The 56,436-nt window shown below is 74.5% G+C and carries 52 protein-coding genes and 1 tRNA gene (2 of these 53 cut by a window edge); 29 read left to right on the top strand and 24 right to left on the bottom strand.

The window, feature by feature from the left end; all coding sequences use genetic code 11:
* From NXY84_RS02875 to NXY84_RS02900, 6 genes are all read left to right on the top strand, one after another.
* Nucleotides 1–605 carry the end of a hypothetical protein gene (locus tag NXY84_RS02875; protein ID WP_258725671.1) on the top strand. It extends 892 nt beyond the left edge of the window, so 605 of the gene's 1,497 nt are visible here — the last part of the coding sequence; the start codon falls outside the window, past its left edge; it ends in the stop codon at nt 603–605.
* 429 nt (nt 606–1,034) lie between these two features.
* A complete protein-coding gene (gene nrdH, locus NXY84_RS02880) occupies nt 1,035–1,280 on the top strand; it encodes a glutaredoxin-like protein NrdH (RefSeq protein WP_034634631.1) in 246 nt (81 codons plus the stop codon).
* A gap of 167 nt (nt 1,281–1,447) precedes the next feature.
* Nucleotides 1,448–1,864, top strand: a complete 417-nt coding sequence (gene nrdI, locus NXY84_RS02885; protein WP_258725672.1) for a class Ib ribonucleoside-diphosphate reductase assembly flavoprotein NrdI — start codon at nt 1,448–1,450, stop codon at nt 1,862–1,864.
* A gap of 8 nt (nt 1,865–1,872) precedes the next feature.
* The gene (gene nrdE / locus NXY84_RS02890) at nt 1,873–3,978 is read left to right on the top strand and encodes a class 1b ribonucleoside-diphosphate reductase subunit alpha (protein WP_258725673.1); all 2,106 of its coding nucleotides are present in this window, start codon (nt 1,873–1,875) and stop codon (nt 3,976–3,978) included.
* Between the two features lie 55 nt (nt 3,979–4,033).
* Complete coding sequence (gene nrdF, locus NXY84_RS02895; RefSeq protein ID WP_258725674.1) at nt 4,034–5,008, top strand: class 1b ribonucleoside-diphosphate reductase subunit beta; 975 nt, start codon at nt 4,034–4,036, stop codon at nt 5,006–5,008.
* Nucleotides 5,009–5,155: 147 nt separating this feature from the next.
* On the top strand, nt 5,156–5,542 hold the full coding sequence (locus NXY84_RS02900; protein ID WP_258725675.1) for an HNH endonuclease: 387 nt from the start codon (nt 5,156–5,158) through the stop codon (nt 5,540–5,542).
* A 19-nt stretch (nt 5,543–5,561) separates the two neighbouring features.
* Here the strand turns inward: NXY84_RS02900 and NXY84_RS02905 are convergent, their stop codons facing one another.
* On the bottom strand, nt 5,562–6,284 hold the full coding sequence (locus NXY84_RS02905) for a phosphotransferase (RefSeq protein ID WP_258725676.1): 723 nt from the start codon (nt 6,282–6,284) through the stop codon (nt 5,562–5,564).
* A gap of 95 nt (nt 6,285–6,379) precedes the next feature.
* Complete coding sequence (locus tag NXY84_RS02910) at nt 6,380–8,095, bottom strand: CAP domain-containing protein (protein ID WP_258725677.1); 1,716 nt, start codon at nt 8,093–8,095, stop codon at nt 6,380–6,382.
* A gap of 220 nt (nt 8,096–8,315) precedes the next feature.
* Between NXY84_RS02910 and NXY84_RS02915 the strand changes: the two genes are divergently transcribed.
* Nucleotides 8,316–8,618, top strand: coding sequence for a DUF1540 domain-containing protein (locus tag NXY84_RS02915; protein WP_258725678.1), 303 nt, complete (start codon nt 8,316–8,318; stop codon nt 8,616–8,618).
* A 261-nt stretch (nt 8,619–8,879) separates the two neighbouring features.
* On the opposite strand, the gene NXY84_RS02920 is transcribed toward NXY84_RS02915, so the two are convergent.
* A complete protein-coding gene (locus NXY84_RS02920) occupies nt 8,880–9,653 on the bottom strand; it encodes a hypothetical protein (protein WP_258725679.1) in 774 nt (257 codons plus the stop codon).
* A 199-nt stretch (nt 9,654–9,852) separates the two neighbouring features.
* Here NXY84_RS02920 and NXY84_RS02925 point away from each other — a divergent pair, with 199 nt between their 5' ends.
* From NXY84_RS02925 to NXY84_RS02940, 4 genes are all read left to right on the top strand, one after another.
* A complete protein-coding gene (locus NXY84_RS02925) occupies nt 9,853–13,779 on the top strand; it encodes a sigma-70 family RNA polymerase sigma factor (RefSeq protein ID WP_258725680.1) in 3,927 nt (1,308 codons plus the stop codon).
* Nucleotides 13,780–14,154: 375 nt separating this feature from the next.
* Nucleotides 14,155–15,210 (top strand): methionine ABC transporter ATP-binding protein, encoded by a 1,056-nt coding sequence (locus tag NXY84_RS02930; RefSeq protein WP_396126364.1) that lies wholly within the window; start codon nt 14,155–14,157, stop codon nt 15,208–15,210.
* Nucleotides 15,207–15,884 carry a methionine ABC transporter permease gene (locus tag NXY84_RS02935; RefSeq protein ID WP_258725681.1) on the top strand — a complete coding sequence of 226 codons (678 nt, stop codon included), beginning with the start codon at nt 15,207–15,209 and terminating at the stop codon, nt 15,882–15,884. The genes NXY84_RS02930 and NXY84_RS02935 overlap by 4 nt, the downstream gene beginning before the upstream one ends.
* Nucleotides 15,885–15,980: 96 nt before the next feature.
* The gene (locus NXY84_RS02940; protein ID WP_258725682.1) at nt 15,981–16,826 is read left to right on the top strand and encodes a MetQ/NlpA family ABC transporter substrate-binding protein; all 846 of its coding nucleotides are present in this window, start codon (nt 15,981–15,983) and stop codon (nt 16,824–16,826) included.
* Between the two features lie 118 nt (nt 16,827–16,944).
* On the opposite strand, the gene NXY84_RS02945 is transcribed toward NXY84_RS02940, so the two are convergent.
* Entirely contained in the window at nt 16,945–17,295 is a 351-nt protein-coding gene (locus NXY84_RS02945; protein WP_258725683.1) for a hypothetical protein, read from the bottom strand.
* Between the two features lie 316 nt (nt 17,296–17,611).
* The gene (upp, locus tag NXY84_RS02950) at nt 17,612–18,247 is read right to left on the bottom strand and encodes a uracil phosphoribosyltransferase (RefSeq protein WP_034627760.1); all 636 of its coding nucleotides are present in this window, start codon (nt 18,245–18,247) and stop codon (nt 17,612–17,614) included.
* A 156-nt stretch (nt 18,248–18,403) separates the two neighbouring features.
* Between upp and NXY84_RS02955 the strand changes: the two genes are divergently transcribed.
* Nucleotides 18,404–18,871, top strand: a complete 468-nt coding sequence (locus NXY84_RS02955) for a nucleoside deaminase (protein WP_258725684.1) — start codon at nt 18,404–18,406, stop codon at nt 18,869–18,871.
* A 124-nt stretch (nt 18,872–18,995) separates the two neighbouring features.
* Here NXY84_RS02955 and NXY84_RS02960 read toward each other — a convergent pair whose 3' ends face one another.
* Nucleotides 18,996–19,907 carry an NAD-dependent protein deacetylase gene (locus NXY84_RS02960; RefSeq protein ID WP_396126365.1) on the bottom strand — a complete coding sequence of 304 codons (912 nt, stop codon included), beginning with the start codon at nt 19,905–19,907 and terminating at the stop codon, nt 18,996–18,998.
* 197 nt (nt 19,908–20,104) lie between these two features.
* On the opposite strand from NXY84_RS02960, the gene NXY84_RS02965 reads away from it, so the two are divergent.
* Nucleotides 20,105–20,191, top strand: a tRNA-Ser gene (locus NXY84_RS02965).
* A 155-nt stretch (nt 20,192–20,346) separates the two neighbouring features.
* Here the strand turns inward: NXY84_RS02965 and NXY84_RS02970 are convergent.
* From NXY84_RS02970 to NXY84_RS03000, 7 genes are all read right to left on the bottom strand, one after another.
* Nucleotides 20,347–21,129, bottom strand: coding sequence for a hypothetical protein (locus NXY84_RS02970; RefSeq protein WP_258725685.1), 783 nt, complete (start codon nt 21,127–21,129; stop codon nt 20,347–20,349).
* A gap of 136 nt (nt 21,130–21,265) precedes the next feature.
* Complete coding sequence (locus NXY84_RS02975) at nt 21,266–22,159, bottom strand: RNA polymerase sigma-70 factor (protein WP_258725686.1); 894 nt, start codon at nt 22,157–22,159, stop codon at nt 21,266–21,268.
* A gap of 9 nt (nt 22,160–22,168) precedes the next feature.
* Complete coding sequence (locus NXY84_RS02980) at nt 22,169–22,813, bottom strand: carboxymuconolactone decarboxylase family protein (protein WP_258725687.1); 645 nt, start codon at nt 22,811–22,813, stop codon at nt 22,169–22,171.
* A 77-nt stretch (nt 22,814–22,890) separates the two neighbouring features.
* A complete protein-coding gene (locus NXY84_RS02985) occupies nt 22,891–24,816 on the bottom strand; it encodes a M3 family metallopeptidase (protein WP_258725688.1) in 1,926 nt (641 codons plus the stop codon).
* A gap of 65 nt (nt 24,817–24,881) precedes the next feature.
* Complete coding sequence (locus NXY84_RS02990; protein WP_258725689.1) at nt 24,882–25,175, bottom strand: DUF1905 domain-containing protein; 294 nt, start codon at nt 25,173–25,175, stop codon at nt 24,882–24,884.
* Nucleotides 25,176–25,289: 114 nt separating this feature from the next.
* A complete protein-coding gene (locus NXY84_RS02995) occupies nt 25,290–26,144 on the bottom strand; it encodes a TspO/MBR family protein (RefSeq protein WP_258725690.1) in 855 nt (284 codons plus the stop codon).
* 124 nt (nt 26,145–26,268) lie between these two features.
* Entirely contained in the window at nt 26,269–27,516 is a 1,248-nt protein-coding gene (locus NXY84_RS03000; RefSeq protein WP_258725691.1) for a serine hydrolase domain-containing protein, read from the bottom strand.
* 379 nt (nt 27,517–27,895) lie between these two features.
* Here NXY84_RS03000 and NXY84_RS03005 point away from each other — a divergent pair, with 379 nt between their 5' ends.
* The 4 genes from NXY84_RS03005 to NXY84_RS03020 all read left to right on the top strand — a co-directional run bounded on the left by NXY84_RS03005 (nt 27,896) and on the right by NXY84_RS03020 (nt 31,976).
* Complete coding sequence (locus NXY84_RS03005; protein ID WP_258725692.1) at nt 27,896–29,371, top strand: LamG-like jellyroll fold domain-containing protein; 1,476 nt, start codon at nt 27,896–27,898, stop codon at nt 29,369–29,371.
* Between the two features lie 152 nt (nt 29,372–29,523).
* A complete protein-coding gene (locus NXY84_RS03010) occupies nt 29,524–30,639 on the top strand; it encodes a hypothetical protein (protein ID WP_258725693.1) in 1,116 nt (371 codons plus the stop codon).
* 116 nt (nt 30,640–30,755) lie between these two features.
* Complete coding sequence (locus NXY84_RS03015; protein ID WP_034627781.1) at nt 30,756–30,965, top strand: hypothetical protein; 210 nt, start codon at nt 30,756–30,758, stop codon at nt 30,963–30,965.
* 72 nt (nt 30,966–31,037) lie between these two features.
* Nucleotides 31,038–31,976, top strand: a complete 939-nt coding sequence (locus NXY84_RS03020; RefSeq protein WP_258725694.1) for an Fpg/Nei family DNA glycosylase — start codon at nt 31,038–31,040, stop codon at nt 31,974–31,976.
* Between the two features lie 112 nt (nt 31,977–32,088).
* On the opposite strand, the gene NXY84_RS03025 is transcribed toward NXY84_RS03020, so the two are convergent.
* Nucleotides 32,089–32,259, bottom strand: coding sequence for a hypothetical protein (locus NXY84_RS03025; protein ID WP_258725695.1), 171 nt, complete (start codon nt 32,257–32,259; stop codon nt 32,089–32,091).
* A 41-nt stretch (nt 32,260–32,300) separates the two neighbouring features.
* Between NXY84_RS03025 and NXY84_RS03030 the strand changes: the two genes are divergently transcribed.
* From NXY84_RS03030 to NXY84_RS03045, 4 genes are all read left to right on the top strand, one after another.
* On the top strand, nt 32,301–33,248 hold the full coding sequence (locus tag NXY84_RS03030; protein WP_258725696.1) for an LLM class F420-dependent oxidoreductase: 948 nt from the start codon (nt 32,301–32,303) through the stop codon (nt 33,246–33,248).
* An 851-nt stretch (nt 33,249–34,099) separates the two neighbouring features.
* A complete protein-coding gene (locus tag NXY84_RS03035) occupies nt 34,100–35,827 on the top strand; it encodes a glycosyltransferase family 2 protein (RefSeq protein ID WP_258725697.1) in 1,728 nt (575 codons plus the stop codon).
* A complete protein-coding gene (locus NXY84_RS03040; protein WP_258725698.1) occupies nt 35,824–36,585 on the top strand; it encodes an HlyD family efflux transporter periplasmic adaptor subunit in 762 nt (253 codons plus the stop codon). Before NXY84_RS03035 ends, NXY84_RS03040 begins: the two co-directional genes overlap by 4 nt.
* Nucleotides 36,582–38,714, top strand: a complete 2,133-nt coding sequence (locus tag NXY84_RS03045; protein WP_258725699.1) for a glycosyl hydrolase — start codon at nt 36,582–36,584, stop codon at nt 38,712–38,714. Before NXY84_RS03040 ends, NXY84_RS03045 begins: the two co-directional genes overlap by 4 nt.
* Here NXY84_RS03045 and NXY84_RS03050 read toward each other — a convergent pair.
* Nucleotides 38,651–39,952, bottom strand: coding sequence for a glycosyltransferase 87 family protein (locus NXY84_RS03050; RefSeq protein ID WP_258725700.1), 1,302 nt, complete (start codon nt 39,950–39,952; stop codon nt 38,651–38,653). The two genes, NXY84_RS03045 and NXY84_RS03050, sit on opposite strands and share 64 nt — an antisense overlap.
* A 160-nt stretch (nt 39,953–40,112) precedes the next feature.
* Between NXY84_RS03050 and NXY84_RS03055 the strand changes: the two genes are divergently transcribed.
* Nucleotides 40,113–41,444: a uracil-xanthine permease family protein gene (locus NXY84_RS03055; protein WP_258725701.1), complete on the top strand. Its 1,332-nt coding sequence runs from the start codon at nt 40,113–40,115 to the stop codon at nt 41,442–41,444.
* A gap of 49 nt (nt 41,445–41,493) precedes the next feature.
* On the opposite strand, the gene NXY84_RS03060 is transcribed toward NXY84_RS03055, so the two are convergent.
* A complete protein-coding gene (locus NXY84_RS03060) occupies nt 41,494–42,138 on the bottom strand; it encodes a LytR C-terminal domain-containing protein (RefSeq protein ID WP_258725702.1) in 645 nt (214 codons plus the stop codon).
* On the bottom strand, nt 42,135–42,434 hold the full coding sequence (locus NXY84_RS03065; RefSeq protein ID WP_034627795.1) for a type II toxin-antitoxin system VapB family antitoxin: 300 nt from the start codon (nt 42,432–42,434) through the stop codon (nt 42,135–42,137). The genes NXY84_RS03060 and NXY84_RS03065 overlap by 4 nt, the downstream gene beginning before the upstream one ends.
* A gap of 248 nt (nt 42,435–42,682) precedes the next feature.
* Here NXY84_RS03065 and NXY84_RS03070 point away from each other — a divergent pair, with 248 nt between their 5' ends.
* The 3 genes from NXY84_RS03070 (at nt 42,683) to NXY84_RS03080 (ending at nt 47,354) form a co-directional block, all read left to right on the top strand.
* Nucleotides 42,683–45,490: a bifunctional diguanylate cyclase/phosphodiesterase gene (locus NXY84_RS03070; protein WP_258725703.1), complete on the top strand. Its 2,808-nt coding sequence runs from the start codon at nt 42,683–42,685 to the stop codon at nt 45,488–45,490.
* Nucleotides 45,487–46,341 (top strand): transporter substrate-binding domain-containing protein, encoded by an 855-nt coding sequence (locus NXY84_RS03075; protein WP_258725704.1) that lies wholly within the window; start codon nt 45,487–45,489, stop codon nt 46,339–46,341. Before NXY84_RS03070 ends, NXY84_RS03075 begins: the two co-directional genes overlap by 4 nt.
* Nucleotides 46,342–46,430: 89 nt before the next feature.
* On the top strand, nt 46,431–47,354 hold the full coding sequence (locus tag NXY84_RS03080; protein WP_258725705.1) for a LysR family transcriptional regulator: 924 nt from the start codon (nt 46,431–46,433) through the stop codon (nt 47,352–47,354).
* Here NXY84_RS03080 and NXY84_RS03085 read toward each other — a convergent pair.
* Nucleotides 47,339–48,607 carry a YeiH family protein gene (locus tag NXY84_RS03085; protein WP_258725706.1) on the bottom strand — a complete coding sequence of 423 codons (1,269 nt, stop codon included), beginning with the start codon at nt 48,605–48,607 and terminating at the stop codon, nt 47,339–47,341. The two genes, NXY84_RS03080 and NXY84_RS03085, sit on opposite strands and share 16 nt — an antisense overlap.
* 122 nt (nt 48,608–48,729) lie before the next feature.
* Here NXY84_RS03085 and NXY84_RS03090 point away from each other — a divergent pair, with 122 nt between their 5' ends.
* Nucleotides 48,730–48,870: a chromosome partitioning protein gene (locus NXY84_RS03090; RefSeq protein WP_258725707.1), complete on the top strand. Its 141-nt coding sequence runs from the start codon at nt 48,730–48,732 to the stop codon at nt 48,868–48,870.
* 39 nt (nt 48,871–48,909) lie between these two features.
* On the opposite strand, the gene NXY84_RS03095 is transcribed toward NXY84_RS03090, so the two are convergent.
* From NXY84_RS03095 to NXY84_RS03110, 4 genes are all read right to left on the bottom strand, one after another.
* On the bottom strand, nt 48,910–49,839 hold the full coding sequence (locus NXY84_RS03095) for an anti-sigma factor (RefSeq protein ID WP_258725708.1): 930 nt from the start codon (nt 49,837–49,839) through the stop codon (nt 48,910–48,912).
* Nucleotides 49,826–50,464 (bottom strand): RNA polymerase sigma factor, encoded by a 639-nt coding sequence (locus NXY84_RS03100; protein WP_396126366.1) that lies wholly within the window; start codon nt 50,462–50,464, stop codon nt 49,826–49,828. Before NXY84_RS03100 ends, NXY84_RS03095 begins: the two co-directional genes overlap by 14 nt.
* A gap of 8 nt (nt 50,465–50,472) precedes the next feature.
* Complete coding sequence (locus NXY84_RS03105; RefSeq protein WP_258725709.1) at nt 50,473–51,159, bottom strand: class F sortase; 687 nt, start codon at nt 51,157–51,159, stop codon at nt 50,473–50,475.
* A 155-nt stretch (nt 51,160–51,314) separates the two neighbouring features.
* A complete protein-coding gene (locus NXY84_RS03110; protein WP_258725710.1) occupies nt 51,315–52,139 on the bottom strand; it encodes a DUF4397 domain-containing protein in 825 nt (274 codons plus the stop codon).
* Between the two features lie 138 nt (nt 52,140–52,277).
* Between NXY84_RS03110 and NXY84_RS03115 the strand changes: the two genes are divergently transcribed.
* Nucleotides 52,278–52,796: a GNAT family N-acetyltransferase gene (locus tag NXY84_RS03115; RefSeq protein WP_258725711.1), complete on the top strand. Its 519-nt coding sequence runs from the start codon at nt 52,278–52,280 to the stop codon at nt 52,794–52,796.
* Between the two features lie 92 nt (nt 52,797–52,888).
* A complete protein-coding gene (locus tag NXY84_RS03120) occupies nt 52,889–53,944 on the top strand; it encodes a tripartite tricarboxylate transporter substrate-binding protein (RefSeq protein WP_258725712.1) in 1,056 nt (351 codons plus the stop codon).
* A gap of 91 nt (nt 53,945–54,035) precedes the next feature.
* Here the strand turns inward: NXY84_RS03120 and NXY84_RS03125 are convergent, their stop codons facing one another.
* Both NXY84_RS03125 and NXY84_RS03130 read right to left on the bottom strand, forming a co-directional pair.
* Complete coding sequence (locus NXY84_RS03125; protein WP_258725713.1) at nt 54,036–55,121, bottom strand: GGDEF domain-containing protein; 1,086 nt, start codon at nt 55,119–55,121, stop codon at nt 54,036–54,038.
* A gap of 340 nt (nt 55,122–55,461) precedes the next feature.
* Complete coding sequence (locus tag NXY84_RS03130; RefSeq protein ID WP_258725714.1) at nt 55,462–55,983, bottom strand: ASCH domain-containing protein; 522 nt, start codon at nt 55,981–55,983, stop codon at nt 55,462–55,464.
* 164 nt (nt 55,984–56,147) lie between these two features.
* On the opposite strand from NXY84_RS03130, the gene NXY84_RS03135 reads away from it, so the two are divergent.
* Nucleotides 56,148–56,436: the start of an ABC transporter ATP-binding protein gene (locus tag NXY84_RS03135; RefSeq protein WP_258725715.1), read on the top strand. The gene runs 452 nt beyond the window's last position; 289 of the gene's 741 nt are visible here — the first part of the coding sequence; the start codon lies at nt 56,148–56,150; its stop codon lies off the right edge, out of view.

A 56,436-nucleotide genomic window follows, 5' to 3' on the forward strand; every position in this document is an offset into this window, starting at 1 on the left:
CGGCGCCCGCGGGCGCGGTGGCCGCTGTGGTGACGCTCACGAGCACCGAGGCGACCGCTCCGACGTCCTACGTCTCCGCGGGTCCTGCGGGTGTCACGGGCATCGAGTCGTCGAGCGTCCTCAACGCGTACAGCGGCAGCGACGTGCCCAACCTGGCGATCGTGCCGCTCGGCGCGGGCGACGCGATCACGCTCTACAACGACCAGGGGCGGACGCACGTGGTCGTCGACGTGGTCGGCTGGTACGTCGAGGACGGCGGCGCGTACTTCCAGCCGGTGCAGGCCGCGCGGGCCTCCGGGTCGGGGCGCATGAGTGCGGGCGAGGTGCGCACGTTCCCGCCGACCGGTGGCGGCTTCGCCCTGCCTCGCTCGGCGGTCGCCGTGTCCCTCAACCTCACCACCAGCGCGCCGACGGTCTCGGGCTATCTCACCGCCTACCCGAGCCGCACGGCGCGGCCGCTCGCGAGCAACGCGAACTCGCGGGCCGGCGCCGACATCGCTGCCGCCGTCGTGGTCGGTGTCGACCCGGGCTTCTCGGTGTACAACGACGCGGGGTCGGCCGACGTGCTCGTGGACGTCCAGGGGTACTTCACACCCGCGGGGTGACGCCGTGAGCACGTCCCGCGGTCGCGTTCGTGGTCGCGGGGCGTCGTCGTGCGTGGGCGTGGGGCCGGGATGCGCCCGTTCGGGTGATGCCGCGCAGGAGCCACGCTGCGGGACCCGAGCGACACGCCGAGGACCCCGTGCGTTCACCCGGTGTGTCGTCTCCCGCCACGCGGGACGAATCGGACGTCCCCCTGTGGAGGCGCCTGTGGAGAGCACTGTGGGGCTGCTGTGGAGGGCCGCGAACCCGCAGGTCCCGGCCGTGTCGGACCCCCGGCGTAGCCTGGACTTGTCCACAGCGGGTGAGAAACGACACGGATGTAAGCACAAGTGGTTGTGGTCACTGCCAAGCCGGACCACTAGGTGTAGTGTCGAGTCACCGCAGTGAGGGCTGCGGCAGCGAGACCCACAGCAAGCGTCACGGGAGCCAGAATGTCGATCACCGTCTACACGAAGCCGTCCTGCGTGCAGTGCAACGCGACGTACCGCGCGCTCGACAAGCTGGGCTTCGAGTACGAGGTCGTCGACATCAGCCAGGACGCCGACGCGCGCGACTACGTCATGTCGCTCGGCCACCTGCAGGCGCCCGTCGTCGTCGCCGGCGGGCAGCACTGGTCCGGCTACCGCCCCGACCAGATCAAGGCGCTCGCGGAGCGCATGGCCGACGCGGTCGCCTGAGCGCCTGCGGCCCACGAGGCCGCCGCACCATCGCCCAGCACGCACCACGCGGCGTCGAACCACCCGCGGTGCCCACGCCCCGCCGACGAGGCGGGCGTGAGCACCGCCGCAGGAACGTGCCAGGACCAGCCCCGGTCCGCCGAGGTCAGCCGACGAGGGAGCACAGCATGAGCTCGCTGGTCTACTTCTCCAGCGCCTCGGAGAACACGCACCGCTTCGTCGAGAAGCTCGGCCTCCCCGCGCAGCGCATCCCGCTGACGCCCAAGGAGCCGTTCCTCCACGTCGACGAGCCCTACGTCCTCGTCGTCCCCACGTACGGAGGCGGCAACGAGGGCGGCGCGGTGCCACGGCAGGTCGTCCGGTTCCTCAACGACGAGAGCAACCGCGCGCTCCTGCGCGGGGTCATCGCCGCGGGGAACACCAACTTCGGCGAGGCGTACTGCATCGCCGGCGACATCATCGCCGCGAAGTGCGACGTGCCGTACCTGTACGGCTTCGAGCTCTTGGGAACGAACGAGGACGTCACCCGCGTCCGCGAGGGATTGAGGACATTTTGGCAGCGACAGTCACGGATACCGGCGTAGCGACGGAGATGGATTACCACTCCCTCAACGCGATGCTCAACCTGTACGGTCCCGACGGCAAGATCCAGTTCGACAAGGACCGCGAGGCGGCACGCCAGTACTTCCTCCAGCACGTCAACCAGAACACGGTCTTCTTCCACGACCTCAAGGAGAAGCTCGACTACCTCGTCGAGAACAAGTACTACGAGCCCGAGGTCCTCGCGAAGTACGACCCCGCCTTCGTCAAGACCCTCTTCGAGTACGCGTACTCCAAGAAGTTCCGCTTCCAGACGTTCCTCGGCGCGTTCAAGTACTACACGTCGTACACGCTCAAGACGTTCGACGGGAAGCGGTACCTCGAGCGCTTCGAGGACCGCGTGTGCATGGTCGCGCTGACGCTCGCCGACGGCAACGAGGACTTCGCCCTCTCGATGGTCGACGAGATCATCGCCGGCCGCTTCCAGCCCGCGACGCCGACGTTCCTCAACTCGGGCAAGGCGCAGCGCGGCGAGGCCGTCTCCTGCTTCCTGCTGCGCATCGAGGACAACATGGAGTCCATCGCGCGCGGCATCAACTCCGCGCTGCAGCTCTCCAAGCGCGGCGGCGGCGTGGCCCTCCTGCTCAGCAACATCCGTGAGCACGGTGCGCCGATCAAGCACATCGAGAACCAGTCCTCGGGCGTCATCCCCGTGATGAAGCTCCTCGAGGACTCCTTCTCCTACGCCAACCAGCTCGGCGCGCGCCAGGGCGCCGGTGCGGTGTACCTGCACGCGCACCACCCGGACATCTACCGGTTCCTCGACACCAAGCGCGAGAACGCCGACGAGAAGATCCGCATCAAGACGCTCTCGCTCGGCGTCGTGATCCCGGACATCACGTTCGAGCTCGCGAAGAAGAACGAGGACATGTACCTGTTCTCGCCGTACGACGTCGAGCGCGTCTACGGCAAGCCGTTCGCGGACATCTCGGTCACCGAGAAGTACTACGAGATGGTCGACGACGCGCGCATCCGCAAGACGAAGATCAACGCGCGCGAGTTCTTCCAGACCCTGGCCGAGCTGCAGTTCGAGTCCGGCTACCCGTACGTGATGTTCGAGGACACGGTCAACCGTGCGAACCCCATCAAGGGCAAGATCACGCACTCGAACCTGTGCTCGGAGATCCTCCAGGTCTCGACGCCGTCGACCTACAACGACGACCTGTCCTACGAGCACGTGGGCCGCGACATCTCGTGCAACCTCGGCTCGATGAACATCGCGCTCGCGATGGACTCGCCCGACTTCGGCAAGACCGTCGAGACCGCGATCCGCGCGCTCACCGCGGTCTCGGACCAGACGACGATCGACTCGGTCCCGTCGATCCGCCGCGCCAACGCCGGCGGCCACGCGATCGGCCTCGGGCAGATGAACCTGCACGGGTACCTGGCGCGCGAGCGGGTGCACTACGGGTCCGAGGAGGGCCTCGACTTCACGAACATCTACTTCTACACGGTCGCGTACCACGCGATCCGGGCGTCGAACCGCCTCGCGATCGAGCGCAGCCAGAAGTTCGACGGGTTCGAGGACTCGAAGTACGCCACCGGCGAGTACTTCCAGAAGTACGTCGAGCGTGCGTGGGAGCCCAGGACGGCGCGGGTGCGCGAGCTCTTCGCGACGGCCGGCGTGCACATCCCGACGCAGGACGACTGGCGCGAGCTGGCCGCCTCCGTGCAGGAGCACGGCCTGTACAACCAGAACCTCCAGGCCGTCCCGCCGACCGGCTCGATCTCCTACATCAACCACTCGACGTCGTCGATCCACCCGGTCGCCTCGAAGATCGAGATCCGCAAGGAGGGCAAGATCGGGCGCGTCTACTACCCGGCGCCCTTCCTGACGAACGACAACCTCGAGTACTACGACGACGCGTACGAGATCGGCTACGAGAAGATCATCGACACGTACGCCGAGGCGACGCAGCACGTCGACCAGGGCCTGTCGCTCACGCTGTTCTTCAAGGACACCGCGACGACGCGTGACATCAACCGCGCGCAGATCTACGCGTGGCGCAAGGGCATCAAGACGCTCTACTACATCCGCCTGCGCCAGATGGCCCTCGAGGGGACCGAGGTCGAGGGCTGCGTCAGCTGCATGCTCTGAGCCGACGCCCCCGCGACCCTGCGCCCCCGCGAACCCCTGAGAGAAGTGCAGTCACATGAGTGAGAAGCTGAAGCTGGTCAGCCGCGTCTCGGCGATCAACTGGAACCGCCTGGACGACGACAAGGACGCCGAGGTGTGGGACCGCCTCGTCGGGAACTTCTGGCTCCCCGAGAAGGTCCCGGTCTCCAACGACATCCAGTCGTGGGCGACCCTGACCCCGCAGGAGCAGGAGCTCACGATGCGGGTCTTCACCGGCCTGACGCTCCTGGACACGATCCAGGGCACGGTCGGCGCGGTGAGCCTGATCCCCGACGCGATCACGCCGCACGAGGAGGCCGTCTACACGAACATCGCGTTCATGGAGTCGGTGCACGCCAAGTCGTACTCGTCGATCTTCTCGACGCTGTGCTCGACGCGCGAGATCGACGACGCGTTCCGCTGGTCGGAGGAGAACTCCAACCTGCAGCGCAAGGCCGAGATCGTCATGGACTACTACCGCGGCGACTCCCCGCTCAAGCGCAAGGTCGCGAGCACGCTGCTCGAGTCGTTCCTCTTCTACTCGGGCTTCTACCTGCCCATGTACTGGTCGAGCCGGGCCAAGCTCACGAACACGGCCGACCTGATCCGCCTGATCATCCGTGACGAGGCCGTGCACGGGTACTACATCGGCTACAAGTACCAGAAGGGCCTCGAGAAGCTCTCGGAGGCCGAGCGCGCGGAGCTCAAGGACTACACGTTCGAGCTGCTCTTCGAGCTGTACGACAACGAGGTGGAGTACACGCAGGACCTCTACGACGGTGTCGGCCTGACCGAGGACGTCAAGAAGTTCCTGCGCTACAACGCCAACAAGGCGCTGATGAACCTCGGCTACGAGGCGCTGTTCCCGCGCGACGAGACCGACGTCAACCCGGCGATCCTCTCGGCGCTGTCGCCGAACGCGGACGAGAACCACGACTTCTTCTCGGGGTCGGGCTCGTCGTACGTCATCGGCAAGGCCGTCAACACCGAGGACGAGGACTGGGACTTCTGAGGTCCTGACCCCGGCACCACACCACCGCGCGGCCGTCGTCTCCCCGGAGGCGGCGGCCGCGCGCGTCGTGGGGCACCCCGGCAGCCCGACCGGCCCGTCACCGCGCGGCGCCGTCGGGGGAGCGGCGCACCTCCGTATGCTCGCCCGATGGCAAGCACGAGCCGCCGGGCGCGGGCCGCGAACCGGCGGCGTCGCCGGATGGGCGCGGTCGAGCACGACCTCGACGCGGCCCAGTGGGCAGCCCTGCAGGCGGCGTGGGGCGGCTGCGCCTACTGCGGCGCGGGCGCCGGCGCGGACTCCCTGCAGCGGGACTGCGTGCTCCCGATCTCGCGCGGGGGCCGGTACACCTGGGACAACGTGGTGCCGGCGTGCCGCTCGTGCAACGCCAGCAAGTGCAACACCGAGGTCACCGCGTGGCTGCGGCGCAAGCGGCTCGACGAGCGCCAGTTCCTGCTCCGGCACGCCGAGATCCGCGCCGCGGTCCGCACCGGAGCGGCGCCGGAGGACGTGCCGCTCACCCCGTCGTCCGCGTAGGAGGGCCGGGCGCTCCGCGTCAGGAGTGCGCGCCGTGCGCGTACCGGGTCACGAGCGCCGCGGCGGCCGGCACGAGCTCGCGCTCGCCCTCGACGAGGTGGGTGGTGTCCCGTATCCGGAGCCGCACCGCCTCGTCGAGCGCGGGCAGCGGGTCGTGGTCGACGGCGGCGAGGAACGCCACGAGGAGGACCTGCGCGGCGTTCGAGTAGTCGCCGCCCTCGTCGGCCGCGACCTCGGCGAGCAGCAGGGCGGTCGTCGCGACGTCGAGCGACGCGCTGCCCAGGCCTGCGGCCGACCAGTCGACGACCGCGGGGCCGTGCGACTCGGTGAGGACCACGTTCCCCGGGTGCAGGTCGAGGTGCACGACGACGTCGTCCGGCCCGCCGACCGCGAGCAGGTCGTCCTGCGGCACCGGGAGGCGGTGCAGGCGGTTGAGCAGCTCGGCGAGCACGACCGCGCCCTCGCGCAGCGGCACCTCCTCCGCGGCGAGCGCCTGGAGCAGCGTCGGCCCGTGCAGGCGCTCCATCTCGAGGTCGGCACCCTCGGCCCGGAAGACCTGCGGGGCAGGGAACCCGTGCGCCCACACGTGCCGGACCACCGCGGCCTCGCGCAGCACGCTCTCGCCGTTCCGGTTGCGGCGCAGGACCCGGTCGTCGTCGAGCGCGTACACGTCCGCGTCGCGACCCGAGGTGAGGAGCGGCCCGGGGGCGTCGTCGTGCGGTGCGAGCTGCGCGGGATTCATAGACCGACGTTAGACCGGTTCCCGGCCGTTGTCGCCTGTCCTTGACGATCCCATGATCCGAGTGCGGTGCGCGCTTGCCGTCCCGGCCCGGCGGATCAGCGGTAGGTCGCGAAGTTCTGCGTCGACCAGAGGTAGCCCCGCGAGTCGAGCGCGGCCCCGACCCCGATCGACGTGAAGCCCGGGTTCAGGATGTTGGCACGGTGCCCCGCGGAGTTCATCCAGCTCGTGAAGATGCGCTCGGCGTTGTCCCCGTACCCGCCGGCGTAGCCGACGTTCTCGCCCCACGACGACCAGCCGGGCTCGATCTGCGTGCCGACCTGCGGGTTGTGGCTCAGGACCTTCGAGGTGGCCATCGACACCGTCCAGGCCTCGGCGACCTCGCCGAGGCGCGCGCGGTACTGCAGGGGCGCCAGTCCGTTCTCCGCACGCACCTGGTTGACGCGGCTCACGATGTACGCCTCGGGGCTGCCCGGTGCGGGCACGCCGGGGACGGGCGGAGGCGTCGGCGCCGGGGTGGGCGTCGGGGACGGCGGGGGAGTCGGGACGGCCACGGACGGGTCGCCGACGAAGTACCCCTGGAGGTCCGCGATGAGGCGCGTGCTGCCCGCGTTGTTGTAGAGGGTCACCTGGTTCCGGTAGGGCCCGCCGAGCCGGAGCATGACGTTGTTGGCCCCGTCGACGCCGGGCCGCGGGTTGAGCGACGACGTCTGCGTGCACGTCGACAGCGGCGTGCCTCCGGGGCACGTCGAGACGAACGTCGGCTGGCTGGTGCCCGCCGCCGTCACGTTCATCGCGACCGCGGTGGCGCCTGCGGGCACGTCCGGCAGGGTCAGGACCGTCGCCTGACCCGCCCCGAACGGCGCGAAGGACAGCACCCGCGCGGGCGGCACCGGCACGTACCGGCCCGCGTCGGGGGCGGCCTCGTCGGTCGTGAAGTACCCGGTGACGTCGGCGATGAGCCGCATCGTCCCCGCGTTGTTGTAGAGCGTGATCTGGTCGGCCGAGGGGCCGCCGAGCCGGACGACGGCGAAGTTCGTCAGGTCGCGGCCCGGGAACGGGTTGAGCGTCGACGACGTGGAGCACTCCGCGAGCGGCTGGCCCGCCGGGCACGCCGAGACGAACGACGTCGTGCTCGCCCCGGTGGACGTCAGGTTGACCGCGACGGCCGTCGCCCCGGGCGGGGCGTCGGGCAGCGTCAGGGTGTGCGCCTGGCCCGGGCCCATGGCGTGGGACGACAGCACCCGGCGCGGGGTCACGGGGGAGTACTGCGCACCGGTCCCCGTCGCCGCCGACACGTAGAACCCGTGCAGGTCCGCGATGAGCAGGAGCGAGCCCGTGTTGTTGTAGAAGGTGACCTCGTCGCCGGCCGGCCCGCCGAGCGCGACGAGCACCGCCGCCGGGGTGTCCTCCCCGGCGACCGGGTTGAACGCCGACGTCGCGCGGCACGTCGCGAGCGGTGTCCCCGCGGCGCAGGCGGACACGTACGTCGAGGCGGTCCCCCTGACCTGGGTCGCGGTGACGTTGAGGGCGACGGCGGTCGCGCCGGCGGGGACGCCGGAGATCCGCAGCGTGCGGGTCGACGCCGGGCCCATCGGGGCGAAGCTCATGACGCGGCGCGGGGTCACCGGCTGGTACACCGACCCCTCGGCGGTGGCGGCCGACGCGCGCTCGACCGCCGACGGCGGGACGGCGATCCCGGTCGTGAGGAGCGCGAGCGCCGCGGCGACGAGCCCGAGGCGCGCGATCCAGGTCCGCGCCCGGCGGGACGGGTCGGCGGCGTGGGTGGGACCGGGAAGGGCGGGAGCGATCACGAGCAACCTCTCGGGGCAGGGGCATCCTCACCCGCCCCATCGGCTGCCCGGACCGTCCTGAAAGAGGTCGGGACGATCCGGTCTCGGCGCCGCATCACGGACGCCCGCGACGGGACCTCCCCGGGCACCCGGTCGCGCGGCTCCCTGGGCACGGTGCGCCGCTCGGGTCTACCGTCGATTGGGACCGCACGATCCGTACGACACCCTCTCGGAGGTCAGGATGAGCGCCCTCACGGACATGCCCGCCGTCAGCGAGTGTTCGGTCGACCAGTGCTCCTACAACGACCACAACCACGGCTGCCACGCCGAGGCGGTCACGATCGGCGGCAGCGGGGTCGACGCGGCCTGCGCCACCTTCATCCCGCTCGACATCCGCGGGGGGCTCGACCGGGTCGTCTCGCACGTCGGCGCGTGCCAGCGCCACGACTGCGCGCACAACGACCACCTCGAGTGCAGCGCACCGGCGGTCCGGGTCGGCGCCGGCCGCGACCTCGCCGACTGCCTGACGTACACGCACCGCTGACCGGCTCGCCCACGTCGTCCGACCCCGTCGTCACCTCGCTGACGGCGGGGTCGACGTCTGCCCGGGCGCCGGGGCCGGAGGACCGCGCCGTCGGTCGCGGCGGGCTGCTCGCCCTGCGGGGCGCCGCAGCCGGCGCGCACGGGCGGTCCTCGGGCCGTGACGTCGGCTGAGCCCCCCGTGCCCAACCGACGTCACGGCCGGAGAGCGGTCACGCCGGGACGGCGAGGGGGGTCAGTCGTCCCGGCGGAGCTGGGTCCCGCGTCAGCGGGAGATCTCGGCGAGGAGCTGCACCGCACGCTCGTGCGTTCGCGGGAGCTGCTCGGTCCAGATGCGCGGCGGCTGCCGCACGAGGTCGCCGACCTCGAGGAGCTCCGCCTGGTGCGTGATCTCGAGGCGCGCGACGGAGATGCCGGGGCCGAGCTCCGGGTCGCGCTCCGCGAGGACGGCGAACAGCCCGCCCCCGAGCGTCGCCATCGGGTGACCGGGGCCGTACGCGTTGCGCAGCGCGGCGCCCACGGCGGCCGAGCGCGCCATGCGCGTCCACGGCGACACCTCGACGGCGGCCACGTCGACGAGCACGAGGCAGTGCGTGAGCTGGGCGAACGTGTCGTGCCGCTCGGCCTCGCCGTACGTCTCGCCGAGCCGCGTCACGAGGTAGTCGCGGGTGGGCAGGCCCGACTCCGGGTCGAGGCAGGAGCCCATGAGCAGCGCGCCGCCCTGCGCGGCGGACCAGCCCTCGCACAGCGCCCGCACGACCGCGAGGGGCGGCTCGACCGCACCCGTCGAGCGGTAGAGGCACGCGAGGTCCTCGATCGCCTCGGAGATCCCGACACCCGCGCCGCCGCGCACCTCGCCGAGCCGCTCCGCCGCCGCCGACGGGTCCCGCCCGGCGAGCACGGACTCCACGACCGCGTCGACCGCGGGGTGGTACCAGTCGGCCGGCCGGAGCCACACCGACTCGGCGCTCTGGCTCCGCCAACGCTCGCGGAGAGCCGGCGGAACTGCCTGGCTGCTGTCCGGTCCTGTGGTCGTCACACCGGATGAGAGTGCGCCGCCCCGCCACTATGACGCGGCTTCGGGCGAAGTTTTTCGAGACAGATCCTGGAGAACGCGCGGATGTGCGACTCTTGTCGTCCCGGGGGGCCGAGGACAGCATCGCTGCAGGCCGCCTGGGACTGACGTGCGGCCCTGGGGGAGCGGCCGCACGCAGGACGACGAGCGAGGAGCGGTGCGGATGAGCAGCGCCGGGGTCGAGGACACGGTCCTCAGCGACGCCGAGCTGATCACTGCTGCCCGGACCGGCGACGCGGACGCGTTCGGGCACCTGTACGAGCGCCACGCCGGGGCCGCCTGGGCCGTCGCGCGCCAGTACACGAACTCCGCCGCCGACGCCGAGGACGTCGTCGCCGACGCGTTCACGAAGGTCTACTCGATCATCCAGACGGGCGGCGGGCCGGACGTCGCCTTCCGCGCGTACCTGTTCACCGTGGTCCGCCGCCTCGGCATGCTGCGCGTCCAGGGCGGGCGCCGGGTCGAGCCGACCGACGACGTCACGACGTTCGAGTCCGCCGTCGGCCCGGCGGCGTCGACCGAGGACCCCGCGCTCGAGGGCTTCGAGCGCGGCGTCGTCTCCCGCGCCTACCGCACGCTGCCCGAGCGCTGGCAGGCCGTGCTCTGGTACACCGAGGTCGAGGCGATGAGCCCGGCCCAGATCGCGCCGCTGCTCGGCCTCAGCGCGAACGGCGTCGCCGCCCTCGCGTACCGCGCCCGCGAGGGCCTGCGCCAGGCCTACCTTCAGGAGCACCTGCAGGAGCCGCTCACCGAGGGCTGCCGTGGCGTGTCCGGCAAGCTCGGCTCGTACGTGCGCGGCGGGCTCGCGAAGCGGGAGACCGCGCAGGTCGACGCGCACGTCGAGACGTGCGGGGACTGCCGCGCGCTGCTGCTCGAGCTGGGCGACGTCAACCACGGCATGCGCGTCGTCATCGCGCCGCTCGTGCTCGGCGTCCTGGGGCTCGGCGCGCTGTCGCACGGCCTGCCGGTCGGCGGCGGCATCGCCTCGGGGTTCGCGGCGCTGGGCGAGGCCGGGACGGCGGGGACCGCGGGTGCGGGCGCGGGGGCCGGTGCGGGCGCGGGGGCCTCGACCGGGGCCGGCGCCGGAGCGGCCGGCACGGGCGCCGGTGCAGGCGCGGCGGCGAGCACGGGTGCGGCGAGCGTCGCGGTCGGTGCCGGGGCCGTCGGGGCGACCACGGGGGCCGCGGCGGGCTCGGCGGCTGCGGCCGCGAGCGCCACGGGCTTCGCGGCGCTCGTGGGCGCGCTGCCCGTCGGCGTGCTCGGGGCTGTCGCGGCGACGGTGGCCGTGGGTGCCGCGGTGGCCGTCGGCGGGGTGCTCGGCGTGTTCTCGGGCGACGCCGCACCGACCAGCGAGGCCGACGGGCCGCTCGCCTCCGCGTCGCCGACGCCGGGCTCGACCGTGCGCCCGTCCGCGACGCCGACCCCCACGGTCCTGCCGACCGTCGCGCCCACCGACCTGCCGACGCTCGAGGCCGAGGCCGACGACGAGCTGGACGACGCCACGCCGTCCGACGAGGACGACACCGCCGAGCCGGGCGCGGCCGGCCCGCGCACGGCACCGACGACGGCGCCGCGCACCGCGACGGGCGACGAGCCCGACGCCGAGCCGGACCCCGACGTGACGCCCGACCCGGAGCCGGACCCCGACGAGACGACGCCCCCGCCCGTCCCCGCGACGATCGGCGTCGCGACGACCCAGGCCGAGGTCGTCCTGACCGCGGGCGCGTCCAACCGGCTGAGCGTCGAGCTCGTCAACAGCGGCGGCCTGGCCGCGACCGACCTCGTCGCGACCGTGACGCTGCCGAGCGGCGTGAACATCGACGAGGTCCGCACCGAGCTCGCGCCCGTCGCGCTCGCGGGCGGCGGCGCAGGACGGTTCGCCGTGGCGTCCGGGTCGACGACGTGGGTGTGCGGCCCGGCGCGGACCGCCGGAGCGGGGCGCTCGGTCGCCGAGTGCACGCTCGACACGCTGCCGCCGAACGCGTCCGCGCGCCTCGTCCTCCAGGTCGTCGCGGACGAGACGGTGGACGCCGACCCCGCCGCCGAGGTCACGATCGCGGTGCGCGGCACGGGCCTCGCGCCGCAGGACAAGCCGATCTCGCTCAGGACCCCGATCGCCGCGTCCGCCCCGCGCCTCGCGCCGGGCAGCGCGACGTCCGTGCCTCTCGTCGTCCCCTCCGGTGACGCCGGCCACGCGCGCCCCTTCACGCTCGACCTCCTCAACGCGGGGCAGAGTGCCACCGACGCGGCCGGGGTCACGCTCCGGCTGCCCGCCGGGGTGCACGCCGTCCCGCCGCCCGCGGGAGCCCTGTGGGCGTGCACCGCCGCGTCGGCGGAGACCGGGGACGTCCTCACGTGCGGCCTCGCGGCCGGCCACTCGCTCCCCGGGCGCAGCTCCGCCGTCGACCTCACGCTCGGCCTCTACGCCGACGGCTCCGCGGCGCGGGTGCCCGACGCCGCGCTCGTGTACTCCCTCCAGCCGGACGCGCCGGGCCGCAGCCAGAACCAGCGCCTCGCGCTCGGCGTCGACGGGTACCTGCAGGTGACGTCCCCCTCGGGTGCCGTCGAGCTCGCGGGGCCCGACGCCGAGGTCGACATCCCGGTGACCGTGACCAACGTGGGCGGGCGCACGGTCGACGTCCCGACGCTGCGACTCACGGCCCCCCACGGAGCGCGCTGGGCCGAGCCGGACCCCGTGACGGCTCCGGGCTGGACCTGCAGCCCGCCGCGGCCGTCGCACGAGCCGGGTGCCGGCGGGGACACCGTGGTGTGCACGGGTGCGCCCCTGCCCGCCGGCGCCGCCGTCCAGGTCGGCGCGCGGCTCGCGAAGAACGGGATGTCGGAGCACGGCACGCTCGGCACCGCGGAGATCGCCGTCGAGACGCCCCGGATCGGGGGACCGTTCCCCGCGGCGCGCGTCCTGGTCACGGCCCTCCCGTACGGCGTGGACCCGACGCCGACCCCCACGCCCTCCGTGACACCGACTCCGAGCGCGACGCCGACGCCGTCAGTCACCCCGACGCCCAGCGCCACCCCGACGCCGACGGTCACGCCGACGCCCACCCCGACCCCGACGGTCACGCCCACCCCGACGCCGACGGTCACGCCGACGCCCACCCCCAGCGTGACGCCGACCCCGACACCGTCCGGGAGCCCGACGGCCCCTGCGACCCCGCGCTACACCTCGCCGGGCTCCGGGCACACCGTCACCGAGATCGGCGCGCCGCTCCTGACGTGCACGGCCCGCGGATCCCGCGACACGTGCACGCCGGCGCTCACCGGGACGTCCGGCAGCGACGACCTGACCCTCGTCCCGCTGAACTCGGCGGGCGGGCGCACGGTCTCGTCGTCCGCGACGCTCGAGCTCCCGGCCGGTCGCCAGGTCGCCTGGGCGGGCCTGTACTGGGCGTCCAACAGCGTCCACCCGAGGACGAACCCGCTCCCGGCGGTCGACCGCATCGCGGTCCGCCCGCCCGGGACGCCCGGGTACGCGCCGGTCACCGGCAGGGTCACGGTGCTCGCCGAGCACGGCTCGGGCCGGCCGAGCGAGTTCCAGGCGTTCGCGGACGTCACCGCGCTGGTGTCCCAGCACGGGGCCGGCGAGTGGTCCGTCGCGGACATCGCCGAGCTGCGGGAGGGCTCGCTCGTCGACGCCTACGCCGGCTGGGCCCTGGTCGTCGTCTACGCGGACCCGTCGGGTGGACAGGTCGCGGTGCACGACGCGCCGCTGCGCGCACGGGACGCGTCGGGGCCGCGTCTGACGGTCGCGACCGAGCCGGGCGGCAGCGCGCGGATCGGCGTCGTGGCGTGGGAGGGCGACCGCGGCCTGCGCGGCGACCAGCTCCTCCTCGACGGCACGCCCCTGACGCCCAAGCGGGCCGGGTCGAGCGTGGGCAGCCCCGACAACGCGTTCGACGGCACCGCGACCGGCTACGCGTTCCCGAACTCGCTGATGGTCGACGCCAAGGGCTTCGCGCGCGTCGCGACGACCGGCTCGACGGCCTCGCTCCGGCCGACGTCCGCCGCCCCGGACCACGACGACTTCGTGGTGGGCGTCGTCACGGTCGAGACGCGTCCGGCCGGGCGCTGACCCGTCGGGACCTGGTTCGACCCGCCCGGTGCCGGCACGGGCGGGCGCCGGTCGCCCCGCGGGCGCCCCGCCCGGTTTCTGCGTGCCTCACCCGCTGTGGTCCAATAGGTCCTATGACCGGGACGAGCACCGACCGCCCGACGCCTGCGCGCGTCGCGTGTCGAATGTGCTGTCCCGGCGCGTGTCGCAGCCTCTGAGCTGACGCCCGACCCGTCGCGCCGCCCGCCGGCGTCCCCCGGAGCCCTGCGCCCCGACCGTCCCTGCGGACGAGCACAGACGAGCACGCACCCCGCACGCACCAGCACGGACCTTCCCCTGGCACAGCCGCCGCCGCGCGTCGGCCCGCCGCCGTCCGGCACGACCTCCGAGGACCTCGTGAGCACCGAACCCCACATCCGCCTGACGGCGCTGCGCAAGGTCTACCCGGGCACGGGCACGACCGCCGAGGTCGTCGCGCTCGACGGGATCGACCTCGCGGTCGAGCGCGGGCGCATCCACGGCATCGTCGGCCGCTCGGGCGCGGGCAAGTCGACCCTCATCCGTTGCCTCACGGTGCTCGAGCGCCCCACGTCGGGCGCCGTCGTGATCGACGGCGAGGAGCTCTCGGCGCTCCCCGAGGGGCGGCTGCGGGAGGCCCGGCGCCGCATCGGGATGGTGTTCCAGCACGTCAACCTGCTGGACTCGCGGACCGTCGCGCAGAACGTCGCCTACCCGCTCGAGGTCGCCGGGGTGCCCCGCGCGCAGCGGACGGCGCGCGTGCAGGAGCTCCTCGACCTCGTCGGGCTCGGGAACCGCGCGGGCGCGTATCCCGCGCAGCTCTCCGGCGGTCAGCGCCAGCGCGTCGGCATCGCCCGGGCGCTCGCGACGGAGCCCGCGGTGCTGCTGTGCGACGAGCCGACGTCGGCGCTCGACTCCGCGACGACCCGGCAGATCCTCGGCCTGATCCGCGACCTGCGGGACCGCCTGGGCATCACGGTGCTGATCATCACGCACGAGATGGCCGTGGTCCGCGAGATCTGCGACTCGGTCACGCTGCTCGACCACGGGCGCGTCGCCGAGCAGGGGGCGGTTGCGGACGTCGTCGCGGTGTACGGGTCGCGGCTCGCGCGCGAGCTCATCCCGGTGCCCGACCTGCCGCTCGGCGAGGAGCGCCAGCTCGTCGAGGTCGCCTACTCGACCGACGACGTCCCGACCGCGGACGTGCTCGCGGCCGTGGCGGCGCTCGGCACGGGGGTCGAGGTCGCGGCGGGCACGATCGAGACGCTCGCGGGCCGCCGGGTCGGACGCCTCCAGCTCGACGTGCCGGCGGCCGACGTGCCCGCGGCGCTCGACCGGCTGCACGCCGTGGGGCTGCACGCCGTCGTCAGCGCCGACGGGGAGGCGGGTGCCGGTGGCGCTGCCCGCGCGACCGGTGCGGGGGTGGCCCGATGAGCTTCCTCGACGACCTCGTGACCAGCCCCGTCATCCAGGAGAAGCTCCCGGAGGCGACGTTCGAGACGCTGGCGATGGTCGGCGTGTCGTCGCTGCTCACCGCGGTGCTGGGCCTCCCGCTCGGCCTCCTGCTCGCGGCGACCGCGCGGGGCGGCCTCACGTCGAACGCGCTCGTCAACGGCGTCGTCGGCTTCGTCGCCAACGTCGTGCGGTCGGTGCCGTTCCTCATCCTCATGATCGCGGTCATCCCGTTCACGCGGCTCGTCGTCGGCACGTCGCTCGGCTGGGAGGCGGCCGTCGTCCCGCTGACGATCGGTGCGGTGCCGTTCTTCGCCCGGCTCGTCGAGACCTCGGTGCGCGAGGTCAGCCCTGGCAAGGTCGAGGCCGCGCGGGTCATCGGGGCGACGCGCTCCGGGATCGTCGTGCAGGTGCTCGTCCGCGAGGCTCTCCCGGCGCTCGTCGCGAGCCTCACGGTCACGGTCATCGCGCTCGTCGGGTACTCCGCGATGGCCGGGGTGATCGGCGGCGGCGGGCTCGGCGCGCTCGCCATCTCGTACGGGTACCAGCGCTTCGACCCGCCCGTGATGGTCGCGTGCGTGGTCGTCATCGTGCTCATCGTCGTCGTCGTGCAGGCGGTGGGCGACGCGCTGGCGCGCCGCCTCGACCACCGCTGACCCTCTGCCCCACCCACCCCGCGCGACCGCGGCACCCACCCACCGCCCACCCCCGACCCCACCCGCCCCACGAGGGCCCACGTCCGAGGAGGACACATGAGGAAGACCCTGAGCACCCTCGCGCTCACCACCGCCGCAGCCCTGGTCCTCGCGTCGTGCGGCTCGGGCTCCGAGGAGACGCCGGCGGCCGACGACGTCGCCGAGACCAGCGGCGTCACGACCCTCCAGGTCGGCGCCAGCCCCGTGCCGCACGCCGAGATCCTCGAGTTCGTCGACGAGGAGCTCGCCGAGAACGCGGGTCTCGACCTCGACATCGTGACGTTCGACGACTACGTGCTGCCGAACACCGCGCTGGCGGAGGGCGAGCTCGACGCCAACTACTTCCAGCACCTGCCGTACTTCGAGTCGCAGGTCGAGGAGCAGGGCTACGAGTTCGACCACTTCGAGGGCGTCCACATCGAGCCGCTCGGGATCTACTCGGAGAAGCTCGAGTCGCTCGACGACGTGCCGGACGGCGGCACGGTCGGCATCACGAACGACCCCGGCAACCAGGCGCGTGCGCTCGACCTGCTCGAGGCGAACGACCTCATCACGCTCGAGGACACCGGCGACGCGCTGCCGACGCTGCTCGACGTCGCGGAGAACCCGAAGAACCTCGATCTCATCGAGACGGCGCCCGAGCAGCTCGTCCGTGCGCTCCCGGACGTCGACCTCGCGATCATCAACGGCAACTTCGCGCTCGAGGCGGACCTGAACCCCGCCGAGGACTCGCTCGTGCTGGAGTCCGGCGAGGACAACCCGTACGCCAACTTCCTGGCGTTCCGGTCCGAGGACAAGGACTCCGAGGCGCTCGCGACGCTCGACGAGCTGCTCCACTCGGCGGATGTCAAGGCGTTCATCGAGGAGCGGTGGCCGAACGGCGAGGTCCTGCCCGCGTTCTGACGGGCCGCCCACACCCACGACGAGGCCCCCGGTGCACCTGCACCGGGGGCCTCGTCACGTGGGTCGCGCCGCCGGTCGACGTGGTCCCCCGACCTCGGTCGACCGGCGGCGCGGGTCCTCAGCGGGCGTCCCCCGAGCCGCCGAGGACGTCAGGGGAGGCGTCGAGCAGCTGCAGGCGCGTGACCCGGTCGCGCACGGTCCGCACGTCGTCCGGCTGCGCCGGGGTCGGGACCAGCGAGAGCGCGGTGAACGTCTCGGCCGCCGGGAGCAGCTCGCGCGCGAGGTCGCGCAGGATCTCGGCGGCGGCGGCGATGTCCTCCGGACGCGTCGCCGTCGCGGCCGTGGTGTCCTCCTCGGACGCGAGCCCGACGTAGAGGATGAGGCCGGCGCGTCCTGCGAGCGGTGCGACCGGGTCGGGCGTGGGCCGCGCGGGACTCAACGACGGCGGGAGGTCGGCGGACAGGCTCATGGGGTGTCTCCGGGGTGCGTGGCAGCAGCGTGCGTGGGTGCCGAGGCGGCGGGTCGGGCGGTCCGGGTGGTCAGGACCAGCGACACGTCGCTGCGTGTACCGCATACGTCGCACGGCGCACCGGACAGGTGCGGGCGGCGCGGTGCGGGGAGATCACGGTCGAAGCCTCACACGCGCGCCGCGGCGCGGCCAACCGTTATGCGCGATGGTCTCAGCCGGTGAGAAGCGGCGAGGGCCGCGTGAGACGGTCCGGGCAGACGTCCGGCCGGTACCGACGCGCGTGCGCGGGGTGCCGGGCCGGACGGGAGCAGCGCGGTCAGACGACGCCGTACAGCCGGTCCCCCGCGTCGCCGAGCCCCGGGACGATGTACGCCTTCTCGTTGAGCCGCTCGTCGACGGCCGCGACGACGACCTTGACGTCGACCCGGTCGCCGACGGCGTCCTCGACGACCTTGAGGCCCTCGGGCGCGGCGAGCAGGCACACCGCGGTGACGTCGCGGGCACCCAGCGCGAACAGGTAGTCGATCGCCGCGACGAGGGTGCCGCCGGTCGCGAGCATCGGGTCGAGCAGGAAGCACTGACGACCCGACAGGTCGTCGGGCAGGCGGTTCGCGTACGTGATCGCCTCGAGCGTCGTCTCGTCGCGCTGCATCCCGAGGAAGCCGACCTCGGCCGTCGGGAGCAGGCGCGTCATGCCCTCGAGCATCCCGAGGCCCGCACGCAGGATCGGCACGACGAGCGGGCGCGGGTCGGCGAGCTTGGTGCCCGTGGTCCGCGCGACCGGGGTCTCGATCTCGTGGGGCTCGACGTGCACCTCCCGCGTGGCCTCGTAGGCCAGGAGGGTCACGAGCTCGTCGACGAGGAGGCGGAACGTGGGGGAGGCCGTGTCCTTGTCCCGCAGCACCGTCAGCTTGTGGGCGACGAGCGGGTGGTCGGCGACGTGCAGGCGCATGGGGCCAACCTACCGTCCGTCCACACTCCGGGACGGCAGGTGCGGGCGGGGGCCCGCGTGGGACGACGCGCGGGGTGCCCCTCGCGGGCTCGCGCGCGGTGGCTCGGGGGTCGTCGTCCGGCGCGGGCGTCGGCCGGCCTGCGCCAGGATGGGCGCATGACCGGGACGGCCGACGACGCGCGGCACATGGGGCTCGCGCTCGACGAGGCGCAGGCGGCGCTCGCGACCGGGGACGTGCCCGTCGGCGCGGTCGTCGTCGGGCCGGACGGCACGGTCGTCGGGACCGGCCGCAACGCGCGCGAGGCGGCGGGCGACCCGACGGCGCACGCCGAGGTGCTCGCGCTGCGCGCCGCGTCGGTCGCGCTCGGGCGGTGGCGGCTCGACGACTGCACCCTCGTGGTGACGCTCGAGCCGTGCCTCATGTGCGCGGGGGCGACCGTCCTGGCGCGGGTCCCGCGGCTCGTGCTCGGCGCGTGGGACCCCAAGGCGGGGGCGTGCGGGTCGCAGTGGGACGTCGTGCGCGACCGGCGGCTCAACCACCGGGTCGAGGTCGTCGGCGGGGTGCGGGAGGACGAGTGCGGCGCGGTGCTGCGGGACTTCTTCGCGGGGCACCGGGGGATCTGAGCACGGGACGCGTCGGCTGCCTGCGTGCGTCGGGGGAGCCCGCACGTCGCGTGCCCCGAGCCCGGCCGGCAACCACGCGCGTCGCGCGCGCAGCAGCGTCCGCTGACGTCCGCTGAGCCTGAGGTCAGACCGGCGGCAGGGACCGTGCGAGCTCGGTGAGGACCTCGGAGGTGCCCGCGTCCACCTTGAGCGTCGCGAGCGGGTCGCCCCGGGTCTCGCCGCGGTTGACGATGACGACCGGCATCCCGGCCTTCGCGGCGTGCCGCACGAACCGCAGCCCCGACATCACGGTGAGCGAGGACCCGGCGACGAGCAGCGCGTCCGCGTCGTCGACCATCGCGAACGCCCGCGCGACCCGCTCCTTGGGCACGTTCTCGCCGAAGTAGACGATCTCGGGCTTGAGCATCCCGCCGCAGCGCTCGCAGTCCGCGACCCGGAAGTGCGCGGTCGTCTCGATCACCGCGTCCGCGTCGGGCGCGATCTCGATGTCCCCGACCGCGGCGCCGACCGACTCGACGAACCCGGGGTTGAGCTCCTCGAGCCGCCGGTCGAGCGAGGCCCGCGAGACGACGTGCGCACAGCTCAGGCAGATCACGCGGTCGTACCGGCCGTGCAGGTCGATGACGTCGACGCTGCCGGCCTCCTCGTGCAGCAGGTCGACGTTCTGCGTGATCACCCCGACGAGCACCCCGCGCGCCTCGAGCTCCGCCAGCGCGCGGTGCCCGGCGTTCGGCTCGGTCCGGCGCATGTGCTGCCAGCCCACGTGGTTGCGCGCCCAGTAGTGCCGCCGGAACGCCGGGTCGCCCACGAACTGCTGGAACGTCATCGGGTTGCGCGGCGGGGAGTCGGGGCCGCGGTAGTCGGGGATGCCCGAGTCGGTCGAGACGCCCGCGCCGGTGAGCGCGGTGACGCGCCTTCCGGCCAGGAGGGCGACGGCGTCGGCGGCCGTGCCGGCGGGGACGGCGACGGCGCTCGGGGCCGCTGCCGCGGGGGAGGACGGGAACCCGGTCGCGGGCGGGCTCGGCGGGGTGGGCACCGCTCCACGGTACGACGGGGTGCGCCTGCGCTCCCGGCGAGCGGCGGCGGGGCGCCGGTCGGGGCCGCGACGGCCGGCCGCTCGGCCGGTGGCCGTGCCGCTGCGGAGACGGGGGCCGGGTGCGTCGGGCCGCCCCGGCGCGCCGTCGATCCTCCGATTACGGACCAGGGCCTCCGACCGGGTACCCTTCTCGGCGAGGTAGCGTGTCCGAGCGGCCTAAGGAGCACGCCTCGAAAGCGTGTGTGGGTGAAAGTCCACCGTGGGTTCAAATCCCACCGCTACCGCTCTGGGGGTACTGACACAGTCCAGGCCCGTGAAGTGACAGAACCCCTCGCGGGGGGCCCGGAAGGGCTCCTCGCGGGGGGTTCAGTCATGTCCGGGCCAGGGTCGACCGGGAGGTCTGCGGCGCCTGGCACACGTGCGGGCGCCGCGGCGGCGGTCACAGGACGCGGGAGTCGGAGGCGTCCAGCTGGCGGTGCCCGTACTTGTCCCGGAGGAAGTTGCCGGTGGTGCTCAGCTCCGCCGTCAGGCGACGGTGGCGGCTCGCGTCCAGAGCATCGGCCTGGCGTGCGAGGATCCGCAGCTGCTCGGTCAGCTCCTCGTCGGGGGTGCGCCCGTCGGGCTGGCGCTCCTGCCGCCTGCTCGGCGCGATCGCCAGGTAGCTCCGGAGGACGGCGGGCAGGTACTCGCGGGCCACCACGTCCAGCTCGTACTCGACGTGCGGGTCTGCGGTGGGCTCACGCTGCTCGGCCGCGATCACGGCGTCGAGCACCTGGCAGATGTGCAGGACGGTCCGGTGCGTGTCCCCCGGCAGGCGGTGCCTGTTCCGGTCGGCCTGCCTGCGGACCCGTGCGACCGCCGACGGGAGATGCTCCGACCCCGTGGCGGGGATGGTGCGCGTGCGTACCGCCTCGATGACGGTGAACGTCGCGGCCGGGCCGCGCTTCCACCACGGGCGACGCGCCGGCAGCCACAGGTCTCGCAGGTGCCAGGAGCGGACGCCCGAGGCGCCCATGGCCGTCAGCGCGAGCAGGGCGGGCGGTCCCCAGGGGTCGAGCACGAACACCGCCGTGGAGAAGGCCCCGGCGTAGAGCAGGCCCTCCAGCGCCGTCCTGAGGTCCTTCCGCACCGCGCCGATGACGAGCACCAGATTGGCGAGCAAGGGCAGGAAGACGAGGACGGACGTCACCTTGACGACGTTGCCGAGCGTCAGTCGTGACACGGTCAGCTCCTCCCAAGCGTCGCTGCGGCGGCGGACGGAACCGCTGCCGGGTCTGGGCCGATTCTCTCAAGGCTGTCAACGGCGAGGTCGTCGACGTCGCTGAGGTGGTGGCGGCGACCGGGAACGCCGCGGTCCGTCACCGGCTCAGGTCCACCTCCTCGCCGAGCCACCCGAGCTTGTCGGGGTTCGCGATCGACCACACGTGCGTCACGCGTCCGTCGGCGACGGTGAACCCCACGGCGGCCACGACCTGCCCGTCGAGCTCCATCCGCAGCCCGGGCTCCCCGTTGACCCAGGCGAGCTCGGCGACGAGGTTCCCCTCGGCCTTCGCCATGCCGCCGACGAGGTAGCGCGCCAGCCGCTCGGCACCGACGATCGGCCGCCGTGCCGCGCCCCGGACCCGCCCGCCGCCGTCGGCCACCGCGACGACGCCGGGCGCGAGGACGGCCAGGAGCCCGTCGAGGTCGCCGGTGCTGAGCGCCGCGACGAGCCGCGTCACGACCTGTTCGTGCTCGGTGCGCACGACCCTGACCCGCGGGCGCCGCGCGGCGACGTGGGCCTGGGCCCGGTGGGCGATCTGCCGCACCGCTGCGGGCGTCTTGCCCACGGCCGCCGCGATCTCGTCGTACGGCACGTCGAAGACCTCGCGCAGCACGAACACCACGCGCTCGGCGGGCCCGAGCGTCTCGAGCACGGTGAGCATCGCGAGGGACACGCTCTCCGCGAGCTCGACGTCGTCCGCCACGTCCGGTCCGGTGAGCAGCGGCTCCGGGAGCCACTCGCCGACGTAGTCCTCCCGGCGCCGGGACACGGTTCGCAGGTGGTTGAGCGCCTGCCGCGTGACGACCCGGACCAGGTAGGCGCGCGGGTCGCGGACCTCCCCGCGGTCGACGGACACCCACCGGAGCCAGGACTCCTGCAGCACGTCCTCGGCGTCGCCCGCCGAGCCGAGCATCTCGTACGCGACGGTGAACAGGAGCCGGCGGTGGACGACGAAGGGGTCGTCCTGCGGGCGGGCGACGTCGGCCACGGGTGCGCCCTACCGGCCGTCCGCGGCGGGGGTCGAGCCGATCACGCCCGTCACGCCGATCACGCCCGTCGTGCCGATCACGCCCGACGGGGCGGCGAGCGGCGGCAGCCCGCACGAGTCGGCCAGGTGCTCGGAACGGATCCCGAGCGCGAGGTTCATGCGCGCCGACATGTTCATGAACGCGACCCTCGCGGCGAGCTCGACGAGCGCCGTCGGCCCGAGGTCGGCCAGGAGCGCGTCCGAGAGGGCGTCCGTCACGGCCGGCGGGGTCTGGCTGGCCGCCTCGGCGTACTCCATGACCTGGCGCTCACGCAGGCTGAACGCGCCCGAGTCGCGCCAGCGCGGCACCTCGCGGACCTTCGCCTCGTCGAGGCCGTGGTTGTGCGCGACGAAGTACTGCAGGTCGAGGCAGAAGCCGCAGCCGATCGTCGCGGCCGCCGCCATCGCCGCGTACGACGCCAGGTCGGGGTCGAGCGCGTCCCAGCGCTCGACCTTGCGCCCGAGGCCCATCGCGTCCTTCATGACCGTCGGATGGTGCCACAGCACGCCCACGGAGTCGGGCACGCGGCCGAGCATCCTGCGGGCCGCGAGCTTCACGAGGGTCCCGTAGGCACCGGTGACCTCGGTCGGGGGGACGCGCGTCTGGGTGGTCATGGCTGCTCCTGTGTCGTCGGGCGGGAACTCCGTCGACATGAAGACACCGGCCGCAGCCCGGCTGTGACACCCGCCCGTCAGGCCGTCGTGCCCTCCGCCAGCCACGCCTCGAACGCCGCGAACGACGACGGCCGCCCGAGGAACCGCTCGACGAGCTCGGCGGCGTCCGCGGACCCGCCCGGCTCGAGGATCGCCTCGCGGTAGCGGCGGCCGACCTCGGGGTCCATGAGCCCGTCGGTGAACGCCGTGCGGAGGTCCTTCGCGATGACGAGGCTCCAGAGGTACGTGTAGTACGCGGAGCCGTACTCGTCGAGGTGCCCGAACCCGGCGTACTGGTGGCTGTCGGCGACCGGGGTGTACGGCCCGAACCGGGCGTCGACGTCGGCGGTGAACGCCGCGAGGTCCGCGGGCGGGTCGGCGTGCAGGCCGTAGGAGAGCGCCGTGAAGTTGAGCTGGCGCCGGGTCCACGCCCCGCGGGCGAACGCGTCCGCGCACCGCATGCGCTCGACGAGCGCGGCCGGGATGGGCTCGCCGGCGGCGTTCGTCGCGAACGACGCGAGCACACCGGCGTCCCAGCCCCACTCCTCGAGCAGCTGGCTGGGCGCCTCGACGAAGTCCCACTCCGTCGCGACCCCGGAGAACATCCCCCACGGCTGGTGCCCGCCGAGGACCTCGTGGACCAGGTGCCCGAGCTCGTGGAAGAACGTCAGGACGTCGTCGTGCTCGAGCAGCCCGGTCGGGAAGTTGCACACGAGCGCACCCTCGGGCAGCGACCGGCCGGCGATCCCGGGCCGCAGCGGGAACTGCGCGGCGTGGTTGAACTTGCCGGGCCGGGGGTGCATGTCGAGGTAGACGCGGCCGATCGCGCGGGCGCCGTCGGTCACGTCGTAGACCTCGACGTCCTCGTGCCACGTGGGTGCCTCGGCCCGCTCGAGCGCGATCCCGAAGAGGCGCTCCATCACGCCGAGCACCCCGGGCTTGACCGCCTCGTACCGGAAGTACTCGCGCACGGCGCGGGCGTCGACGTCGTACTGCTCGTTCCTGACGACCTGCTCGTAGAACAGGTTGTCCGCGGGGGTCAGCGCCGTCGCGCCCGGGACGTCCTGGCGGTACCGGGCGAGCATGACGTCGACGTCGTGCGCCGAGGCCGTCGCCGTGAGGGCGTCGAGCCGCTCGACCAGGTCGGCGATCGCCTGCCCGGAGCCGATCATCTTGACCTCGGCGTCGTACGTCGGCCAGTCCGGGTAGCCCAGCAGCGCGGCGCGCTCGGCGCGGAGCCGGAGCAGCTCGGCGAGGACCGCCTCGTTCGCCGGCCAGCCGATGCGCTGGTGCTCGCGGGTCAGGGCCAGGCGGACCTCGGGGTCGGTCGCGTAGGTGCGCACGGGCAGGAGGTCCGGGTACTCCGTCGTCAGCGTGACGAGACCCTCGTCGTCGGCGGGGTGCTCGGCGAGGAAGTCCTCGGGCAGCCCCGCGAGCTGCTCGGGACGCACGCGCACGGTGCGGACGTCGTCGCGGATGTGGCGCGCGAACTCCAGTCCGAGCTCGGTGCACCGCTGGGCGAGCGCGCGCAGGCGCTCGCGGTCCTCGGGCGAGCGGTCGACGCCCGCGCGGCGGAAGTCGCGCAGCACGTGCTCGCGCACCCGGGCCGCGCCCGCGTCGAGGCCCTCCGGGTCGGTCGCGGCGAGGACCTGCCACAGCTCGTGGTCGAGCCCGCGCTGCGTCACGAGGTCCTCCGCGGCCTGCGCGCGCTCCTCGGCGGCGGCGCGCAGCCCCGCGTCGGGGTGCACCTCGGCGAGCAGGTGCGCGGCGGACGACGCGGTCGCGATCGCGACGTCGGCGTCGTTCCACAGGTCGAGGACCTCGGTGGCGGTGCGCGCGGTGCCGTCCTTGAGGCGGGCGAGCAGCGCGCGGGCGTCGTCGAGCGACGCGTCGACGGTGGTCGCGAGGTAGGCCGGCCAGGCGCCGGGCTCGACGGGGAACGCGGTGGGCGGCGCGAGGGGCATGAGCCGACGATAGCCAGGCGAGGGCGCGTCGGGCCGCCTGTTTCCCGCGCGGGACCGGCGGGCCGTCAGCGAGCGGCGCCCAGGACGAGCCGCACCGTGACCGTGTCGCCCAGGTCGAGCTCCTCCGCGCGGCGGACCGCCGCCTTGACGGGCACGAGGTAGCGCCCGTCCCGCGGGAAGAGCGACGTCTCCCACACGGTCCCGTCGATCCGCGCGAGCACGGGGATGACGCCCCACCCGTACGTCACCTGCGACGCCACGGCCTTGATGGCGGCGCTCTCCTCGGCGGGCACGGGGACGTAGTGGTACGGCGAGGGGCCGCGCCAGTAGATGATCTCGCCGGTGAACTCGAGCTCCATCGCGCGAGCATCCCGCACCGCCCGGGTGCCTGTCGCGGGTGCGGACCGGCCTGCCGCCGCGGGGCGCACCGGGCGACCGGGCTCGCCGTCGACGATCGGGCCCGTCATCGTGCGTCAGGCCCGGCGGCGGGCCGCGAGGGTGGTGACCACGGGCGCGAGCAGCCCGACCGCGGAGGCGACGAACGCCGCGGTGGCCACGGTCCCGTCGAGCACCGGCCCGTTCGTCCGGCCGAGCCCGATCCACGCGAGCCCCCACGCCATCGCGAGCCCGGCCGGGACCACGACGCTCGGACGGGTGCGGCCGACGACCGCGTACGCGACCGCGAGAGCCGCCGCGGCGGCCAGCACCACCACGGACCACGCCGTCGCACCGAGGCCGAGCTCGCCGACCCCGGCGTCCGCGAGGTACGCGGCGATGTTCGCGAGCGACGCGACGCTGACCCAGCCGAGGTAGAGCCCGACGGTGACGTCCGTGACCCACGACGTCACCGTCCCCGTGTGCGGGGTGCGCACGAGCCGGACGAGGATCACGGCGAGCACCGCGAGCAGCGTGAGGATGACGACCACGCTGCCCAGGACCGACCCGGCCTGGACCACCCCGATCCACAGGGCGTTGAGCAGCATCGACGTGAGGACCCACCACGAGACGGCGCGCAGGCGGGGGTCGGCGGCCTGGCGGGGGAGCGCCTGGACGACCGCGAAGACCGCGAGGCCGGTGTAGATCACCGACCAGATGGAGAACGCCGGGGAGTCGGGCGCGAGCGGCGTCGCGGTCGCGGAGAGCGCCCCGCCCGCGGCCTCGGCGACCGGCTGCCCGCCGAACGCGCCGGAGCCGACGGCGGCGCCCGCGATCGCGACGGCGGCGCCGACCAGGACCGTGACCTGGCGGACCCGGTCCTGGGACGTGACGGGTGCGGCAGCGGCCGTGCTCGTGGTCTGCATGGCACCCAGCATGCCGTTGCTCAGCATGCTGAGCATCTTGGGCCGGCGCCTCCGCGCGCGGGGAGCGGGCCCCCGCCGCGGGACCTCGGAGGTCCGGCGGCGGGGGCCCGTCCCGTGGCGGCGTCGCGCCCGGCCCGACGCGACGCCGGCGTCAGGAGCGGCCGGAGCAGAGCGCCGTGTCGACGAGCGCGAGCACCTCGTCCGAGACCGTCACCCCCGTGTCGGTCGGCAGCGCGAAGTGCGCGGTCGTCGTCGCGACCATGATCGCCCGGCCGTCCTCGGTGACGCCGCCGTCGGTCTGGTAGCCGGGGATGATCCCGCCGTGGCCCCAGGCCAGCTCGCCGCAGCTCAGCTCGGTCGACTGCAGCCCCAGCCCGTAGCGCCACGTCTCCGGGATGCCGGGCAGGTCCATGGGGACCGTCGCCTTCATCTGCTCGAGCTCGGCCGGGCGCAGGACCTCGCCCGCCAGCAGGGCGCGGAAGAAGGTGCTGAGGTCGCCGGGCGTGGTCACGACGTCCCCGGCGCCCCAGGACGACGAGGTGTCGATGTCGGTGTGCTCGAACAGCGCGGAGCCGATCGGCTCGGCGTGGTACCCCTTCGGGTGCTCGCCCCGGATCGCCCGCTCGCCCCGGTCGGGCACATAGGTGTCCGTCAGACCCAGCGGCTCGATGATCCGCTCGGTCACGGCCTCCCCGAGCGGGCGGCCCGTGACCTTCTGCACGACGAGGCCCGCGAGTACGTAGTTCGTGTTGCTGTAGGACCACGCGCCGGGCGGCGTGGGGGGCAGCGCCAGCCCGAGCGCCACGAGCTCGTGCGGCTCCATGTACGTGTCCTTGAGGGCGCGCAGCGCGGGGACCCCGTCGACGACGAACGGCGGGCCGTCGGTGAAGCTGCCGATGCCGCTGGTGTGCTGCAGCAGGTCGCGGACGGTGATGTCGTGCCCGTCGACGGGACCCCGCACGAGACCCGGCAGGTACGTCTCGACGGACGCGTCGAGGTCGACCCGACCCTCCCCGACGAGCTGCAGCACCACCGCCGCGACGAACGTCTTGCTGTTGCTGCCCGCGCGCACCTGCCCGTCGACCGGGACGGGAGCACCCGTCGCCAGGTCGCCGACGCCGGCGACGAGGTCGCGGTCACGGCCCCGGCGGTCGGTCACCGTCGCGAGCGCGGCCGGGACCCCGTGCTCGTCGACGAGCCGGTCGAGCGCCTGCTGCACGACGTCCGTCCGCGGCCTGTGCCCGTGCCCGTGGTCCTCGCCCCGGCCGGTGGCGAGCGCGACGGCGGGCGTGGCGAGCGCGGCGCCGGCGGCGAGCGTGCACACGAGCGCGAGCGCCGACATGCGGGTGGGCTGCTGCGGACGGGCGCTGCGGGGAGTGCGGTCGGTGGTCTGCGACATGGGAGCTCCTCGGGGGCGTGCCGGTGGGGGCGGATGTGTTCCCGTCCACCGTGCGTCCCGGTGCACCGCCGCCACCATGCCGGTACCCGCCGTGTCGGGGTGGGGTCTGCACCACCCCGCCGGCGCTGCTGCCCCCCGTGCGCCTGCTCGGTGTGTGCGCAGGTCAGCGGCACGCCGCGCGCGGCGCAGGGTCCGTGCCGAAAAGCCGCACGCGTGTCTGCGCGGTCCACTACCGTGCGACCGGCGTCGCTCCGCACCGGCAATCCGCCCGGGTCCTGCGTCGAGCGGCCGGACGCGTCAAGGGGGCGCCGTGCGAGTGTCGATGCAGGTCAGGAACAACCCGGTGGGGAAGGCCCACCGGCTCCGGCGAGGTGCGCTCGTGAGCGCCGTCCTCGCCACCGCTGCGCTGCTCGCGCCCGGCACAGCGGTGGCGTCTCCGGGTGCCGCGCCGGCCGGCGGAGCGGCGGCGTACCCCGCCCGGAACCACGCACCCGCGGCCCCGGCCGACCTCCGCACGACCGACCCGGACGCGCGCTGCGCGGCGGACGGCTCTCCGGTGGCGGTCCGTGGTCTCACGCCCGTGCTGCACGCGACGCTGACCGACCCGGACGGCGACGCCGTCACGGCCACGTTCACGCTGCGCGACGGCGCGAGCGGCAAGCGCCTGTGGGGTGCGGTGACCAGCGCCGCGCAGGTCTCCGGCGCCGACCACGCGGTGCGTGTGCCGGAGGGGCTGCTGCAGGACGGCCGGACGTACGAGTGGCGCGTGCAGGCGAAGGACGCGAAGGGCCGCAAGAGCGCGACGGTGCGGTGCCGCATCGCCGTCGACGCGACCGCGCCCGCTGCGCCCGAGGTGAGCGCCGTCGCCGGGGCCGCGGCCGTGTACGTCGAGGACGGCACCGCCGGCGGGATCGGCGTCGCCGGGGATCTCCGCTTCGAGGCCGCGGCCGCCAGCGGCACCGTCGCGTTCCTCTACGAGGACCTGCAGACCCGCACCCGCCTCGAGCTCCCGGCCGGGGAGACGGGCCTGACCTACCGGTACGTCCCGACGGTGGCCGGGCCGCAGTGGGTCCGGCTGACCGCGGTCGACGCCGCGGGCAACGTGAGCGCCGAGCGGTTCTACCGCTTCACGGTCGACAGCCCGTCCCGCGACGCCCGCTGGCTGCTCGACGAGCGCTCCGGTGCCGTCGCCGCCGATCTCACCGGGACCCGGCCGTTCGCGCTCTCGGCCTCCACGACCTGGACCGGCGGGGTGCTCGCGGACCTCGCGAACCGCCCGACGGACGGTGCGCTGCTGTTCGACGAGCCCGGCGACTCCGCCACCACGGCCCAGGCGGCCGTCGACGCGGCCGGGAGCTACTCGGTGCTCGCCTTCGTCCGGCTCGACGAGACCGGCACGGCCCGCACCGCGGTCAGCCAGGACAGCGCGCGCGGTGCGGCGTTCGAGCTCGGCACCCGCACCGACGGGTGCCCCGAGGGCACGGCGGAGTGCTGGGCGTTCACGGTCCCGGGTGCCGACGCGGACGCCGCTCCGGCGGTCGCCGTCTCCGCCGTCCCGGTGACCGCCGGGTCCTGGGTCATGCTCGCCGGCCTGCGTGACGCCGGAGCCGGCACCGTCCAGCTCAACGTGTGCGACCTCGGCTCCGCCTCCGCTCCCGGCGAGGGTGACACGGTCCGCGGCACCGCCGTCCCGGCGCCGACGTCCGCGTCCGCGGCCGGGCCGTTCCGGCTCGGTGCGGCGCTCGCGGACGGTGCGCACGCGCGGACCTGGGCGGGCGCGGTGAGCGCGCTGCGCACCTACGACGGCGTGCTCGGCACCCCGCAGCAGTTCATGGCCTGCATGAGCGGGTCCTGACCCGCGGGGGCGTCCTCCTGCGGGAGGGCGCCCCCGCGCGGCGGGACAGCCGTGCCGGTCCGGGTCGGAGGTCCCAGGCCGGACGGGTGTGCAGCTCCTAGCGTTGCGGGTGCCGCTCACCACCGGCACTCCGCACACACCTGGGGCCACCGATGACCACCACCGTGATTCCCGCGACCACCCGTCGCACGCCGCGTCTGCGCACGCCGGGACTGCGCACGCTCGGCCACCGCGCCGTCGGGGTCGCCGCCGTGACCGCGTTCACCCTCGCCGGGGGCGCGTCCCCCGCCTCGGCGCACGAGCGCTGGTTCGCCGAGCCGGCCGACGGCGGCGACTGGAGCTTCTTCCTCTCCGCCCTGCCGCTCGCCCTGACCGCCGTGATGGTCGCGGTGACCGTCGGGTGGCGGCTCGTCGCGCGCCGGCTCCCGCGGCCCGAGCTCGGGTTCCTGCGACCGCTGAGCCGGCTCACGCCCTACGTCCCGCGGCTGCTGGCGATCCACCTCGGGGTCTCGCTGCTCGCGTTCTCCGTCACCGGCGCGTTCCTGACGCCGTCGCTCCCGCTCGACGAGGTCCCCGGCGGCGCGTTCGCGGGCGTCGTGCAGGCCGCGGTCGGCATCTGGCTCGTGACCGGGGTGCGCCTGCGCTGGGCCGCGCTCGGCGTCGTGCTCCTCGGCCCCCCGGCGCTGCTGGCCGCCGGTCCGGTCGGGCTGCTCGAGACGGCCGGGCTGCTCGGCATCGCCGGCTTCCTCGCGGTGCTCCCCCCGTCGGACGGGACCTTCGGCCGCGTCGACCCCAGCCCCGAGCGGCTGCGCAGCGCGCTGCTGCTGCTGCGCGTCGGGGTCGCGGTCGCGCTGGTCTCGCTCGCGTTCAGCGAGAAGTTCACGAACCCCGAGCTCGCGCGGAACACCCTGCACGAGTACCCGCAGCTCGACGTCCTCGCGCTCGCGGGGATCACGGTCAGCCCCGACGTGTTCATCGCGGTCGCCGGCGCGGTCGAGCTGCTGTTCGGGCTGCTCGTCCTGTCCGGGGCGATGCCGCAGGTCGCGGTGCCCGTGGCGATGGTGCCCTTCAACGCGACGCTCCTGATCTTCGGCACGACCGAGGTCGTCGGCCACCTCCCCGTCTACGGGGTGTTCCTCGCACTGCTCGTCTACGGCTCGGACCCCCGGACCGCGCCCGCGGTGCCCTGGCTGCCGCGCCGGGCGGACGCCGGGGCCCTCCGCGACCTGCTCCTCCGCCCCACCGGGCCGCGCGAGGCGCTCGCCTGACGGACCGCCGGCCCGCCGGTCCTGGCCGCGGTGCGCGCGGGCCCGACTTCGCGTCTCGCGTCCGGGTAGGGGAGACTTGCCCGGTCGGTTGTCCACGGTCCGAAGGGGTTCATGAGATGTCGAACGACGGTGCGGGCGTTCCCGACCACGAGGCGACGCCGCAGCGAGCGAAGGGCATCGTCCTGTTCGTCCTGACGTTCGCGATCTTCCTCGCGGGGTTCTGGATCATGGCGGTCGGCTTCGACCAGCAGTCGGGGCTCATCTTCGGCGGCGGCATCCTGGCCTCGACGCTCGGCGTGATCCTGCCGTCGATCCTCGAGCCCTGAGCGCTGCCGGGACCGGACGGCGCATGACGACGACGCCGCGGCGCGCACCGCGCGGACAGGCCTGACGACGCCGTGCCCGAGGGCCACACCGTCCACCGCATCGCCCGCCAGCTCGAGCGCGACCTCGTCGGGCACCGCCTGCGCGTGACCTCCCCGCAGGGGCGGTTCGCCGCCGGCGCGGAGCGGCTCGACGGGCGCGTGCTCGTCGCGTCACGGGCGGTGGGCAAGCAGCTCTTCCTCGAGTTCGAGGGTGAGCTCGTGCTGCGCGTCCACCTCGGGCTCTACGGGGCGTGGGGCCTGCACGGGCGGGTCACGCCGCTCGACGAGGGACTCGTGCCGCTCGCGAGCCTCGGGGCGCCGCGGGCCCGCCGTGCGGTCCGGGTCGGCGAGGGCGAGAGCGAGCTCGCGGAGCCGGCGGGCGAGGACCTGCCGTTCCCCCCGCCGCCCGTCGGGCAGGTGCGGGTCCGGCTCCTCAGCGAGGAGACAGCGGCCGACCTGCGCGGGCCGACGGCCTGCGAGGTGCTCGACCCCGGTGCGGCGGCCGTGGCGGCCGCGCGGCTCGGCCCGGACCCGGCCGCGTTCGACGAGCCGGGTGCGCTCGCCGCCGCGGGGGAGCAGGTGGTCGACGCGGTGACGTCGCGCGCGACGGCGGTCGGTGCTCTGCTCATGGACCAGTCGGTGGTCGCGGGGATCGGCAACGTGTACCGCGCGGAGCTGCTGTTCCGTGCGCGCCTCGAGCCGCACACGCCGGGGCGGCGCGTCCCGCGCGAGGTCGTGCGCGCGCTCTGGCAGGACTGGACCGTGCTGCTCGCCGACGGGATCCGCACGGGCGTGATGCTCACGCGCGAGGACCTCGACGAGGCGGGCCGGGCGCGCGCGCTCGTCGACCGGGACGCGCGCCACTGGGTGTACCGCCGCGCCGGGCTGCCGTGCCACGTGTGCGGCACCGCGGTGCAGGTCGAGGACATGGCGACCCGCAAGCTCTACTGGTGCCCCGTCTGCCAGGTCTGACGCGCCCGCCGGGGTGGCGGCGCCGGGGCGGGTGCTGTGGCGGCGACGCCGTGCGTGCGCTCCGCCGACTCGGGCGGCGGCGCGGCAGGCGGCGCGCCGGCTGGGCCGCAGCTCAGCGCACCCGGCGCTGCAGCGCGCGCAGCTCACGGAACCCGACGGCCGCAGCCACCAGCCCGGGCACGAGCGCCCACGTGCGGCCACGGGCGGCCGCGGCGACGCACACGAGCGCCACGACCGCGCAGCCCACGACGGTCGCGACGCTCGCCCAGCGCACGGATCTCACCGACCCGACGGTACCCGTGGAGCCGTGAAAGGCTGCTCCGCATGGACCTGAGGATCTTCACCGAGCCCCAGCAGGGGGCCACGTACGACGACCTGCTCGCGGTGGCGCGCGCGACCGAGGAGCTCGGCTACGACGCGTTCTTCCGCTCCGACCACTTCCTGCGTATGGGGGACGGCGACGGCCTCCCGGGGCCGACCGACGCGTGGACGACGCTCGCCGGCCTGGCACGGGAGACCTCGCGCATCCGGCTCGGGACGCTCGTCTCGTCGGCGACGTTCCGGCACCCCGGCGTGCTCGCGGTCCAGGTCGCGCAGGTCGACCAGATGTCGGGCGGGCGCGTCGAGCTCGGTCTCGGCGCGGGCTGGTTCGCGCAGGAGCACGCCGCCTACGGGATCCCCTTCCCCGAGAAGCGCTTCGGCATCCTCGAGGAGCAGCTCGACGTCGTGACCGGGCTGTGGGGCACGCCGGTGGGCGAGAGGTTCTCCTACGAGGGAGCGCACTACACGCTCGCGAGCTCGCCGGCGCTCCCGAAGCCGGTGCAGCACTCGCCGCTCGACCCGTCGCGTGCGGGCGTGCCGATCATCGTCGGCGGCAACGGGCCGCGCCGGACCCCGGCGCTCGCGGCACGCCACGCGGCGGAGTTCAACATCGTGTTCCCGGAGCTCCACGAGGTCGGCGCCAAGCTCGACCGGGTGCGGGACGCGTGCCGGGCGATCGACCGTGACCCCGCGTCGATGATCTTCTCGGCGGCGTTCCTCCTGTGCGGCGGCAAGGACGACGCCGAGGTCGAGCGGCGCGCGGCGGCGATCGGCTGGGACGCGGCCGAGGCGCGTGCGCGCGGCATCGCGGGGACCCCGACGGCGATGGTGGACCGGCTCGGTGCGCTGGCCGAGCAGGGCATCTCGCGGGTCTACCTCCAGGTGCTCGACCTGCAGGACCTCGACCACCTCGCGCTGGTCGCGAGCGACGTCGCCCCGCAGCTCGGCTGAGCCGCGGGCGGTGGGTGTCGTGGGGGCCCGCGTGCACCGCACGGGGGCCCTCGCCGCGTCACGGACCGGTGTGGCGGCGCCGAGCAACCGGGTGCACGTGGCACGGCGCCGGGGTCGACGGGCCTGTGCGGAATGCCATTCCTGTCCACCCGCAGCGTTGAGGCGGGGCAGGCGACGCGCGAATGCGGCATTTTTTCGCCCCCGTTTTCCGGCGGGAACGTGCTCGTCCTTTCGTCGTCTCTCGCGCGCGGGCGGCGAACGGGCGCCGACGGTCGACCGCACGCCCGACACCACCTGGTCATGGCCCGGCCATGGCGAGGTCACCCGCAGGACAGGTCCGGGCCGCGCGCGGGCGGCGGGCGGCAGGGGTGGACGTCTGTCCAGGTCAGCGAGCTGGACTCGCGCCATCGGCTCGTTCGACGAACGCGCGCGTCGGCGCGACCCGAGGTTGCCGACCGACCGTCCGGATCGCCTTGGACACCCGTCCAGTCCCGCCCCGGACGGGTGAGTTGTCTCGATGTGTGAGATGAGAACGGCCTAATTCCGACATCCTGGGCGCACGGCGGAAGTGTCGATGACCTGCACAGAAAGTGACGGAGAGCGCTTTCCGGCGACCATCGTGTGAGGCAGGGCACGTGAGCGAGCCCTGGGCAGGGCCGCTCGACCGCCTGTAACTTCGAACTACCACGGGGGAATGTTCCGGATCTGTCCGGCTCGCCGGATTCCGATCTTGATGACACTCAGCGCATCCCCGCCGTGGGCGATCTGACGCCAGCGAAGCCGTCGCACCAGGCGACGAGGTAGGCAATGCCTCGAAGCCCACACGTGAAACGCGACCGCGGGGGCTCTCTATGGCAACCACAACGTTCAACCGGCTCATGACCGAGCCACGCAGGACCGACAACCCGAGCACGGCTCCGGCCCGCAACCCGGAGAACGAGGCGGCCCAGTCGCCGTCCCTGATGCTCCTCGTGCTGCTCGCCAGCGCGGGCATCCTCGTCTACGCCGTGTTCCTCCTGAACCCGAGCAACCGCGGCGACTGGCTGCCGTACTCGATGGTCATCGTCGCCGAGGTCATCCTCATCACCCAGGCGCTGCTGTCGATGTGGACGATCCTGTCCAGCGGGCACAACCCGCGAGGGTTCGCCTTCCACCACGCACAGGACACCCTGTACGACATGGCGGAGATCATCCGCCGTCGGGCCGAGGACGCGCCGGAGCAGTGGCGCATGTACGTCAAGGACCGCCCGGTGACGGTCGACGTCTTCATCACGACGTACGGCGAGGACATCGAGACCATCCGGCGCACGGTCACGGCCGCCGTCGCGATGAAGGGCGAGCACCTCACCTGGGTGCTCGACGACGGACGCTCCGACGAGGTCCGCGACCTGGCCGCCGAGCTCGGTGCGCGCTACGTGCGCCGCCTCACGAGCAACGGCGCCAAGGCCGGCAACGTCAACTACGCGCTGTCGATCACGAGCGGCGAGTTCTTCGTCATCTTCGACGCCGACTTCGTGCCGCTGCCGGACTTCCTCTACGAGACCGTCCCGTTCTTCGCGGACGACGACGTGGCCTTCGTGCAGACGCCGCAGACCTACGGGAACCTGCACAACCTCATCTCGCGCGGTGCCGGCTACATGCAGGCCGTGTTCTACCGGTTCATCCAGCCGGGCCGTAACCGGTTCAACGCCGCGTTCTGCGTCGGCACCAACGTCATCTTCCGCCGTACGGCGATCATGGACGTCGGCGGGATGTACTCCGACTCGAAGTCCGAGGACGTCTGGACGTCGCTCATGCTCCACGAGCGCGGCTGGCGCACGATCTTCATCCCCATGACGCTCGCCGTCGGGGACACCCCGGAGACGGTCGAGGCCTACACCAAGCAGCAGCTGCGCTGGGCGACGGGCGGCTTCGAGATCATGCTCACGCACAACCCGCTGTCGCGGAAGCGCAAGCTCACGATGGACCAGCGCCTGCAGTACACCGTCACGGCGACGCACTACCTGACGGGCATCTGCCCGCTCCTGCTGCTCCTCGTGCCGCCGCTGCAGATCTTCTTCAACCTGACCCCGATGAACCTCGACCTGACGATCGGGACCTGGCTGCTCTACTACGCCGGCTTCTACGTCATGCAGATCGTCGTGGCGTTCTACACCCTCGGGTCGTTCCGGTTCGAGGTGCTCATGCTCGCCGCCGTGTCCTTCCCGATCTACGTCCGTGCCCTCGTGAACGCGATCGTCAAGCGTGAGCAGAAGTGGCACGTGACCGGTCAGAAGGGCGCCGTGAGCTCGCCGTTCAACTTCATGATGCCGCAGGTGTGGTTCTTCGCCTTCCTGCTCATCACCACGGTCGTCGCGGTCTGGAAGGACCTCGGGAACGGCTACTTCTCGCTCGCCCTCGCCTGGAACGCGACCAACACCGTGATCCTCGGCGCATTCGTCCTGACGGCCGTCGGAGAGGCGCGCCGCAACAAGAGAGCCAACGCCGCCGCGAAGAAGAAGCCGGAGCCTGCCACCGCGCAGCTCGAGGCGCCGCGTGAGGCCGTGCTCGTCGGATCTACCACCGGAGGTGCCGCATGACCTGGGCCAATCGATTCCGCCTGACCCTGGGGCTCGTCGCCGTTCTGGCGCTGGGTGCCTGGCTGACCTTCTACCTCAACGACTCCAAGGCCATCGCCACGAGCTCGAGCGCGCAGATCGAGTCGAAGACGTACGCCGTCGGCTCGCAGTACGCCGGCCTGGTCGTCGACCAGCTCGTCGAGCAGGGTGACGTCGTCACCGAGGGCACGCCCCTGTTCGTGATCGACAGCGCCACGCTGCGCCACGACGTGTCGATCGGGTTCGCCCCCGGCCCCACGCCCGGTCAGCGGATCAACGAGGCCGGGCAGGTCGAGGTCCTCGCGACCGGACCGGGCACCATCGCCCGCATCGAGGCCACGCGCGGCACGTTCGTCCCCGCCGCCGCCGTCCTCGCGCAGGTCGAGAAGGAGGGCTCGCTCTACGTCAAGGCCGAGTACACCCTCACGGCCAAGGAGTACGCCCGCATCGACGAGGACGCCGCGGTGTCCATCGTGCTGCCGAACGAGCAGACCGTCGCCGGCCGCGTCACGGGCATCGAGGTGCAGACCGTCGCGAGCAAGGCCCAGGCCATCGTGACCGTCGAGAGCGACAAGCTCGTCTCCGGCAAGGCCAACGGCCTCATGGCTGCGGGCACCCCGGTGAACGCCGAGCTCCAGCTCAAGAACGACGGCGTCGTGACCGACGTCGCCGCCTCCGTGGACGAGGTCTTCACCGACGTCTCGACGTCGGTCAAGGGCCTCTTCGGGAGCGGCGAGTGACGGCCCGTCGAGGGACCGTCATCGGCATCGTCGCCGCAGTCGTCGCCGTCGTGGTCGCCGCGGTGGTCCTCCTCGGAGGCCGCGGGACGGACGGCAGCACCAACCAGGCGGGGGTCGCGCGAGCGGCCAGCGTCGAGGGTCCGGAGGACGCAGCCCTCCCCGAGGTGGACACCCAGGCGCTCGTCGAGGGCCTGGAGCAGAAGGCGGTCGCGAAGATCGCTCCCGTCCGCCTCGCCGAGGGCCTCGTGCCCCCCACGAACCGCTGGTTCAGCGGGCTCGTCTTCGGTGACGAGCCGCAGCCGGTGTTCCCGCTGCCGGCGTCGTTCGGCCTGACCGACTCCGGTTTCGGCGTCGGGATGCCGAAGCCGGTCACGAGCGAGAAGGCCATCGTCGCGCCGCACGTCCCGGGCGTGACGGTCGACGCCGGCGCGCAGGACGTCCGCATCAGCGCGTACGACACCGCGACCGTCTCGATGGAGCTGCTCGACGGCGAGGGCGCGGTGCTCGGCACCGTCGTCATCGCCGAGGGCTCCCCGTTCGCGTCCTTCACGGCCGGTGACTCCGGGGCGTCGCTCACGCTCGACGCGGCGTTCACGCCCGCCGAGGGTGCCACCGCCGCCGAGGGCACGAGCGTCGCGACCGCGACGACCGACGGCTCGGACTACGGCCTCGTGACGCCCGAGGGCGCGCTCGAGGGCAGCAGCGTGACGCTGGAGGCCGGCGCCTCGGCGACGGTCTACCCGCTGCCGCAGGACGCGTCGGACGAGGCGCTCACGGCGCTCGCCGAGGCCGCGGCCGACCCGGTCGTCGGGTCGGAGCTGTCCTACGGCGTCAACGAGCAGGTCGCCCGCACGACGATCGGCTACGTCACCGCGTCGGGCTCCCCGTCCGCGTACGTGACGATGCCGCACCACCGCCTGGGCGAGCAGCCCCAGCGGGCGGACTGCGCGATCGGCGAGTACGCGAGCGTGTACGGCACGCTCGAGCTGTGCGCCGGCTCGACGCTCACCACGTGGGCGCCGACGGTCGAGCCGCAGGGCGAGCTCGACCTGGCCGACATCCCCGAGGACAAGCTCACGGTCATCCGCGAGCAGGTCGCGAAGGACGTCGAGTCCACGGTCCCGTTCCCGTCCGACACGTACTTCGGCGGCAAGGCGCTCAACCGCGCCGCGACGCTCGTCGTGCTCGGCGAGCAGGTCGGTGCCGAGGACGTCGTGGCCCCGCTCCGCGAGAAGGTCACCGAGACCCTGCTCGAGTGGGCGGACCCGGCGCGCTGCGGGACCGAGGAGGCACGCTGCTTCGTGTACGACGACGCGGCCAAGGGTGTCGTCGGGCTCACGCCGTCCTTCGGGTCGGACGAGTTCAACGACCACCACTTCCACTACGGGTACTTCCTCGCGGCGGCGGGCCTGCTCGCGGCCGACGACGAGGACCTCAAGGACCAGCTCGCGCCGGTCATGGACGTGCTCGCGCAGGACATCGCCGCGGTCACCGCGTCCGAGTGGTTCCCCGAGCTGCGCAACTTCGACGTGTACGCGGGTCACGCGTGGGCCTCGGGCACCTCGCCGTTCGCGGACGGCAACAACCAGGAGTCGAGCTCCGAGGCGATCAACGCCTGGAACGGGCTGGGCCTGTGGGCCGCGACCTCGGGGCAGGACGAGCTCGGGGTGCAGGCCACCTGGCTGACCTCGGCCGAGGCCGCCTCGACCAAGGCGTACTGGACCGACCCGGACCTCGAGGACCCGGTCTTCGAGGGCTTCGACCACGAGGTCGTCTCGCTCAACTGGGGCGGCAAGCGTGACTACGCCACCTGGTTCAGCCCGGACCCGGGCGCGATGCTCGGCATCCTGCTCCTGCCGATGAGCCCGGTCTCGGGCTACCTCGCGGGCGCCCCGGAGGGCATCCGGGCACGTGTCGCGGAGGGCACGCCGGACGGCTGGGAGGCCAAGTTCTCGGACTACATCCTCGCGTACTCGGCGCTCGCCGGGCCTGAGGACGCCGCGACGGCGTGGGACGAGGCGCAGAAGCTCTCGGACGAGTGGATCGACGACGGCAACTCGCGGGCCTACCTGCTCGCGTGGATCGCCGCGGTGGAGTCCGGCGGGGTCCCCTCGCTCCCCACCTCCTGAGGTCGGCCCTCCTGGCGGACGACGGCACGCGCCGTCACCGCCAGGAGGGCCACCAGCAGGACGTTGCGCAGCACGAGCGCGAGCGTGACCACCGCGTCGCCGCCCAGCAGGCCGTTGTACCCGGTGGGGAACACGACCTGGGTGAGCCCGGCGACCACGAGCACGAGCACGGCGGTCACCTCCCAGCCCCGCAGCCGCAGGGCGAGGGCCACGACCACGGGCGGCGCGAGCCACCCGACGAACTGCGGCGACCCGACCTTGTTGAACACGATGAGGGTCGTCGCCACGAGCAGCGCGCCGCGCACCACGAACGCCTCCACGGCGACCGAGGTGCCGGCGCGTCGTCGTGCCCACCACAGGAGGGCCGTCACCGCGGCGAGCGCGAGCACGAGCGCGAGCCCGAGCGAGTCGGCCGCGAGCTGTGCGCCCGGGCCGTGCACCTCGTACGTCACGAGCTCCTCGTTGAGGCGCCGCTCGACGGCCGGCGTCACGAGCGCCGCGACCATCCACGGCGTCGCGCCGACCGACTCGACCTGCAGCCCGCGCTCGCCCTGCTCGGTCAGGAAGCTGCCGAGGTGCGGGAGCCCGCCGCCGAGCGCGACCGCGCCGACCACGACGGCGCACACGACCGCGGGCGGCAGCACGACGTCACGCCACGGGCGCCGCGCGACCACGACGAGCGGGAGCAGCAGCGCCCCCGGCGCGACCTTGATCCACGCCCCGATCGTGAGCAGCGCCGAGGCGACCGCGGGGTGCCGCGCCGCGAGCACGAGCGCCACGACGACGATCGGCGCGACGACCGCGTCGAGGCGGCCCATCGCGACCGGTCCCAGGGCGGCGAGGAACGCGAGCCACCACCATGCACCGGCGGTCGACGCGCCCCGGCGCGGGCGCAGCAGCAGCGCCAGCGCGAGCGCGTCCAGCACCGTGACGAGGGCGGCCCACGCGAGCATGTACGTGCGCGTGTCGACCGTGTCGACGAGGCCCGGCACGAGGAGCGGGACGAGCGCCCCCGCGGGGTAGACCCAGTCGCCGTCGAGCACCGGCCACGTCCCGTTCTCGAGCCCCTGCCACATCCAGAACCGGTACAGCTCGAGGTCGTAGAACGCCTCGAGCGGCAGCCGCACCGCGCCGAGCCAGGCGAGCCAGGCGTGCACCGCGAGGAACGCGACGACGAGCAGCACGCGCTCGACGACCACCGGCGCGCGCGGGCGCAGGGGCGGGGACGGCGTGCGCACGGGGACCTCCGGGCGGGAGCAGGGGCGGGTCCCGACGTCGTGCCCCGCCGGGCGAGCACACCCTAGCGCCGGCGGCGTCGCGCACGCCGAGCGGTCCCGCACGGTCCGCCCCTGCCGTCGCTAGTCTTCGCTGAGCCCTGCGGAGCAGAAGGAGCACCACGTGAGCACGAGCACGACCGGTCGACGGTTCGTCGGATGGCAGCTGCACGGCGACGGCCGGACCGTCCGACCGGACGCCGTCGTCGGGCCCCACGAGCGCCTGAGCTGGCCGCGGACCGTGGGCATCGGCATGCAGCACGTCGTGGCGATGTTCGGGGCGACGTTCCTCGTCCCGCTGATCACGGGGTTCTCGCCCGCGACGACGCTGTTCTTCTCCGCGATCGGGACGGTCGGCTTCCTGCTGATCACCGGGAACCGGCTCCCGAGCTACCTCGGGTCGAGCTTCGCGTTCCTCGCGCCCATCGGCGCGGCGACCGCGTCGGGCGGCCAGTCCGTCGCGCTCGGGGGCGTGCTCGTGACCGGTGCGCTGCTCGCGGTCGTCGGCCTCGTGGTGCACCTCGCGGGTGCGCGCTGGATCGACGTCGTGATGCCCCCCGTCGTGACCGGCACGATCGTCGCGCTCATCGGCCTCAACCTCGCGCCCGCCGCGTGGGGGAACGTGCAGAGGGCGCCGCTCACCGCGATCGTCACGCTGCTCGCGATCATCCTGGTCACGGTCCTGTTCCGCGGCCTGCTCGGGCGGCTCGCGATCCTGGTCGGCGTGGCCGTCGGGTACGTCGCCGCGGTCGTCCAGGGCCAGGTCGACTTCACGACGGTCGAGGAGGCCGCGTGGGTCGGGCTGCCGACGTTCACGACGCCGACGTTCGACCCCGCGGTCCTCGGGCTGTTCGTGCCCGTCGTGTTCGTGCTGATCGCCGAGAACGTCGGCCACGTGAAGTCGGTGGCCGCGATGACGGGGACCGACCTCGACCACCTCACGGGCCGCGCGCTGCTCGCCGACGGTCTCGCGACGACCCTCGCGGGTGCGGGCGGCGGCTCGGGCACCACGACGTACGCCGAGAACATCGGGGTCATGGCCGCGACGAAGGTCTACTCGACCGCGGCGTACTGGGTCGCGGCCGGCGCCGCGCTGGTCCTGAGCCTGTCCCCGAAGTTCGGGGCGCTCGTGGCGACGATCCCCGCGGGCGTGCTCGGCGGTGCCACGACGATGCTCTACGGGATGATCGGCATCCTCGGCGCGCGCATCTGGGTCCAGAACCGCGTCGACTTCTCCGACCCGGTCAACCTCACGACCGCCGCGGTCGCGCTCGTGGTGGGTATCGCCAACTACTCGTGGACGCCCGGCGACCTCGCGTTCGAGGGCATCGCGCTCGGCACAGCGGCGGCCATCGGGATCTACCACCTCATGCGGACGCTCTCCCGGTGGCGCGGGACGCACGACGAACCGGCGAGCCCCGCGTCCGTCCCGGGCGGCGACGAGCTGCGGCACTGACGATCCGTCGAGGGGTGCCGCGGCACCCCTCGACGCGACGGTCGGTGGGTCAGCCGGCGGCCTCGCCCTCGGCCGCCGGGGGAGCGGGGCCGACGACCGGCACGGGTGTGAGCTGCTCGAGCGGCACGCAGCCGGTCGGCGTCGGGATCGGGGCGGCGGCGTCGCCGACGACCTCGTCCGCGGGGACCAGCCCCTCGAAGCCCTCGCCGAGCGCGAGGTCGACCGTCGCGTCCGCACGGTCGTCGAGCTGGAGCTCGACCTCGTCGAGGTGGTCCCACAGCGCGTAGGCCGACGCCACGCCCGACGCCCCGTAGGAGATCCGGCCGACGCCCTTGAGCGGCGCCGCGTTCCCGGTGGCGCCGGCCACGAAGCCGCGCGTCGTGAGGTCCCCGAGCGTCGAGCCGGCGAGGTTCGGGCGGCCCGAGCCGTTGTAGACGTTGACCGTGACGGTGCCGGCCGCCGCCGGCATCGCGCCCGCGGGCGGGCACGGGGCCACGACCGCGAGGCCCGCGGTGGGGCTCGGCGTGGAGAAGTCGCGTGCGAGGAACGGGACGTCGACCGTGTCGGTGTACACGGCGGCCGCGCCGAGGCCCGCGAGCGCGAGCGACGCGAGCAGCACGCCGAACACGACGGCCTGGCGCTCGTGCACCTGGCGCCGGCGCAGGGTGCGGGCGCGGTCCGGGTCGACGCTCATGACTCCATCACCAGGACCCGCGCGTGCAGGATCGGGCGCTGCTGGAGGGCGGCCCGCACGGCGCGGTGCAGGCCGTCCTCGAGGTACATCACGCCCTTCCACTGCACGACGTGCGCGAAGAGGTCGCCGTAGAACGTCGAGTCCTCCGACAGGAGGTTGTCGAGGTTCAAGGTGCGCTTGGTCGTCACGAGCTCGTCGAGGCGCACCTGGCGGGGCGGGACCGTGCCCCACTCGCGGGGCGTGACGAGCCCGTGGTCCGGGTAGGGCCTGCCCTCGCCCACAGCCTTGAAGATCACGGGCGCGAGTCTAGGTGCACGCGCGGGCGCCCGGAGGGTGGGCGCGCGCAGTGGACACGCAGGACGGCCGCGGCGCGCACCCTCCGGGCACCGGCGGGCGCGCGCGTCTGCGCCGAGCGGGTGAACTTCGGGTGCGGGCCGTCCGTTCTGCCCCGATCCGGGGCCCCGTGTTTGTCGGACCGCCCCCCGCGCGGCTATCAATGACGGAGGGGGCGACGACTGGCGCGCCCGGCGAAGGGGGCTCGCCGATGGGATCTGCCGTGCCGAGGCGACCCGGCCGGCGCCGCATGCACTGGGCGGCGGCGATCGCGGTGCCCGTGGGCGTCGCGCTCTCGGTCGCGTCCGCGGCGCTCGACGAGCACCGTCTGCGCGACCACGAACGGGTCGAGGTGGCGAGCGAGCTCGCGATCGCCTCGAGCGCCCTGCCGACGCGCCTCGACGTCCAGCGCGGCGTCGCGCTCGCCGCGACCCTCGTCGGCCCCGCGGACGCCGGGACGGACCCCGACGCGTGGGCGGGCCGCATCCAGGCCCTCGACGTCCAGGACCGCTCGGTCGCGACCCGTGCGGTGCTGTGGGTCGCGCCGGGTCCGGCCGAGGACCGCGCGACCGGCGCCGTCCCGCTCGACGTCGAGGAGCAGGGCGGCGGCTCGGGCGCCGGCGCCGAGGTCCGGCAGTCCGCCTCGTACGGCAGCTCGGCGCTGCTCGACGGTGTCGGGCTCGACGAGGTCGGCCGGGCGCTCGCCGCGGCGCGCGACAGCGGCGAGCCGCGGCTCAGCGCACCGTTCTGGTCGGGCGCCACGGGGCCCGGCGCCGCGGAGTCCGCGATCGCGGTGCCCGTCTACGGGGAGGGCGCGGACACGCCCGGCACGGTCGACGCCCGCCGCTCGGCACTCACGGGGTGGACGGTCGTGACGTTCCGCCTCGACTCGTTCCTGGGCGAGAGCATGCGCCACCTGCACCCGGGTGTCGCCGTGAGCGTGGTCGACGACGAGCTGGGCGTCGAGCTCGCCGCGTTCTCCACCAGCGGGCCCGTGGCGGAGCCCGGGCAGCGCCCCGCCGACGCCACCGCGGTCGACGTGACCCTGCTCGACCGGACCTGGACCCTCACCGGGTCCTCGACGCGCGTCGCGCCCTGGGTGTCGCTGCCCGTGCTCCTGGCGGGGCTCGTCATCACCGGGCTCGCGGCCCTCGTGCTCGTCGTGCAGGCCGACTCGGAGCGGCGTGCCGTCGCCACCGCCGAGGCGCGCACGCGGGACCTGCGCCGCCGCACGCGCGAGCTCGAGACCATCACGTCGAGCACGCCCGACGCGCTCGCCCGCGTGAGCTCCGACGGGCGCCTGCTCTTCGCGAACCAGGCCCTGATCGACCTCGTGCCGCTGCCCGCGGACTGGCCTGGGCGGCCCGTCGCCGAGCTCGCCACGCACCACACGCTCCTCGCGGCCGTCGCGGACCTCGCGGCGCAGGTCACGGCCGGCGGGTCGGACGGGCAGCTGCGCGTCGCTGCGGGGGACGGGCCGGGGGACGCGCCGGGGGACGCGCCGGGCGACGGGTCCCGCGACCCCTCGGGCGCCGCAGTCCCCGCCGTGACGCGCACCGCGTCGGTCGACGTCGGGCCGCTGTTCTACGAGCTGCGCGCCGTGCCCGAGGGGGCGCTCGACGACGGGGTCGAGTCGGTCCTGGTCGCCGCCCGCGAGATGACGCGGCGCCGCGACGCCGAGCGCCGGCTCGGGCACGCGGCGATGCACGACCCCCTGACGGGGCTCGCGAACCGCGTCCTCGTGCGCGAGCGCGCCGAGTGGATGCTCGGCACGCGCGGGCGCGGCGTCGCGGTCCTGCTGCTGGACCTCGACCGGTTCAAGCTCGTCAACGACTCCTACGGGCACGGCCTGGGCGACGAGCTGCTCGTGCTGGCCGCGCAGCGCGCCGAGTCCCTGACCCCGCGCGGCGGCGTGGCCGGGCGGCTCGGTGGTGACGAGTTCGTCATCGTCGTCCCCGACACGAGCCGCGCACGGGCGGAGGCGCTCGCCCGCTCGGTGGTCGAGGCGTTCGACGAGCCGTTCGTGCTGCACGAGGAGGAGTTCACCGTCGGCTGCAGCCTCGGCGTCGTGCACAGCGGCGACCGCGCGCAGAACTGGGACGAGCTGCTGCGGCTCGCGGACGTCGCGATGTACCGCGCGAAGGCCGCCGGCGGCGCGTGCTTCCGGTGGTTCGAGGAGGGCTTGGGCGACACCGCGCGCCAGCGCCTGCAGCTCGCGGCGGACCTGCGGCGGGCGGCGGGCAGCGACGAGCTCGGCGTCGCGTACCAGCCCGAGGTCGACCTGCGCACGGGGCAGACGATCGCCGTCGAGGCGCTCATGCGGTGGTCCACGCCGACCCGCGGCAACGTCCCCCCGTGCGAGTTCATCCCGGTCGCCGAGGAGACCGGGCTCATCGTCGGGCTCGGCCGGTGGATCATGCGCGACGCGGTCGTCGCGGTCGCCGAGCACAACCGGCGCTGCGGGGGCGACGTGCGGATGTGGGTCAACGTGTCGGCGCGCCAGCTCACGGGGCCGGACGTCGCCGCGGGCATCGTCGACCTGCTGACCGAGCTCGACGTCCCGACGCGCTGGCTCGGGATCGAGGTCACGGAGAGCGTGCTCGCCGACGACGAGCGGGTGCTGCCGACGCTCGTCGCGCTGCGGGACGCGGGGATCGGCGTCGCGGTCGACGACTTCGGCACCGGGTACTCGTCGTTCGCGCGCCTGCGGGACTACCCCGTGACGCTGCTCAAGATCGACCGGGCGTTCGTGCAGGGGCTCGCGGACCCGTCGCCCGAGGCCGCGGAGCGCGCCGCGCACATCGTGCGGGCCGTCGTCGCGGTCGGCCGGGCGCTCGGCGCGGACGTCGTCGCGGAGGGGGTCGAGGACGTCGAGCTGCTGCGCCACGTCCGGACGCTCGGGTGCGACCTCGCGCAGGGGTACGTCTTCGGCCGGCCGGGGACGCTCGCCGGCGCGATGGCCGCCGACGGGCAGGCGGGCCTCGCCCCCGGGCACGAGGCCCCGGCGGGCGTGCGGTGATCAGCCGACGCTCGGTGCTCGCCGCCGGCGTCGCGTCGGCGGCCACGGTGCTGCTCGGCGGGTGCGCGCGCGGCGACGACCTGCTGGCCGCGGGCCGTCGCGCCGGGTACCTGCGGCTCGGGATCGCGAACGAGCAGCCGTTCGGGTTCATGACCCGCGGCGCGCGGCCGACCGGGCAGTCCGTCGAGGTCGCGCGCGCGGTCCTGGCCGGCCTCGGCATCGAGGAGGTGCGCGGCGTCGTCACCGACTTCCCCGGGCTCATCCCCGGCCTGCTCGGGGGCGCGTTCGACGTGATCGCCGCGGGCATCGCCGTGACGCCCGAGCGCTGCGCGCAGGTCCGGTTCTCGGACCCCGTGAACTGCGTGCACCAGGGCCTCGCGGTGCGGTCCGACGACGAGCGCGAGCTGGGCTCCTACGACGCCCTCGTCGCGGAGCCGGCCCTGCGGGTGGGCGTGCTCCGCGGGTCGGTCGAGGAGGCGGACCTGGCGGCGGGCGGCCTGCCGCCCGAGCGCGCCCTCGCGCTGCCCGACCCGGAGAGCCTGCGGGTGGCGCTGCTCGACGGGTCGGTCGACGTGGTCGCGCTGTCGTCGGTCGCGGTGCGCTGGATGGCGCGCGGGCGGGACAGCGGTGTGCGCGTCGCGGGGGTCTTCGCGGCGGACGGCGGGACCGAGCGCTTCGCCGCGTTCGCGTTCCGGCCCACCGACTCCGCGCTCGCGGCCCCGTTCGGCCGGGTCCTGCGGCGGCTGCTGCGCGACGGCACGGTCGCCGAGCTCTCGGAGCCGTTCGGCTTCACCGAGGACGACATCCGGCCGGCGGTCGGCGGCACGGTCCGCGAGGCGTGCGGCGCCTGACCCCGCCGCTCGCGCCCGCCCCGACAGCCGCGGCGAGCCCGTGCCGCCCGGGACGGTGCCGCGTCGACCGGCGGGCATAGGGTCGATCGATGGCCCGGACCTCGCTCACGTCGCTCGAGCTGCTGGTCGCGATCGACACCAGCGGCAGCATCAGCGCCGCCGCACGCTCGCTCGGGCACTCCCAGCCGACCGTCTCCGCCGGAGTGCGGCGGCTCGAGCGCTCGCTCGGCCTGCGCCTCGTCGACCGGTCACCGCGCGGCTCGGTGCTCACCGAGGACGGCACCGCGGCAGCCGCCTGGGCGCGTGACGTGCTGACCGCGTCGGACGCGTTCGAGGCGAGCGTCTCGGCGCTGCGGGGCCAGGGCGGCACCGCCCACCTCGTCGTCGCGGCCTCGCTGACGGTCGCCGAGCACCTGGTGCCCGGCTGGCTCGGGGCGTGGCGGCGGCGCCGCAGCAGCGACGACATCGAGCGCACCCCCGCGGCCGTCGAGCTCATCGTGCGGAACTCCGCGGGCGTCATGCGCGCGGTGCTCGACGGCGAGGCCGAGGTCGGGTTCGTCGAGGGCACCGAGGTGCTGCGCGGGCTGCGGATGCGCACGGTCGCGCGCGACGAGCTCGTCGTCGTCGTCGACCCCGAGCACCCGTGGGCCCGCCGCCGCGAGCCGGTCACGGCGCACGACCTCGCGACCGGGCCGCTCGTGCTGCGCGAGAAGGGCTCCGGCTCGCGCGACACGCTCGAGCGCGCGATCGAGGCGGCCGGCGAGGCGCTCGCGGCGGACCTCCCGCAGCTCGGGTCGACCGCGGCGGTCAAGGCCGCCCTGCACGAGGGCGACGCGGTGGGCGTCGTCTCCGACCTGGCCGTCGCCGCGGAGCTCGCGCACGGCACGCTCGTGCGGGTCCCGACCGACGGCCTCGACCTCGGCCGGCGCCTGCGCCTCGTGACCCGCACGCACGGCGACCTCAGCCCCGCGGCGCGCGAGCTCGTCGCGATGGTGGGTCAGGCCAGCAGGTAGAGCCCCGCGAGGCTCACGGTCGTGGTGACCGCCGTCGAGACCGCGCCGAGCGCGAGCGCCCGGCCGCCGGTGCGGACCAGCGTCGGCACGTGCACGTCGGCGCCGAGCCCGAGCATCGCCGCCGTCAGCAGCGCCGTGCCCGCGACCCGGGCGCCGTCGAGCGCGGCGTCGGGCAGCACGCCGACGCCGCGCACGGCGACCGCCACGAGGAAGCCGACGACGAACAGCGGCACGAGCGGCGGGCGGCGCGGCGCCCTCACCGCACCCGGGTGCGGCGGGCCGCCCGCAGCGGCGCGGGTCGTGGTGGCGCGGGTGCGCTCGTGGCGGCGCTCGAGCCCGCCGACGGCCGCGACGAGGGGCGCGAGCAGCACGACGCGCGCGAGCTTGACGACGACGGCCACGGCGAGCGCCGCCGCCGAGACGCCCGAGGCGGCCGCCACGACCTGCGCGACCTCGTGCACCGAGGCCCCGATCCACACCCCGACCTGGCGGTCGTCGAGACCGAGCGGCGCCTGCGCGAGCGGCATCGCGACGAGCGCGAGCGACCCGAAGACCGTGACCATCGCGACGGCGGTCGCGACGGCGGCGTCGGGCCGGTCCGGGTCGGTGACCGTGCCGGGGGCCGTGCGGTCCGCCGTGCGGGCGTCCGGACGGTTCGCGGGGACGGCGGCGCTCATCGCCGCGACGGCGGCCGCGCCGCAGATCGAGAAGCCCGTCGCGAGGAGGAGCGTCGTGCGGCGGTCGACGCCGAGCCGGGCGCCCGCCCACCGGGTCGCCGTGAACGTCGCGGCGACCGTGACGACCACGAGCACGACCTCGCCGGGCCGCAGCGCCCGCACGGCGGGCAGCGAGAGCTGGAGGCCGAGCAGCACGACCCCGGCCCGCAGCAGGTGGCGCGCGGCCCATGCGGCCCCCGGCCGCGCGGCGTCCGGCAGGAGACCCGCGTTGCGCGCCACGGCGCCGACGACGATCGCGAGCAGCAGCGGGGAGACCGTGGGCAGGGCGCCGGCGGCGAGGAGGCAGGCGGCGGTGAGTGCGGCGACGGCGAGCAGCCCGGGGGCCAGGGCGCGCAGGCGTGCTGCGGTGCGCGGTGGCGCGGTGGTCTGCGTCGCGGCGGTCGGCGCCGCGGGGCCCGTGCGGGGGGCGCTCGCGGGTGCGGGTGCGGGTGCCGGTGTCGGGGTTGCGTCGTGTGCCGGCACCCCGGCCGGACGAGGGCCCGCGTGCGGTCCGGGAGGTGCGGGTGCGAGCGTCACGTGACCACGGTGCCCGTGCGGCGGGGCGGCCGGTAGGCCAGGTCGTGCATGGCTTCATAGCGTCGCGCTATGCCCGAGCGCGTGCGGATGCGGACGCCCACCGGCGGTGCCAGCGTGGACGCATGAGCGAGAACATCCCCGACAGCTTCGACCCGCAGCAGCCCGACCTGCCGACGCTCGCCGTCGACCCGGACCCGCTGCCCGACTCGCACGAGGGCGAGCCGCCGATGACCGAGGAGGACGAGCCGACCGCCGCGACCTGAGCCGCCGCGACGCGGGGCGGGGCCTCCGGGAGCGGCCCTTTACGCGGGCAGGACGCCGCGGATGATGCTGTCGCCCGAGTGCGCGGGGTTGCCGTCGAACGGCTCCTCCGAGACGTCCACCACCGGGAACTCCGCGAGGTCCAGCCCCGCCGGGATCGAGAACCGGCCGTCGGTGCCCTCGAGCACCCCGAGGCTCACGAGCTTCGTCACGTCGCGGTCGATGAGCCAGACCTCCCGGAAGGCGCTGTCGTCCACGTCGCCGTCGAGCGTGACGACGAGGGTCCGGGCGCCGTCCGACGTCTGCTCGACGAACGCGTCGCCGCTCGCCGACCAGCCGGGGAGCGCGTCGAGCGCGACCTCGGCGACCACCGCGGCGCGCTCGCCGGCCCGGACCCGGTCCATCCACACGGCACCGCCGACGCCGCCGACGACCAGCCCGGCCGCGGCCGCCGCGGCGACCCAGGCCGTGCGCCGGCGCCGCAGCTCGACGACCGGCGCGAGGCCGTCGCCCGCGGAGCCGCCCGGCGCGGGCGACGCCGGTCCCGAGGGTGCGGGAGCGCCGGGCGCGACCGGCAGCCCGGACACCGAGGTGTCCGGCACCGAGGTGTCCGCTGCAGCAGAGTCCGGCCCAGCAGAACCCGGCGCAGTGGAGTCCGGCGCAGCGGAGTCCGGCACGGCCGAGCCCGGCGCCGCGGCGCCCGTCCCGCCGGACGCCGTCGCCGGGCCGCCCACGCCGGGGACCAGCGCGGGGTCGAGCCCGAGCTCGTCGCGGATCCGGCCCCACACCGCCGCGGGCGGTGCCACGAGCGTGTCGCCGGGCGCCGAGGAGCGGCCGACGGCGACGACCTGGGACAGCGCGGCGACCTCGTCGGAGCACTGCGCGCAGGTGGCCAGGTGCTCGTGCTCGTCGTCCGCGAGCGGCTCGCCCAGCGACGCCAGCGCGAGGACCTCCGGGTCAACGTGCTCCACCTTCCACCACCTCCAACCTGTCGCGCAGACGCAGCAGGCTGCGTCTGATGTGGCTCTTCACGGTCCCGAGCGGCAGGGCGAGCCGTCGGGAGATCTCGTCGTGCGTGAGGTCGTCGTAGAACGCGAGCGCGAGGATCGTGCGCTGGGGCTCCCCGAGACGGTTGAGCTCGTCGGTGATCATGAGGCGCTCGGCGAGCTGGGCCGTCTCGGGCTCGGGCGCGGGCGGTGTGGTCGAGGCGACGGCCAGGGCGTCGCGCTGGTCGCGGGCCCGGCGCGCGTGCACGTCGGCGATCGCGTTGCGCGTGATCCCGGTGAGCCAGGCCCGCAGGGGCGAGCGGCTCGCGTCGTACCCGCTGCGCCCGCGCCACGCGCTCACGAAGACCTGCTGGGTCACGTCCTCCGCGTCGGTCGCGTCCCGCAGCGAGCGCAGCGCGAGCGTGTGCACGAACGCGGACCAGCGCCGGTAGGCCTCGGCGAGGGCGAGCTCGTCCCCGGCCGCGAACGCGCGTGCGACCGCGTCGTCGTCCCACTCAGGGGGTGTGCGCAGATGCGTGACCGGCGAGGGCGTGGACAGCGGGGACCTCCTCGTCGCGGTCGCGCTCGGTGCGGGCGGTGCGTCCGCCACGACGGACATCATGCACCGACCGGCTCCGCCGTGACGATGACGTTGTCCGTGTAGTGGCCCACCTCGCGCTGGAACACCCCACCGCACGTGACCAGCACGAGGCGCGGGGGGCCGTCGCGCACGAACACCTCGTCCCACACGGCCTCGACCTTCGGGACGCGGACGACGTCGACGACCGCGTACCGGACGGCGGTGCCGTCGTCGAGCGTCACGTCGACGACGTCGCCGGTCTGGACGTCACCGAGCTTCGCGAACGGCCCGAGGCCCGCGGACGCGACCGAGTCGACGTGCGCCGCGACGACCGCGGTGCCGGACGGGTCGCCGGGGGACGAGCCGAACCGGTACCAGCCGGCGCGCTCGGCGAGCGGGGGGATCTCCATCTGGCCGTCCTCGGCGACGCCCACGGGGTCGACCGGGACCTGGATCGCGCGGTCGAGGATGACGAGGTCGACGGGGCGGCGCTCGTCCGCGGCGGGCTGCGCGCCGAGGGTCGCGGCCTGGAGCGGGACGTCCGGCACCGGCTCCTGCGCGCCTGCGGTCGGGGTGGGGCTCGCGGTCGCGGCGGGTGCGGCGGCGACCGGCTCGGGGTCCGCGGCGCACCCGGTGGCGACGAGCGAGGCCAGCAGCGCGACGGCCAGCGCGTGCCGCGCGGCGACCCGGGGTGCGGGGCGGCGGGTGGTCCGGTCGGCGGTCATCGGGGTCCTCACGGTGCTCGGTGGTGCGGGGAACGGTGCGGCGGGTGGGTGCGGTCGTGCCGAGGTGGCGGTGGGTGCACGCCGCTGAGCACCCACCGCCACGGCTGGTGGGTGCGGCGCCCCTGCGGGGAAGCGGGGCGCCGCACCCGGCGGGGTCAGTCGCGCGTCACCGCGACGGAGACCCGCCGACGGGCGGCCACGAGCACGCCGCCCATGAGGGCGAGGAGCGCAGCGGCGACCGCCCACGAGGTCGCCGGCGTCTCGCTCGCCAGGCCGAGCTCACCGGACGGCACGCCGCCCGGCGCCGAGTGCAGGCCGTCGATGGTCTGCACCGCGAGCTGGAGGTTGCCCGCCTCGAGGCTGCCCCAGGCGTAGACGATGGTGCTGGTGCCCTCCTTCACGGCGACGTCGGCCGGGCCGATGACGGGGGCCGTCGTGCCGGTCGCGGCGACCGTGGCCGAGACGGTCCCGGCGGGCAGGTCGAGCTTCTGCTCGTTCGGGTTCGACAGGTTCGAGATCACGGCGCTGCCGCCCGCGAGGACGTCGACCGCGGGGGCCGCGGCGGTGTGGCGGACCGTGAGGCGGCCCTGCCCCGCGGCGATCGTCGAGGTGTCGTTCGTGAAGAGCGTCGCCGTCGGGGCGCCCGCGGCGTCGAGGTGCGCGACCGCGGTGTAGCTCGTGTCGGCCCGGAGCGGGAGGTCCACGGGGCCGATCGCGGGGGCGCTCGCGTCGGCGGCGTCGGCCGCGGTGATCGCGACGCTGTACGTGCCCGGCGGCAGGTCCAGCGGGCCGGCGAGCGTGCCCGGCGTGAAGTCGTCGAGCGTGCGCTCGCCGTTGACCCAGACGTCGACCGTGAGGCCCGGGACGCCGTGCAGCACGGACAGGGACGCGTTGCCGGGGGTCGCGGCCGAGGCGGGGAGGACGGCCGTGGCGGCGAGGGCGAGGCCGGCGGCGCCGGCGGTGATCAGTCGGGTACGCATGAGGTGCTCCAGGGTGTGGGCCCTTGCGGGGCGCTGACGTGCTGACACCTCCACTACGGCGCGGGGGGCACGTCTGGATGCAGCGGTTCTGAACGGATTTTCCGGGCGGTTCTCGGGGGCGTCCGGCACGATGTCCGGATGCTGCTGCGCCCCGCCTCCACGACCGACCTCGACCTGCTCACCGACCTCGTCGCCGAGGCCGTCAACTGGGGCGGCGAGCAGCGCGTCACGGCCGCCGACGTGCCGACCGACGACCACCTCGTCCGCTACGTCGAGGGCTGGGGACGGTCCGGGGACGTGGGGGTGGTCGCGCTCGACGAGGCCGGTGAGCCGCTCGGCGCGGCGTGGGCCCGCGTCTTCGCCACGGGCCGGCGCGGGTGGGGCTTCGTCGCCGAGGACGTGCCGGAGCTCTCGCTCGGCGTGCTGCCCGCGCGGCGCGGCGCGGGCGTCGGGTCGGCGCTGCTCGACGGCTGCCTCGGCGCCGTCCGCGCGCACGGCTCCCGCGCCGTGAGCTTGAGCGTCGAGGACGGCAACGACCTCGCCCGCGGGATGTACGAGCGGCGCGGCTTCGTCGTGGTCGGCCGCGAGGGCGGCTCCGACGTGCTGGTGCTCGACCTCGCTGAGGCGACGCGGTCGGCGGGCGCCCGGAAGGTGTGACCAGCAAACCTCCAGGCCGGCGGGGAGGCCTTCGATAAGGTTTTCGCACCGTGGCGGCCGTCGGGGACGGGCGCGCTGATCGAGGAGGATCGATGCGGAGCAGCACGCGCGTGCGCACCCGACTTGCCCTGGGCTCGGCCGTGCTGGCCCTGGCGTCCGCGCTGACCGCGTGCACCCCCGGCACCTCGGGCCCGGAGGCCGACCAGCGGGGCGCCGCGGAGCCGGCACCGGTCGTCGAGACCACCGCGGCGGGCGAGCGGCTCTCCGTCCACGTACCGACCGAGCCGGGCACGGGGTGGGACGCGACGGGCCAGGCGCTCGTCGGCGCGCTCGCCGCGGGTGGTATGGTGAACGGTGTCGATATCGTTCACTATCGTGGCGCGGACGGCACCGTCGGCCTCACCCAGCTCGTCGGCGAGGCCGACCCGGGCTCGTTGCTCGTCCTCGGCGACACGCTCGTCGGCGCCGTCGAGCTGACCGACGCGGCCGCGACCCTCGACGACGTGCGGACCCTCGCGCGGCTCACCGACGAGCCGCTCGCGGTCGTCGTCACCGCCGACTCGCCCTACCGGACGGTGTCGGACCTGCTCGACGACATCCTCGCGAACGGGGCGGCGGTCCCGGTGACCGGCGGGCCGGCCGGCAGCGCCGACCACCTGCTCGCGATCCGGATGCTCCTCGGGGCGGGCGTTCCGGCGCCGGAGGTCACGACCCGGCTGCGCTACGTCCCGCAGCCCAGCACCGGCGAGTCGTTCGACCCGCTGTTCGACGGCAGCGTGCGCGCCGCCGTCGCCGACGTCTCGGAGCACGCCGACCTGCTCGCCTCGGGGAGCCTGCGCGCGCTCGCGGTCTCGGGAGCCGAGCGCTCGCCCGTGCTGCCGGACGTGCCCACGCTGCAGGAGCAGGAGGTCGACGTCGTGCTCACGAGCTGGCGTGGCGTCGCCGCGGCGGGCACGCTCGACCAGCCCCGGCTCGACGAGCTCGGCGGTCTCCTGACGTCGCTGCACGGCACCCCGGAGTGGCAGGCGGCGCTCGCGGAGCACGGCTGGTCGGACGCGTTCCTCACCGGCCCCGAGCTCGACGCGTTCGTGGCCGCCGAGGTCGCGGCCGTCCGCCAGACGCTCGTGGACGTGGGGCTCGCGGGCTAGGGGCGTCGTCGGGACGTCGTGGGTGACCGGTGCCTCCGTCCACCGACCCGGGTGACCGGCCCATGCCGCTGAGACAGGTGCGGTGCGTCGGCTAGGGGCCGTCGAGGGCGGGGCGTGAGGAGGTGCTGGACGCCGGGTCGACGACCTCGATACGGCCCGGGCCCTCGGCCTTCGCGCGGTACATGGCGATGTCGGCCTCGCGCAGGACCTTGGGGAGCTCGTGGGTGCGGTTGCGGGCGAAGGCCACACCGATGCTCGCGCTCGACCGGATCTGCAGGTCGTCGAGGGTGAAGGGGCGGGTCAGGGCGTCCCGGAGGTGGCGGGCGACGTCGAGGGCGTCGGTGGGGGCGGTGACGTCGTCGACGATGACGAGGAACTCGTCGCCGCCGAAGCGGGCGACGGTGTCTCCGGCGCGCACGGCGGCCCGCAGTCGTGCGGCGACCGCGACGAGGAGGGCATCACCGGTGGCGTGGCCGTGGGTGTCGTTGACGTCCTTGAACCGGTCGAGGTCGAGGAGGAGGACGGCGACGTCGCGGCCGGTGCGCCGGGTGTGGGCCACCGCGTTCTCGAGGCGGTCGGCGTACAGGGCACGGTTGGGCAGCCCGGTGAGGGGGTCGTGCAGCGCGGCGTGCTCGAGCCGGGCGGCGAGCTCGCGTGCACCGCGGGCGCTGGCGGCGAGCGAGGAGGTCAGGGCGCGGACGGTGTACGCGGTGACGAGCACGACGGTGGTGAACAGCAGCGCCAGCCCGGCCGGGAACGGGTTGCCCTGGGTCACCTGCCACAGGAGGATCCCGTCGCACCCGATCAGGATGAGGCCGGTCAGGAACTGGGCCTGCCGGAGCGGGAGGACCGCGACGATGAAGGGGACCCGGCTGATCAGGGCCAGGGGGACCCCGGCGTTCCCGGCACGTCCGAGGAGCGCGTAGCTCGCGAGGAACAGCAGCACGTCGAGCGTGAGGATGACGACGAACGTGCGCGGGCTGCGGTCGCGTCTCCGGGTGGTGACCAGCCAGCTGGCGGCGCCGATGCGGAAGAGGATGGCCGCGGCTTCCGCGGCGTCGAAGGCTGCGGACGCGGGCAGAGCCATCACCATGAGCTGCACCGCTGCGGTCACCAGCAGCAGGACCACCAGGAGCAGGTCAGCCTGCTCACGGCGCACCGCGACGTCCGGACCCATCTCCACCCCCGGCGGTCAGCATCCCGACACCGGCCGTCGCCGCGCAACCGCCGACGTCGACGCCCACGAGCCACAGCAGGCCGCGTCGCCCCATCGTCGTACCGTGTGCTCAGCCCGACCGTCGGGAGCGGCCCGTCAGATCTCTGATCACCATGGCGTCCGCGACAACGGCGATGAGGGCGTGGGAAACGGCCCAGAACCATGCTCCAGCGTCACCCTCGATCGCGGCGATGATGAGCGCAGCGATCGCTGGAGGAGTGAACACGAGGGCTGCGGGAAGCCATCCGGAGACTCTCCGAGCCTTCATCTCGCTGTCTACCGTCCCTCAGGAGGGACGTGTCTAGGGGGTCGCCCGGTCCGCGTGCTCGGGCGGCCACACCACGCGCAGCCGCTCGAAGACGACCTCGGCGGACTCGTCGAGCTCCACGCCGCGTGCGGCGCACGTCCGGCGCCAGTACCCGAGGTGCTGCTCGAGCCAGGTGGCGCGCGTCCGGTCGTCCTCGCCCTCGTCCCGGGCGAACGCGTCGTCGACGCTGTGGACGGGCCCGACGCGCAGCTCGACCGAGCGCAGCACGACGCGTGGGCGACCCGCGCCGTCGCAGGCGACCCAGTGCGAGCCGATGCGCGGGGGGAGCGCGCCCTCGGCCGCGAAGTCGCCCAGGAGCGTCGCCGTCGCGCGCTTGGGGCCGTGCAGGACGAGGTCGAGCAGCTCGTCGGCGAGCGGTGCGCTGTCACCGAAGTGCTCGACCGTGGGGGTGTCCCAGGCGTGCTCGGGGTGGGCGGCCAGGTAGTCCTGCCACAGGTGCGCCGCCGCCTGCTCGTCGAGCGGGGCGACCGGCGGACGGGGCTGTGCGCTCGTCATGGAGCCATCATCGCGGGCCCCGGACGGGCCGGCGCACCCCCGCAGGGGGACCCGTCGCACCCCCGCAGGGGGACGGGCCGCGCGCCCGTGGGTGGACGCCGGGCCCGTGCGGACCCACCCGTGCGGCGACGCCCCGGGGTGCCGCGGGCGACGAGAGTCGAGCCATGCCCCACGCCGCCACCGGACACCCCGGACCCCTCCCGCAGCCGACCCCCCACGACAGCCCCGGCGCCCCGCGACTCTCGGCGCGCGGCGTCGTCAAGCGCTTCGGTGCGACGACGGCGCTCGCGGGCGTCGACGTGGACGTGGCCGCCGGCGAGACCGTGGCCGTGATGGGCCCGTCCGGCTCGGGCAAGTCGACGCTGCTGCACTGCCTCGCGGGGATCCTCGCGCCCGACGCCGGGACGGTCCGGCTCGGCGCCACCGACATCGGGACGCTGAACGAGCGCGACC

Origin of the sequence: Cellulomonas sp. NS3, from assembly GCF_024757985.1 — a bacterium.
Lineage (GTDB): Bacteria > Actinomycetota > Actinomycetes > Actinomycetales > Cellulomonadaceae > Cellulomonas_A.

Excerpts from the sequence above, each read along its gene's own strand:
- nrdH (WP_034634631.1), top strand. The coding sequence starts at position 1,035 with ATGTCGATCACCGTCTACACGAAGCCGTCCTGCGTGCAGTGCAACGCG.
- nrdI (WP_258725672.1), top strand. The coding sequence starts at position 1,448 with ATGAGCTCGCTGGTCTACTTCTCCAGCGCCTCGGAGAACACGCACCGC.
- nrdE (WP_258725673.1), top strand. The coding sequence starts at position 1,873 with ATGGATTACCACTCCCTCAACGCGATGCTCAACCTGTACGGTCCCGAC.
- nrdF (WP_258725674.1), top strand. The coding sequence starts at position 4,034 with ATGAGTGAGAAGCTGAAGCTGGTCAGCCGCGTCTCGGCGATCAACTGG.
- NXY84_RS02900 (WP_258725675.1), top strand. The coding sequence starts at position 5,156 with ATGGCAAGCACGAGCCGCCGGGCGCGGGCCGCGAACCGGCGGCGTCGC.
- NXY84_RS02905 (WP_258725676.1), bottom strand. The coding sequence starts at position 6,284 with ATGAATCCCGCGCAGCTCGCACCGCACGACGACGCCCCCGGGCCGCTC.
- NXY84_RS02915 (WP_258725678.1), top strand. The coding sequence starts at position 8,316 with ATGAGCGCCCTCACGGACATGCCCGCCGTCAGCGAGTGTTCGGTCGAC.
- NXY84_RS02925 (WP_258725680.1), top strand. The coding sequence starts at position 9,853 with ATGAGCAGCGCCGGGGTCGAGGACACGGTCCTCAGCGACGCCGAGCTG.
- NXY84_RS02935 (WP_258725681.1), top strand. The coding sequence starts at position 15,207 with ATGAGCTTCCTCGACGACCTCGTGACCAGCCCCGTCATCCAGGAGAAG.
- NXY84_RS02940 (WP_258725682.1), top strand. The coding sequence starts at position 15,981 with ATGAGGAAGACCCTGAGCACCCTCGCGCTCACCACCGCCGCAGCCCTG.
- NXY84_RS02945 (WP_258725683.1), bottom strand. The coding sequence starts at position 17,295 with ATGAGCCTGTCCGCCGACCTCCCGCCGTCGTTGAGTCCCGCGCGGCCC.
- upp (WP_034627760.1), bottom strand. The coding sequence starts at position 18,247 with ATGCGCCTGCACGTCGCCGACCACCCGCTCGTCGCCCACAAGCTGACG.
- NXY84_RS02955 (WP_258725684.1), top strand. The coding sequence starts at position 18,404 with ATGACCGGGACGGCCGACGACGCGCGGCACATGGGGCTCGCGCTCGAC.
- NXY84_RS02980 (WP_258725687.1), bottom strand. The coding sequence starts at position 22,813 with ATGACCACCCAGACGCGCGTCCCCCCGACCGAGGTCACCGGTGCCTAC.
- NXY84_RS02985 (WP_258725688.1), bottom strand. The coding sequence starts at position 24,816 with ATGCCCCTCGCGCCGCCCACCGCGTTCCCCGTCGAGCCCGGCGCCTGG.
- NXY84_RS02990 (WP_258725689.1), bottom strand. The coding sequence starts at position 25,175 with ATGGAGCTCGAGTTCACCGGCGAGATCATCTACTGGCGCGGCCCCTCG.
- NXY84_RS02995 (WP_258725690.1), bottom strand. The coding sequence starts at position 26,144 with ATGCTGAGCAACGGCATGCTGGGTGCCATGCAGACCACGAGCACGGCC.
- NXY84_RS03000 (WP_258725691.1), bottom strand. The coding sequence starts at position 27,516 with ATGTCGCAGACCACCGACCGCACTCCCCGCAGCGCCCGTCCGCAGCAG.
- NXY84_RS03010 (WP_258725693.1), top strand. The coding sequence starts at position 29,524 with ATGACCACCACCGTGATTCCCGCGACCACCCGTCGCACGCCGCGTCTG.
- NXY84_RS03015 (WP_034627781.1), top strand. The coding sequence starts at position 30,756 with ATGTCGAACGACGGTGCGGGCGTTCCCGACCACGAGGCGACGCCGCAG.
- NXY84_RS03030 (WP_258725696.1), top strand. The coding sequence starts at position 32,301 with ATGGACCTGAGGATCTTCACCGAGCCCCAGCAGGGGGCCACGTACGAC.
- NXY84_RS03035 (WP_258725697.1), top strand. The coding sequence starts at position 34,100 with ATGGCAACCACAACGTTCAACCGGCTCATGACCGAGCCACGCAGGACC.
- NXY84_RS03040 (WP_258725698.1), top strand. The coding sequence starts at position 35,824 with ATGACCTGGGCCAATCGATTCCGCCTGACCCTGGGGCTCGTCGCCGTT.
- NXY84_RS03060 (WP_258725702.1), bottom strand. The coding sequence starts at position 42,138 with ATGAGCGTCGACCCGGACCGCGCCCGCACCCTGCGCCGGCGCCAGGTG.
- NXY84_RS03070 (WP_258725703.1), top strand. The coding sequence starts at position 42,683 with ATGGGATCTGCCGTGCCGAGGCGACCCGGCCGGCGCCGCATGCACTGG.
- NXY84_RS03080 (WP_258725705.1), top strand. The coding sequence starts at position 46,431 with ATGGCCCGGACCTCGCTCACGTCGCTCGAGCTGCTGGTCGCGATCGAC.
- NXY84_RS03090 (WP_258725707.1), top strand. The coding sequence starts at position 48,730 with ATGAGCGAGAACATCCCCGACAGCTTCGACCCGCAGCAGCCCGACCTG.
- NXY84_RS03105 (WP_258725709.1), bottom strand. The coding sequence starts at position 51,159 with ATGACCGCCGACCGGACCACCCGCCGCCCCGCACCCCGGGTCGCCGCG.
- NXY84_RS03110 (WP_258725710.1), bottom strand. The coding sequence starts at position 52,139 with ATGCGTACCCGACTGATCACCGCCGGCGCCGCCGGCCTCGCCCTCGCC.
- NXY84_RS03115 (WP_258725711.1), top strand. The coding sequence starts at position 52,278 with ATGCTGCTGCGCCCCGCCTCCACGACCGACCTCGACCTGCTCACCGAC.
- NXY84_RS03120 (WP_258725712.1), top strand. The coding sequence starts at position 52,889 with ATGCGGAGCAGCACGCGCGTGCGCACCCGACTTGCCCTGGGCTCGGCC.
- NXY84_RS03125 (WP_258725713.1), bottom strand. The coding sequence starts at position 55,121 with ATGGGTCCGGACGTCGCGGTGCGCCGTGAGCAGGCTGACCTGCTCCTG.
- NXY84_RS03130 (WP_258725714.1), bottom strand. The coding sequence starts at position 55,983 with ATGACGAGCGCACAGCCCCGTCCGCCGGTCGCCCCGCTCGACGAGCAG.